This window comes from Pyxidicoccus fallax (genome assembly GCF_012933655.1).
Lineage (GTDB): Bacteria > Myxococcota > Myxococcia > Myxococcales > Myxococcaceae > Myxococcus > Myxococcus fallax.
The window spans coordinates 1-49,866 of the sequence record NZ_JABBJJ010000049.1 but is presented as its reverse complement, the minus strand read 5'-3'; the positions used below and the strand labels follow the sequence as shown (position 1 = coordinate 49,866).

The following is a 49,866-nucleotide window of genomic DNA, read 5'->3' as shown; positions in this document are numbered from 1 at the left end:
CCATAGCCCACCAGCCCCCCCAGCGAGTGGCCGAGCCAGAAGGCCCGCTTCGCCCCCGTCTCCTTCAGCGCCAGCTCCAGCAGCGCGGGCCCGTCCTGGAGGATGTGGTCGTCGATGGTGAAGTCCGTATAGCGCCGGCCTCGAGGCGGCAGCCGCGAGTGGCCCGTCCCCCGCCACTCCACGCTGAAGCAGTCGAAGCCGGCGTCGGCGAGGTAGTGGGCCACCGAGTACGGTGGCTCGAAGTCGAAGGTGAACCGGTTGGCGGCCAGCCCGTGGCACAGCAGCACCGGCTCCTCGAAGCGGCGCACCTTCGCGCGCCGCGCGTGGATGATCAGCTCCCAGCCGTCATCGCACCGGGCCCGGAGCGCCTGGGGCAGGTCCGTCCGGGGGCGGTACCACCGCCGCACGGCCACCACCCACACGACATTCCACAGCACCAGGGCGAGCACGGCGACCAGCACCCACACGGCCCACCGCCAAGCGTCCATTCCGCCTCCTTAACGAACCTCGGGGTGACGATGGCGCAAATAAAACCCTGCTAAGGTTCGTTCACCCGCCGTCCTGCTGCCGGAACTCACGGCCATCAGAGGAAGTCGAGGGAATGATGAAGTTGCGGAAACTGATGTTCGTGCTCCCGAACCTTTTCACCGTCACGTCCATCTTCTGTGGCTTCTACGCCATCACCCTCTGCACGGGCGAAGCGGGTCCGGTGCAGCTGTACCAGGCGGCCCTGGCCATTTTCTTCGCCATGTTCTTCGACGGGGTGGACGGCCGCGTGGCCCGCCTGACGAAGACGCAGAGCGACTTCGGAGTGCAGCTCGACAGCCTGGCGGACGTGATGTCGTTCGGCGTGGCGCCCGGCCTGCTGGTCTACAAGTGGGCGCTCGCGCCGCTGGGCTTCGCGGGCCTGTTCATGGCCTTCGCCTTCACCGCCTGCGGCGCGCTGCGGCTGGCGCGCTTCAACGTGCTGGCGGCGCGCAACCCGCACGGCGGCGGTGGCCGCTTCTTCGTGGGGCTGCCCATTCCGCTGGCCGCGGGCGTGCTGGTGTCGCTCATCATCTCGCACCACGCGGTGTCGGGCGGCGAGCCGCTGCGCGAGTCGGCCACCGTGCCGGTGGCGATGACGGTGGTGGGGCTGTCGCTGCTGATGGTGTCGACGGTGCGCTACCGGACGTTCAAGGACGCGCGGCCCAGCCGCAAGAGCGCGCTGGCCCTCATGCTGGTGGTGCTGGGCGGGGTGGTGATTGCCACGCGCTTCCACCCGGCCTGGGTGCTGGTGGCGTGCTGCGGCGCCTACCTGATGCTGGGGCTGGTGGAGTCCGCGGTGCAGGTGCGCAGCCGGCTGGTGGCGCGCAAGGTGGCGCCGGGCGCCGCCGCTGTGGCCGTCGCCGCCGTCATCGACGACGAGGACGAGGACGACGCCGAGGACGAGGCGGGCCCCAGAAACGACGGCCCCGCGTTCCTGTAGTCGCAGGGCCGGTCTCACCCGGGCGGGGCCCTCTTGGGGCCTGGAGCCTGGAGCCCGGAGCCCCACCCGCCGGGCGGCGAGGGGCGGGAGGTCTTCCTTCCTCCGTGCCGCCGCCGCCCGCTGCCGCTAGGATGCGCGGCCCATGCGCGTCGAGCTGCTGTGCACCGGTGACGAGCTCGTCACCGGCCTCATCACGGACACGAACAGCACGTACCTGGAGGCCCGCCTCTTCGACCTGGGCGTGAAGGTCGAGCGCGTGGTGCTCGTGGGCGACGTGCGGCCGGACATCACCCATGCGCTGCTGTCGGCCGCCGCTCGCGCGGACGTGGTGATTGTGTCCGGCGGGCTGGGGCCCACGGCGGATGACTTCACGCTCGAGTGCGCCGCGGCGGCCGCGGGCGTGCCGCTGGTAGAGGACGCCCGGGTGCTCGGCTGGCTGCGCGAGCGCTACGCGGCGCGCGGCATGTCGACGGAGCTCAACCCGGGGCAGCTGCGCATGGCGCGCATCCCCCAGGGCGCCGAGCCGGTGCGCAACCCCGCGGGCTCCGCGCCGCTGGTGGCGCTCACGCTGGGCCGCTGCCGGCTCTTCTTCCTGCCCGGCGTGCCCCGCGAGTACAAGGCGCTGCTGGACGCCGAGGTGCTGCCGCGAATCCGCGCGTGGCTGGAGGCCGAGCCGGGCCGCGTGTACCGCGCCTTCCGGCTGCTGCGCACGGTGGGGTTGGGCGAGTCGGTGGTGGACCAGTTCGTGAAGCCGCTGGTGCCGCTGCACCCGCGGGTGGTGTTCGGCTTCCGCACGCACGCGCCGGAGAACCACTTGAAGCTGATGGCCGAGGCCCCCTCTCAGGCCGAGGCCGAGGCCGCGCTGGCCGCCGTGGAGGCGGACTGCCGCCGGGTGCTGGGCACGCACGTCTTCGGCGCGGACGCGGAGGAGTACGCCCCCGTGCTGCTGGGGATGCTGGAGCGCGCGGGGGCCACGCTGGCGGCGGCGGAGAGCTGCACGGGCGGACTGATTTCGCAGCAGCTCACGGCGGTGCCCGGCGCCAGCACCGTCTTCATCGGCGGCGCGGTGGTGTACGCGGAGAAGATGAAGGCCGCGTGGGTGGGTGTCCCGCCCGCGGTGCTCGAGCGTCACTCCGCGGTGTCGCGAGAGACGGCCATCGCCATGGCCGAGGGCGTGCGCGCCGCCTGTGGCACCACGTACGGCCTGTCGGTGACGGGCTACGCGGGCCCGGGGGGCGGGACGCCAGAGGACCCGGTGGGCACCGTGTACTGCGCGCTGTCCGGCGCGGGGATGCCCACGCGCTGTGAGCGCAGGACCTTCTCCGGCGACCGCGACCGCGTGCGCCTGTTCGCCGCCTCCCACACGCTGGAAATGCTGCGGCAGCACCTGCTCGCCGCGCCCGCCATGCCATGAGCCGCTCCAAGTCCAAGCGCCCCCGTCCGTCCCCCGCCGCGCGTGGGGGATCCTCCGGCTCCGCCACGCCGGATGCCGCCTCCGAGCCGAGCCGCGCGGACAACGCCGCCGCGAGAGCGGGAGACACCGAGCACGGCCGCGCCGGTGCGGCGGACACGGCACGGGCCGGGAGCGCCGAGCACGCCGCCGGCGCGGCAGACACGGCACGGGCCGGGAGCGGCAACGGCTCCGGCCTGGGCACGACCACCGTGCTCGCGGGCGGTGCGGAGCACGCGCACTCCGGTGGGGCCGCCACCGCTTCGGTGGAGCACGGCCGCGCCACCGGGCCGGCGTCTTCCGGGACTGGCGGTGCCGCCCCGTCCCAGGGAGCCACGCCGGGGCCCACGGGAGGGCTGCCGCTCAACATCCTGCGTGTGTGGCTGTCCGCGTACCGCGTGGAGGTGGCGCTGTTCCTGGTGGCCTTCGTGGTGCTGGCCAGCTTCAGCTCGCAGCGTTTCCTGCGTCAGAGCGCGGCGCCGCACTTCATCTACCAGTCACAGGCCTGGCTGGAGGGGCGGCTGGACCTGGACCCGAAGCTGCTGCCCAACCTGGAGGACTGGGCCTGCGTGCGGTTGGTGGACGGAGAGAAGGTCCGCTGCGAGGGCCGGCTCCAGACCACGGACCGCTGGTACGTGAGCTTCCCGCCGTTCCCCTCCGTGGTCATGCTGCCCTTCGTCGCGCTGCATGGCTACCAGTTCAACGACACCTCGTTCGGCGTCATCGTCGGCGCGCTGGCGGTGGCGCTCTTCTATTCGCTGCTGCGCTTCCTGGCGAAGGAGGGCGAGACGGCGCGCAACCGGAACGAGAACATCGCCCTCGCGCTCATCCTCGCCTTCGGCACGCTGTTCTTCTATTGCGCCATCCGGGGTGAGGTCTGGTTCAGCGCCGAGGTCATGGGCGTGGCCTTCACCTGCCTCTACGCGCGCAACGCGGTGCGGGCGCACCGGCCGGTGCTGGCCGGCGTGTTCTTCTCCATGGCCACGCTCACCCGCACGCCGCTGCTATTCACGGGCCTCTTCTTCGTCCTGGAGGCGCTGTGCCCCGAACCCGGCTCGCGACTGGAGCAGCTCAAGTCCCTGGGCCGGAACTGGAAGCCCGCGGCGCGCAAGGTCGGTCTGTTCGCGCTGGGCGCCGCGCCCCTGGGGCTGCTCGCGGCCGCGTACAACTTCTACCGCTTCGGCAGCCTGGGCGAGTTCGGCCACCGGTTCTTCTACAACAACCGCGTCAACGCGGACATCGACCGCACCGGCCTCTTCCACTGGGACTACCTGCCGCGCAACCTGGAGGCCGCGTTCCTCAAGCTGCCGAGGATTTCGCTGGAGCCGCTGAAGCTCTCCTACGACCCGCACGGCCTGACGCTGCTGCTGACACTGCCGCTGCTCGTCTTCCTGCTGGTGCCCAGGACGCGCCCGCGCCTGCACTGGCCGCTGTGGCTCACCGTGGCCGTGTGCGCGCTGCCGGGGCTCTTCTACCAGAACACCGGCTACATGCAGTTCGGCTTCCGCTTCAGCCTCGACTACACGCCGTACCTCCTGCTGCTCTTCGCCATTGGCGGCTGGTCCCTGCGCAACCGCGCGGTGCTGGCCGCGGTGGCGCTCGGCGTGCTGGTGAACTTCTGGGGCGCCGTGGCCTTCCGTGGCTACACGGAGCTTGTCCGGAACTGGTAGGCGCCCGGAGCGGCCCCGCTTGAATCCTCCGCCCGTCGGGCGCACATAGGAGAGGCCATGCAACCTCCCACCGGACAGCCCCCTCCTGGCAAACGCTGGCACACCCGCGAGGACAGCGGCATCCGCCTCGACGCCACGCTGCGCTGGTGGCACGACGACGAGCCCATCCAGCACCCGAAAATCATCGAGCTCTTCAACACCTCGCTCGTGCTGGACGAAGAGGGGCGCTACCAGCTCCGCATCGGCCAGGACTGGTGCTACGTCCAGGTGGAAGGCGCCGCCTACGAGGTACGCACCGTGGACGTCACCCCGGACGAGCGCATCTCCGTGCGCTTGAGTGACCGCACCGCCGAGGCGCTGGATACCTCCACCCTGAAGGTGGAACCCGCCGGCATCCTCTCCTGCCGCGTGAAGCAGGGCAGGGCCCGGGCGCTCTTCTCCCGGGATGCCCAGTATCAGCTCGGCCAGCTCTTGGAGGAGGGCCCCGACGGCGGCCTGGTGCTGTGCGCCGGTCAGCGCCGGCTGCCGTTCCCCGTGCCGCTCGACGCGCTGTCCGCCGCGCCCTAGGCAGCGGCCTCCGCGGCGGCCGGAGGGCAGGGCAGGGCGGGGGTGCCCACCAGCTCCCTGCCGAGCGCCTCCATCACCTCGGGATGCTCGCGCAGCCACTCCGCCGCGCGCTCCCGGCCCTGGCCGATGCGCTCTCCGCGCAGGCTGAAGTGGCTGCCCGACTTCTCGATGAGGCCCGTGGCCACGCCCAGGTCCAGCACCTCCCCCGCGCGGTGGATGCCGGTGCCGTAGAGCAGGTCGAACTCCGCCTCCTGGAAGGGCGGTGCGACCTTGTTCTTCACCACCTTCACCCGGGAGCGCGAACCCACCACCACGTCGCCGTCCTTGAGGTTGCCCGTGCGACGGATTTCCATCCGCACCGACGCGTAGAACTTCAGCGCGTTGCCACCCGTGGTGGTCTCCGGGTTACCGAACATCACCCCAATCTTCATGCGGACCTGGTTGATGAAGATGATGCACGTGCCCGAGCGGCTCACCGCTCCCGTCAGCTTGCGCAGCGCCTGGCTCATCAGCCGCGCCTGCACGCCCATGTGCGCGTCGCCCATCTCCCCCTCGATTTCGGCCCTCGGCACCAGCGCCGCCACCGAGTCCACCACGATGAGGTCCACCGCTCCGGAGCGCACGAGCTGCTCCGTGATTTCCAGCGCCTGCTCCCCCGTGTCCGGCTGCGACACCAGCAACTCCTCCACCCGCACGCCCAGCTTGCGCGCGTAGGACACGTCCAACGCGTGCTCCGCGTCGATGAAGGCCGCCACGCCGCCCGCGGCCTGGACCTGAGCAATCGCATGCAGCGTGAGCGTCGTCTTGCCCGACGACTCGTTGCCGAACACCTCCACCACGCGGCCGCGCGGATAGCCACCCACGCCGAGCGCCCGGTCCACCCCCACCGAGCCGGTGGGGATGACCGCGACCTTCTGCTCCCGTGCCTCGCCCCCGAGGGCCATCACCGAGCCCCGACCGAACTGCTTCTCGATTGCCGCCACCGCCGCCGCCACCGCCTTCAGCTTTTCCGTGAGCTTGCTCATCCCGTCTTCGGCTCCCTCGCCGCCCTGCCTGTGAGTGGGTGCTGCGCGCCGGCGTGGCCGGCCGCATCGGGAGGAGGTTGAGCAATGGCCATGCCGGAGCGTGCCCACTCGGAAGCGGGGCACGCGGAGGGTCCACGCGCGTGGCCCTGGGTCCGGAATGGCGGAGTGGCCCCGTGAGAGGGTGGCTCAGCCCGGCAGGCTGTTGAGCGCGGGCAGCGCGTGGCCGGAGTCCGTCGCGGGAGCGGCTGCCTCGAAGCCCTGACTCCCTCCGCCGATGTCGCGATGGAGCTGGAGCAGGGCCTCGCGCACCTCGCGCATGAGCGCGTCGCGGTCCGCCAGGCCGCGCCCCTTCGTCTCGATGGGGCGGCCCACCTTCACGCGGATGTCGTGCCGGCGCAGGCAGAAGGCGTCCGGAGGCAACACCTGCCGCGAGCCCTCGATGGCCACCGGGACGATGGGCACCCCCGCTTCGAGCGCGAGCACGAACGGACCCTTCTTGAAGGGCAGGATGGAGCCGTCCCGCGAGCGCGTCCCCTCCGGGAAGGCGAGGATGCTGGCCCCCGCGCGGATGCACTCACCGGCCAGCGCCATGCTCTGCACCGCCTCGGTGTGCCGCGACCGGTTGACGAAGATCATCCCCGTCATCGCCATGTACTGCCCGAGGAACGGCACGTACCGGAGCACGTGCTTGGCCACGAAGCGCAGGTTGACCGGCAGCGCGGCGAACGCGCAGGGGATGTCCAGCGCGGACTGGTGGTTCATCAGGAAGACGTGCGGTTGGCCCCAGTCGATGTCCGGCAGCGGCTCCACCGTCATCCGAGAACCGGTGATGCGCCAATGCAGCGGCGCCCAGAAGCGTCGGGCCATCATCAGCGCGACGTCGCCGTTCCGGGTGAGCAGCATCATCACTCCGGCCAGCGATATCCAGAGCACGCCCCACGCCATCAGGATGACGGCCTGGAGCACCGTGAGCAGCGGAGACAGGAGCTTCATGCGCGGCGTCAGCGCAGGGCTCCAGCCTTGCACTGACGCACTGCGTTGTCATCCCCTTTTGAGAGGTATCGGGGGGTCGTCCGCCCGCCTGCTCGCGGAGTGTCGCTTCGCGTTGAACTTCGAGGGGGGCGGCATGAACTTCCCTGCGTGAAAACGAACCGCGAAAACCTGCCCCATGTGGTCATCCTCGGCGGAGGTTTCGCCGGACTCTATGCCGCGCGGCACCTGTACAAGGCGCCGGTGCGCATCACCCTGGTGGACCGCCACAACCACCACCTCTTCCAGCCCCTGCTGTACCAGGTGGCCACGGCGACGCTCAGCCCCAGCGAGATTGCCGCGCCGCTGCGCGGGCTGCTGGGCCCCCACGGCGTCGGCGTGCTGCTGGCGGACGTGCAGGGCGTGGACACCGCCGGCAAGCGCGTGCTGCTGGCCGACGGGGAGCTGACGTACGACTTCCTCGTCATCGCCACCGGGGCCACGCACTCCTACTTCGGCAATGACCAGTGGGCAAAGTTCGCCCCGGGCCTGAAGTCCATCGAGGACGCGGTGGAAATCCGCCGCCGGGTCCTGATGGCCTTCGAGCTGGCCGAGCGCGAGACGGACCCGGAGATCCGCCGTTCGCTGCTCAACTTCGTCATCATTGGCGGCGGCCCCACGGGCGTGGAGCTCGCGGGCTCGCTGGCGGAGATCAGCCGCAACTCCCTGCCCGGCGACTTCAAGAACATCGACCCTCGTGAGGCGCGCATCATCCTCATCGAGGGGGTGAAGAACGTGCTGCCCGTCTACCCGGAGGACCTGTCCCTCAAGGCCCGCCGCGCGCTGGAGAAGCTGGGCGTCGAGGTCCGCACCGGCGCCCGCGTCACCAACATCGACGAGACGGGCGTCTTCATCGGCGAGGAGCACATCCCCGCCCGCACGGTGGTGTGGGCCGCCGGTGTGGCCGCCTCGCCCGTGGCTCGCACGCTGGGCGTGGAGCTCGACCGCGCGGGACGCGTGCTGGTGGCGCCCGAGCTGACGGTGCCCGGACACGAAGACATCTTCGTCGTGGGAGACCTCGCCTCGGTGAAGGGCGATGACGGCAAGCCCGTACCCGGTCTCGCACCCGCGGCGATGCAGATGGGCAAGCAGGCAGCGGCCAACATCCGCCGCCGCCTGGAGGGCAAGCCCATGCAGCCCTTCAAGTACTGGGACCGCGGTTCCTACGCGGTGATTGGCCGCGGCCACGCGGTGGGCATCGCCTTCCGGCGCTTCAAGCAGTCCGGCTTCCCCGCCTGGGCGGCCTGGCTGCTCATCCACATCACCTTCCTCATTGGCTTCCGCAGTCGTCTGGCCGTGCTGCTCAACTGGGCCTACTCGTACCTGACGTTCGCCAAGTCGGCCCGCATCATCACCGGGCCCACCCCGCGACTGGACCAGGTGGAGCAGGGCAGGGCGCTGCCGGCTGGAAGCGCGAGCGCGGTCGACGTCGCCGCCCGCGTCCATGCCACCCGGCCCGAGGCCCCTCCGCCCGTGACGCACTGACACTCCAGCGAGCACTCAGGCGTCCTCCCGGGGGCTCGCCCGTCCGGAAGCTTCAAATCGATGGGAGCGGCCATCGGGCGGGGCCGCATGAGTGCTCCGCGTGTCTGCCTGGTCGAAGGTCGAGCGGTCCAGCATCCGGCAGTCGATGGCGAGCTGTATGTCTACAGCCTCGATGCGGGAGTGCCCCTCCAGGTCGGCCCGGGTAAGGGCCACCTTGAGGATGCGGTCGTGGGCACGCGCGGAGAGCCCGAAAGACTTCACCGCCCGCTCCAGCATCTGCTCGGCGCGCGGACTCATCACACAATGCCGGCGCAGCAGATGCGGTGGCAGCTGGGCGTTGCAATGCACACCCGGCTCGTTCCGGTACCGCGCCCGCTGGCGCTCGCGCGCCGCCATCGCCCGCTCACGGTAGTAGCGGCTGTCGGGCTCCCGCGAGTCGGGGTGCGCCAGGTGGTGGTATTCCACCGGTCGCGTCTGCAGGGTGATGTCGATGCGGTCCAGCAGGGGCCCGCTCACCCGCGTCGTGTACTCGGCTCGACGGTGCTTGCCGCAGGTGCAGCTGCGCGTCGGGACGCCGAAGTAGCCACACGGGCAGGGGTTCATCGCGGCCACCAGCATCACCCGGCACGGGTAGGTGATGTGCTGGTTGGCCCTGGCCAGGTGGATGACGCCTTCCTCCAGCGGCTGGCGCAGCACCTCCAGCACGTTCTTCCGGAACTCCGGCAGCTCGTCGAGGAAGAGCACGCCATGGTGCGCCAGCGACAGCTCCCCCGGGCGCGCCATGGGGCCGCCCCCCACCAGCCCCGCGTCGGAGAGCGTGTGGTGCGGGGCCCGGAAGGGACGCTCGCGCATCAGCGCGTGTCCCTCACCCAGCAGCCCCATCACCGAGTACACCTTCGTCACCTCCAGCGCCTCGGGGAAGGTCATCTCCGGGAGGATGCCGGGCAGCCGCCGCGCCAGCATCGTCTTCCCGGAGCCCGGTGGGCCTCGCATCAGCACGTTGTGGCCGCCCGCCGCCGCCATCTCCAGCGCCAGCTTCAGGTCCGGCTGGCCCCGCACGTCCGCCATGTCCGGCACCGTGAGGCCGGGCTCGGAGGCCCTGGAGTCCCCCTCCCGCACATAGGGCTGTATGGGGCGCGTGCCCGTCAGGTGGTCCACCGCCTCGCGCAGGTGGCCCACCGGCAGCACGCGCAACCCCTCCACCAGCGACGCCTCGGCCGCGTTCGCCGTCGGCACCATGACGCCGTCGTAGCCCCCGTCCTTCGCCGCCACCGCCAGCGGGAGCACGCCCTTGATGGGACGGATGGCGCCGTCCAGTGACAGCTCCCCGCCGAAGAGCAGCCGCGCCACGGGGGCCTCCTCCAGCAGCTTCGCCGCCACCAGCACGCCCAGGGCGATGGGCAGCTCGAAGGCCGCTCCCTCCTTCTTCAAATCCGCCGGGGCGAGATTCACGGTGATGCGCTTCTGCGGCAGCTCGAAGCCCGTGTTCTTCAGCGCCGAGACGACCCGCACCTTCGACTCCCGCACCGCCCCCTCCGCCTGCCCCACGACGTTGAAGTAGGGGAGGCCGAGCGCCATGTCGACCTCGCACTCCACCACCACCGCGTCGATGCCCATCAACGCCCCCGACCGCACCCTCGCCAGCATGTCCCGTCCCCTTCCGAAGCCGCCGCCACCTCCCTCAGCAATGGCCGTACCGCCGCCCACCCGAAGCGTAGGGCCTCTCCGGCCAATCCACCGCGGTGGATGCCCATCCCGCCCCCCGGAGCCTGGATTCCAGGCAGACCGGATTAGTGAACCCGGATCTAGCCAGGGCCGGATGAGTCCGGTACCTTGCAACCCACCTGGGGGACTGCATGGGGGCAGAGAGCGCAGTGGAGACGCAGATTCGTCAACGCCGTCCGGTTCGCATCCGTCGCGCGGACCAGAAACGTGGCCAGCGCATGAAGCTGGCCTTCGCCGTGTTCCGCTTCTGCCTCTACGGCATGATTGGTCTCAGCTCGGAGATCTTCTTCTACAACCTGGTGCGCGTGGCGCGGAACGTGCCCCTGCTGGAGGCGCTCTTCCGCTTCCAGTGGCGGGTGGATGACCGGCTGGGGCTCAACGCCATCTGGGACACGCCCGTCTCCACCGCGTACGGCCAGTGCTCGCTGTGGATGTTCCTCATCTACGGCGTGGCGTGCTTCTTCTTCATCGAGCCGCTCTACCGCTGGATGCTGTACCAGCACACCGCCCTGCGCGCGGCCGTCTACGGCATCGTCATCCTGCTCTTCGAGGGCTTCAGCGGCGTGATGCTGGAGCGCTTCACCGGCTACCGCATCTGGTACTACGCGGACCCGGGCGCCATCCTCTGGGAGATGACGTCCCTCTACATCCTGCCCATCTGGATGGTGACGGGCCTCATCGCCGAGTTCATCTACAGGGAGATGATGGACCCGGACCTCCTGGCGGCCTTGGAGTCGCCGCTGCCCGCCACGCCCGAGGAGACCGAGGCCTCCTTCCAGCTGATGCGGTAGGTGCAGGCGTGGCCGTCGTAGCCGGACATCTCCACGGAGATGTCCTGCGCTCCGGCCACCCTCAGTCCGGCGTGGATGATGCCCGCGGTGAAGGACGGGTAGGTGCCCACCTCGTTCATCCACAGCTCGAACTGGTTGGGCCCCAGCTCCCGCAGCTTCGACTCGGTGTAGTTGTTGCCAGCCCGGAAGTTCTGCGTGGCGCGCATCAGCGCCCGCCGGGGCCCCAGCACGCGCAGGAGAGACAGCACCGCGCGCCCCAGCATCGTCTCCCGGAAGCCCTCGATGTAGGCCTCTCCCAGCTTGAAGGTGCCCTGAGCAATGGGCTCCTGGGGGAAGAGCTCCTCCGCGCCAATGCGCAGGAAGGTCATCCAGGACTCGAAGGGGTAGGCGGGGCGGAGCTTCTGGTCCACGTCGAGCCCGGCCTCACGCAGCCGCGCCTTGCACTCGGGCGTCAGCCGCCCGGACAGCGCGCGCAGGAACAGGGCTTCGATGGTCTGCTCGAAAATGAGAAGCTCGTCGGCCATGAGTCGTGGACTCTAGCCGACGAGCTTCTCGAAGTGAATCAAGACCCCAACCCGGAGCGTAGGATTCCGGGAGCAGGCTCTCAGGGAGCGGGCGCGGGAGCGGGAGCCGCCGTGCCGGTGTCCACCTGCGTGCCCTGGATGACCGCGTTCTGCGGCAGCTCCGTGGCCATGCCGAGCACCTTCGCGCCGGCCGACTTCGCGCCGTCCAGCGCGACGATGAGCCGGCCGTAGTTGGCCGCGTCGTCCGCCATGAAGAAGACGATCTTCTCGTCCGGCTTCTTGGCCGCCAGCATGCGCTTGAGGCGGTTGACGTAGTCGGCGGGCTGGATCTTCTCCGTGTTGATGGAGTAGCCGCCGTCCTTGTCGAGCTGCACCACCAGCTGCTGGTCGTTCGGATCCGGCGGGGTGGGCTCCTGCTCCACCTCGGTGTCCGGGACGCGCACCAGGATGTCCTTCTCCATGAGCGGCGTCACCACCATGAAGATGATGAGGAGCACCAGCACCACGTCCACCAGCGGGGTGACGTTGATCTCGGAGTTCGGTGCGGAGGCGGGCTTCACGAACTGCCGCTGCTTGCGTCCGGCCATTACTTCTTCTCCTCGACGCCGAGGGCGATCTGCTTCGCCTTGGACTTGCGGGCCACGTCCAGCACCCTGCGCACGTCCCCGACGTTCAGCGTGTTGTCACCCTTGAGCAGGATCTTCTTGCCCGGGTCCTTCGCCAGCTCCTCGGACAGCTTGTCCTGGAGTGCCTGGTCATCCACCTGGTCGTTCTCCACGAACACCTTCTTGTCCGGGGTGATGGAGAGGATGAGCGGGTCTGGACCCTGCTTCCCTTCCTTCTCGACTTCGGTGGCCTTCGGCAGCTCCACGGACTTGCCGCGCTGGAGCATGGGGGTGACGACCATGAAGATGATGAGGAGCACCAGCACCACGTCCACGAGGGGCGTGACGTTGATGTCGCTCTTGATGCCCCCCTTGGGGCCAGCTGACATTCCCATGCGTGTACCTGATTCCTGGATGGAGGAGAGCCCGCCCTGCGCGTGGCGGCCCCGCCCGGTCAGGGGCGGGAGCCGTGCTCACTCGTGGGCGGGCCTCGGGTCGTCCCCGGGCTCGCTCGGGGCCTGAATCAGGCCGCGTGCGAGGAGTGAGCGCCACCGCCGAGGTGACGGGCGACCACGTCCAGGAACTCGTTGGAGGACTCGGAGATGTCCACCGCGCGGGCGTCCACCCAACCCTGGAGGAAGTTGTACGCCATCACCGCGGGGATGGCCACGAGCAGACCGAAGGCCGTGGTGATGAGCGCCTCGGCGATACCGGCCGAGATGGTGCCCAGACCGCCGGAGCCGGAGGTGGCCATGAGCTGGAAGGCGGTGACGATGCCCATCGTCGTGCCGAGCAGACCGACGAACGGAGCCGTGGAGCCGACCGTGGCCAGCAGGCCCAGGCCGCGCTTCATGCTCTGCACCTCACGCTGGGCCTGGCGCTCGAGGGCGCGCGCCACCGACTCCACCGCCACGTCCTTGTTGTTCGGGCTGATGCGGTACGCCGTCAGGCCGGCGTTGATGACGCGGCCCAGGTGGCCCACGTCCTTGCCCAGGTTGGTGTTGGCGGCCGTGTTCAGGTCGCCCTTGGCCAGGATGGCGCCCATCTTCGCCGCGAAATTGCGGCTGTCCGCGCGCGTCTTGCGGAAGACCAGCATGCGCTCCGCCATGACGACCAGCGAGGCGATGGACATGATGCCCAGGGTGAAGATGATGCACCGAGCGAAGAGGCCCGTGTGCGCCCAGATGCTAGCGATTGAAAAGTCCATGATTGGAGCGCTCCTCCTCACGAGCGCGGGGGTGGTCTGCAGTGCTTCCCTACGGCGCGCCCGAGTCAGCGCGGCAACTTGAAGTTCAGGGTGAAGGTGTAATCAACCTGGACCGGACGGCCCTGGAACGTGACGGGCTTGTAGCGCGATGAAGTCAACGCGTCCAGGACGGCCCTTTCCATGTGCGGCAGGGGCTTGATGATTCGGCAGCGCTCCACACGGCCTTCCACCGTCACCACGCACTTCACGATCATCGTGCCCGCCACACGGGCTTCCAGCGCCTCGCGCGTATACTCGGGCTGGGGACCGGAAATCTTCTCCGGACGCGTCATGCCGGCGCCGAAGGGGAGCACGTCCGTCCCCGTACCGCCCAGCTGACCGCCGACCACGCCACCGATCACACCACCAACCACGCCACCGACCACGCCGCCGGCGACACCACCCTCGACGCCACCCTCGACCGCTTCCTCCGTCGGCTCCTCTTCAGCAGGCTCCTCGGCGGGCTCGGCCTCCTTAGGAACCTCCTTTGGGATCTCCTTCGGTTGGACGATCTGATCCGGCTTCTTGGGCTTCTTCGGGGTCGTCTTCGGCTTGGAGGACGCCGCCGGAGGAGGCGGCGGCGGAGGCGGAGGCGGCGGGGCCATGGTGGCCTTCAGCGTCACCTCGATCTCCTTCTCCTCGGCCGGGGGCGGCCGCAGCGACAGCCAGAGCGCGAGGCCGAACAGCGCCAAGTGGAGGAAGACCGAGATGGCAGCCCCGACGCCGAATCGCGACTTGGGCCCCTGACCTCGGTCAAGGACTGAATCGAACATGAACGAGACTCCTCTTCACCAGTGGACACCGCCACTGACTGCCCGGCTGTAAGGGCGCGCCACCATACAGAAACGCGGTCCGGGTTCAAGCGAGCGTGTCGAAGGGTATTTCGCGTGATCGCGCAATTGCCCCACTGGTCACCAAAAAGCAACGGTCTATTGACAACTGCTCGACCTCGGATATTTTCCCGAGTCATTTTCGGTTGCAGCCCACCTTGGAGGGGTATGGTATGCACTTGAACCGAGTGCTCCGGGAAACCGGAGTTGTCCTGGCCGCAGGTCTGCTTTACGGATCCGCGGCTTTCGCGCAGTCGAGCACGATGATCGGTACGATCATCGACGCTCAGAGCCGGCAGCCTGTTCCTGACGTCGTCGTGACCGCCACCTCGCCCAACCTTCAGGGCGAGCAGACGGTGGTGAGCGACGCCCAGGGCAACTACCGCATTCCCCAGCTTCCGCCGGGTGTCTACACCCTGCGGTTCGAGAAGGAGCAGTTCAAGCCGTACGCGCGCGCCGATGTCCAGCTGCGCCTGAACCGTACCATCCGCGTCAACGTGGAGCTCCTGCCGGAGTCCCTCGGTGAGGTGGTGGAGATCACCGGTACGCCTCCGACGATCGACGTCGGCTCCACGACCACGGGCGTCAACGTGGATCAGGAGTTCATCAAGCGCATCGCGGTGGCCCGTCCGGGCGGCAAGGGCGGCGCGGCCCGCTCCTTCGAGTCGCTCGCCGAGCTGGCGCCTGGCGCCCAGACGGACAACTACGGCGTGTCCATCAACGGCGCGACCTCGCCCGAGAACGGCTACGTGGTGGACGGCCTGTCCACGAACGACCCGGCCTTCGGCGTGAACGCGAGCCCGCTGAGCATCGAGTTCGTCCAGGACGTGAACATCATCACCGGCGGTTACATGCCGGAGTTCGGTCGTTCCACGGGCGGCGTGGTCAACGCGGTCACCCGGTCGGGCTCCAACGAGTTCCACGGTACCGTGTTCGCCAACTGGACGCCGGGCACGCTCGAGGGTTCCCGCAAGCTGGTCCGTGAAGAGGGTACGGTCATCACGGGCTACAACGAGCTGAAGAACCTCGGCGACTTCGGCGCCACGCTCGGCGGCCCCATCCTCAAGGACAAGCTGTGGTTCTTCGCCGGCTTCGCTCCGTCGTTCACGCGCTACCAGCACACCCGTACGCTGAACGCGCTGCAGATCGACGACGCGGCCCGCGACTACGTCCGTGACGAGAACGGCCTCACTGTCGCCACCGCCATCCCGGGCTCGGAGCGTCAGTACTTCGCCGACTCGCGCAGCCTGCAGTACATGGGCAAGCTGACGTACCTCATCAACCAGGACCACAACGTGTCGTTCGCGGTGAACGGCACCCCGTCCTCGACGGGCGGCCTGGGCAAGCTCACGCTGGACCCCCGCACGGGCAACCTGCCGGGCGCCCAGGTGTCGCGTCCGGGTGACTTCGGCCTGACGGAGAACAACGCCAACACCACGTCGCTGGCCCTGAAGTACGCCGGCGCGTTCATGGACAAGAAGGTCCTGGTCGACGCCAACCTCGGTTGGTTCCACCAGACCGCGTCCACGCTGCCGGGTGACGGCAGCAAGCTGGGCAGCAGCGAGGGCCTGGCGGGTTACTCGCGCATGACGTACCGCGACGAGCGCGACCTGACCCAGTTCGAGGGCCTGCCCGCGGGCGTGGGCAACGTCTGCCGCAACCTCGAGTGGACGACGGTCGACGAGGAAGGCGAGACGGTTCCGCACATCCTGCGCAGCTGCCCCGTCACCAGCTACAACGTCGGCGGCCCGTCGTTCATGAGCGACGCGACGCTCGACCGCTACCAGGCCAACGCCAAGGCCACCTACCTGCTGAACGCGCTCGGCACCCACGTGCTGAAGGCCGGCGTCGACACCGAGTTCCTGGTGTACGACCAGCTGAAGGCCTACGGCGGCGGCGTGTACTACACCGAGACCGACCCCTACCCGGGCGGTGCGTACGAGGGCACCACCCTCCAGGACTTCCGTCGGTACGGCTACCAGACGGCGCCTGACACGGCCATCACCCAGCTGACCCAGGCGGCGAAGTCCACCAGCACCACGGTGGGCGGCTTCCTGCAGGACTCCTGGTCCATCGCGAACCGCGTGACGCTGAACCTCGGCGTCCGCTACGACGTGCAGGCGATGTACGGCGGCGACGGCGACCTGGCGCTCATCCTGGGCAACCAGTGGTCTCCTCGCGTCGGCGCCATCGTCGACCCGTTCGCCAACGGCCGCGCCAAGTTCTTCGTGAACTTCGCCCGGTACTACGAGCAGGTTCCGCTGAACCTGCTGGACCGCGCCTTCCCGGGTGAGCGCCGCTTCAGCGCGCGTCGTCAGCTGGCGGAGCCGGGTGACGGTTCGGGCCGCTGCGACCCGTCCAGCCGCGCGAGCCAGGCCACGGACTGCCAGGCCGAAGGCAACGTGCTGGTCAACCCCGAGGCGAGCCGCAACCCGAACCGCCTCTACACGGGCGGCAAGGTCGAGAAGGAGCCGGTGGACCCGGACATCACCCCGCAGTCCTCCGACGAAGTCGTCGTGGGCGCGGAGTACGAGCTCCTGGCCAACACCCGCATCGGCGCCAGCTACACGCACCGCGACATGAACTCGGTCATCGAGGACATGAGCCGCGACGACGGCAACACGTACTTCCTCGGCAACCCGGGCGCGGGCTTCGCCAAGGAGTTCCCGAAGCCGGAGCGCAACTACGACGCGGTCACCGTCTACCTGAACCGCACCTTCGCGGACGGCTGGCTCGCCCAGGCCAACTACACCTGGTCGCGTCTGTACGGTAACTACCCCGGTCTGTTCCGTCCGGAGTCCAACCAGCTCGACCCGAACATCCTGTCGGACTTCGACCTGGTCAACCTGCTCCAGAACCGCACGGGTCTGCTGCCCTTCGACCGCACGCACCAGGTCAAGGTGTTCGGCGCGAAGGAGTTCAACCTGACCAGCGAGCTGTCCGCCAGCCTCGGTGTCTCCTACCGCGGCAACAGCGGCACGCCGATCAACTACTTCGGCGCTCACTCGCTCTACGGTGAGGACGAGTCCTTCGTCCTGCCCCGTGGCGCCGGCGGCCGCACCCCGTGGATCAACACCATCGACTCCAACGTCGGTGTGAACTACCGGGTCAGCAAGGACAGCGTCGTCTCCTTCACGCTGGACGTCTTCAACCTCTTCAACTTCCAGGGCGTGGACCTCGTGGACCAGACGTACACCCGTCTGTCCGTGCAGCCCATCCCCAATGGCAAGCCGTCCGACCTGCCGGGCAGCCTGGATTGGCAGGAGGGTGAGGAGCGCGCGACCCCGTTCGGCGATGTCGAGGGCGACATCAACAAGAACTTCAAGAACCCGACCCGCTACCAGCCGCCGCGCCAGGTGCGCTTCGGTGTCCGGTACACGTTCTAGTCCACGGTCAACCATCGGAACCTCAAGTCACATGACCAAGAACATCTTCAAGACTGCGTTGGTGGTTTTCGGCGCGGGCAGCCTGATGGCCGGTTGCGACTTCGAGCAGCCGGAGGCTGGCTGCATCGTTCAGGACGCGGGTAACTGGTACGCGAAGTACGACATCGTCCAGCAGCCCACGCCTGTGGACGCGACTGTCAGCTGCGCCAATGCCCGTCCGCTCATCGGTGAGCGTCTCGGCGTGTACAAGTTCGTCAACCCTGACGCGAACGACTTCACGCAGCTGACCATCCGTCCCGCGGGCCTCGCGGGCCTCGGGGACCGGGACGACGTGAACCCCTCCACGGCCCAGACCGCCATTGGCGAGATGGCGAAGGAGCCGGATGGCGAGGAGTTCTGCGGCGCGCCGACCTTCACGGCCGCGACCGTGGACGCCGCCCGCGTCCCTCCCGTGGAGGATGACCCGGCGACGGAGGAGGACGAGTCCGCCCCGGCGATTGCCGCCACCAAGGTGACGTACGAGTTCAGCAAGGTTCGGGTGTACTCGGCACCGGCCACGCCGGGCACGCAGCTCACGGGCGAGCTCCGCTACACCAAGGATGGCTGCGTCTCGACCTACATCGTTCGCGCGATGTGGCCGGCGGCGCTGTGCATCCCTGGCTCCGCCGACCCGGCGGAGAGCTGCGGTCTGGGCTCGGGTCTGAACCCGGACTTCGCGGCGGAGTGCTTCCCGACGCTGCAGAACTGCGGTCTCACGCCGGAGCAGGCCGCGGCGGGCGTCGCGTGCTGCGTCCCGTCCAAGGCCATCCCGTCGTTCAAGTAAATCGTAGGTAGCGCGCCACCCCCGGGTGGCGCCTCGCGGCCCCGGCGGCCCTCCTTCGGGAGTGGCTGACCGGGGCCTCGGTGTTTACAGAGCTGTACCTGACAGGAGGCGCATTGGAGGGCCGTTACTCACTCATCGAGCATGTCCGCGGTCTGCTGGCGGACGAGCAGGGCACGCTGCACAAGGCGGCGCCCTACCGGGTGGCCCTCTGCTATCCGAGCCCCTACCACGTGGGCATGAGCTCGCTTGGCTTCCAGGCCATCTACCGGGAGGTGCATGAGCACGCCGGGGCCACGGCCGAGCGTGTCTTCCTCCCCGACGACGTGGAGGCCTTCAAGAAGACGCGCACCCCGCTCTTCACCTGGGAGACCCAGAACTCCGTCTCCAGCTTCGACATGCTGGCCTTCTCCGTGGCCTACGAGCTGGAGCTGACGGGCTTCTTCACCCTGCTGGAGTTGGCGGGCCTGCCGCTCCTGGCCGAGGAGCGCCGGGACGGTGGCTACCCGCTGGTGGTGGCCGGAGGCCCGCTGACGTTCTCCAATCCGGATCCGCTGGAGCCCTTCGTGGACGTGCTCGTCCAGGGCGAGGCGGACGACCTCATCCACGTGCTGGTGGACGCGGCGGCCTCCATGGAGCGCGAGGCCCTGCTGGACCACCTGGCGCGCACGCCGGGCTTCCGGGTGCCCGGGAGGGGCGGCACGCGCTACCACGTCGCCAAGGCGACGGACGGGCGGCTGCCGGCCCGCTCGCAAATCATCACCCCTCATACCGAGCTGCGCTCGATGTTCCTCATCGAGCCGGAGCGGGGCTGCTCGCGCGGCTGCCACTATTGCGTCATGCGGCGCACCACCAACGGGGGCATGCGGACGGTGCCCCCGGAGCGGGTGCTGTCGCTCATCCCGGAGCACGCGAAGCGGGTGGGGCTGGTGGGCGCCGCGGTGACGGACCACCCGCGCATCGTCGAGCTCTTGCGCACCCTCGTCGACTCGGGGCGCGAGGTGGGCGTGTCCTCCCTGCGCGCGGACCGGCTGACGCAGGAGCTGGTGGATCAGCTCCGGCGCGGCGGGGCCACCAACCTGACGGTGGCGGCGGACGGGGCCTCGCAGCGGATGCGGGACATGGTGGACCGCAAGCACTCGGAGGAGCAGATCGTCCGGGCGGCGAACTTCGCGAAGACGGCGGGGATGAAGCAGCTCAAGGTGTACAACGTGGTGGGCCTGCCCCATGAGGGCGACGAGGACATCGACGAGCTCATCCGCTTCACCACGGAGCTGTCGCGCATCCTCCCGGTGGCCCTGGGGGTGGCGCCCTTCGTGGCCAAGCGCAACACCCCGCTGGACGGGGCGCCCTTCGCGGGCATCCGCGAGGTGGAGGGGCGCCTGGAGCGGCTGCGCAAGGGCCTGCGGGGCCGGGCCGAGGTGCGGCCCACGTCCGCGCGCTGGGCCTGGGTGGAGTACATGCTGGCCCAGTGTGGCCCGGAGGGCGGGCTGGCGGCCATGGATGCATGGAAGGCCGGGGGCAGCTTCGCGGCCTGGAAGCGCGCCTTCGCGGCGCGGGGGTGTGAGCCCTACCTGGCGCGCCGGGTGGAGGACGGGCGGCGCAACCCCGTGGCGTGGCCCACCGTCCCAAAGGTGGCGCCCCCGGCGTCCGCCGCCTGACGCGAGCCGCGACGTGACGGTGCACGACCGGCCCGGCTTCCGCTAGAAGGCCGCTGACGCCGATGGCCGGCGTCCCAGGCAGCGGAGAATCGTGTGAGCACGCAGCGCGTGGACAAGGCGTGGCAGCAGAAGGGCCTGAAGGAGTACCCGACGGAGGCCCTGCTGGGGACGCTCGGCCACTACGGACTTCCGGTGAACGAGGAAGAGTTCCGGAAGCTGGCGGAGACGTCCTTCCCGCTGGGCATCGCCCAGCAGTGGCGGGAGAAGTGGAAGGGCACCGGTCCCTTCAAGGACTTCGCCGTGGCGGCGGCCGTGGAGCTGTGGCGCCGCTGGCTGCCGGACCGGGTGGCCCCCATGGAGATGGCCGAGACGCTCAACGGCCTCATGAGCGCGCTGGCGCATCTGCTCAACGGCAAGCAGGACGCGCCGGTGGCGGAGGCCTTCGAGAAGATGAACGCCGTGCGCGCGCGCATGCCCCTGGACGAGAAGGGCGCCCCGCAGGAGCGCTTCATGCGCGAGGCGCTCGCGCCCTTCACGGAGAAGCAGGCCGAGGTGTTCGACAGCCTCGCCGAGGCGCTGGCGTCCTCGGGCCACACCGCCCACGCGGAGGCCTTCGCCGACCTCGAGGAGTTCCTCCTGCCGGACCGCAAGGGCATCGCCAAGGCCATGGTGCGCGCGGCCCGCGGCGAGGTGGATGCGGCCACCGACGAGCTGGTGAAGTTCACCGAGGACACCCAGCGCGCGCCCATCTCCCGGCTGCTCGCCGTGGATGGCCTCATCCACGTGAAGGCGCATGGCCGGGCCGCCGCGGCCGCCCGCACCCTGCTGGACCAGGCCGAGAAGGCCAATGACATCCACCTGGCGCTCGACCTCGTTCCGCGCCTGGAGCACGTCTACAAGGCCCAGAACGACCGGGAAGCGCTCCTGGAGCTGATGACCATCTCGGCGCGCCTGGAGGCGACGCACGACAAGATGCACCCGGGCCACCGGCGTCATCAGCACGGTCGCTGAGGCACCGCGAGGGACAGCGGCGCGGAAAGGAGGCACCTCCCGCGCCGCTCAGCCCAGCCCGTCCGGGCCGCCGGCCTCGTCCTTGGCCTCGGTGGCCATGGGAGGCGGGGGCTCCATCACGGAAGCGCCTTCCTCCGCCTCGCCGCCGGCCTTGCGCTTGAGCGGCACGCGGAGGACGCCGGGCACCCCTTCCGACACGTCGCGCACGGACACCACCGCGCCCACCGTCGTGTAGCGGATGGCGCCCGTCTGCGTGAAGGCGTGCTTGAGGGGGTACTCCTTCGCGCGGGGGAGGAACCACTCCCGCGTGGCGCGCATGGGCAGCACGTGCAGCTCGCCCTGCGAGAGGAAGACGTAGATGAGCAGGTCCGCGCCGCTGTAGAGAAAGCAGCCCGGGGTGTCCTTCTCCAGGTTGGACACCAGCTCGAAGAAGTAGCGGCGGCGGGTGGCGTTGCGGTCGCCCTTCACCTCGATGCCGCGCACCTCTCCCGAGGGCAGCTCCCAGAGCAGGTCCACGCCCCGGTGCTGGAAGCGCGGGTCCTCCTGCACGTCGTGCACGCGGGAGCCCGGCTCGGTTTCCAGGAGCCACGCGCGGGCGTGCTGGACGGCGCGGTCCGCCGCGCCCTGCACGCCTCGCATGCTGAAGCTTCGCGCCATGATGTCAGCGGCGCAGCTCGACGCCCGTGGCCACCAGCTGCACCTCGCGCGGCTTGCCGTCCGCGCCGCGCGGGACGATGGCGCCCTCGGACTCGTAGTGCTGGGCGCGGCTGTCGCTCAGCTCGGCCACCTTCAGCACGCCCTCCACGCGCGCCTGCGAGCCGGCCGAGTCCAGCGGGACGAAGAAGCCGTAGTCCTTGAACGTCACGCGCACGCCCGGGCTCTTGTCCTTCGTGTCCGAGGCCAGCTCCATCCAGCAGCCCTTGCGCTCGCACGCCTTGCGCACCGTGCCCTCGACGAGCACCGACTTCCCGTCGTGCGCCTGGGGCTTCGCGAGCACGTCCGCGAGCTTCAGGGCCTGGGTGCCCTTGATGGGCTCGCCCCGGGTGAGCTTCCAGCCGTCCTGGGCAGGGGCGGGGGCCGGCGCGGCGGCCGGGGTGCCCGCCTTCGCCGCGGGCGTCTCGGCCTTGGCGGCCTGGGGCGCGGGCGGGTGGTGGCAGTCGGCCTCGGCGGCCTTGCCAGCCTTGGCGGGCGTCTTGTCACCCGCGAGCGCGACCAGGGGAACGGCGACCAGCAGCATCAGGGACGTGCGGAGCGTGTTCATGCCCCGTACGCTTAGCCAGAAGTGCTTGCCCCGGCAAGCCGCCGTCCGTACTAGACTGCCCTCTGTCTCCCACATCCCGGTGAGGCGCGCATGAAGGTCCTCATCCCTCCCCGAAACCGCCGGCTCGGCACCGTGGACGTCCTGGGCATCATCGGCGTCGTGGGCCTGCTCGTGGCCCGCTACATCCCGGTGGCGCGCATCATCCCCTTCTGGGGCTGCGTGCTGCGCGAGCAGACGGGCTGGCCCTGCCTCGGCTGCGGGCTGACGCGGGTGGCGGACCGGGTGTCCCACCTCAACTTCGCTGGCGCCTGGGACGCCAACCCCTTGGGGACGGTGGGCGCCATCGTCTTCGCCCTCCTGGCGGTGGCCATGGTGCTGCACCTGGTCTTCGCCATGCCCATCCCGGAAATCATCCTGTCCCCCTGGGAGTGGGGCGTGCTGCGCGTGACGCTGCCCGTGCTCATCCTCGTCAACTACGCGTGGGTGGTGGTGAAGACGCGCTTCCCCCACCTGCTGCTGTAGCCTGTGCCTCGTGCCATCCGCGCTCGTCCTGCTGGGCTACCTCGCCGGCTCCATTCCCTTCGGTGTGTTGCTGACGCGGTGGCTGCGTGGCGTGGACGTGCGCCAGCAGGGCAGCGGCAACATCGGCGCCACCAACGTCACCCGCGTGGCGGGCAAGAAGCTGGGCGCGGTGGTGCTGCTGCTGGACGCGCTCAAGGGCGCGCTGCCGGTGGCGCTGGCGATGCGCCTGTTGCCGGGACAGCCCCTGGCGCACGTGCTGGTGGGCCTGGCCTCGGTGCTGGGCCACGTCTACCCGGTGTGGCTGAAGCTGCAGGGCGGCAAGGGCGTGGCCACCGCGCTGGGCGTGCTGCTGGTGCTGGTGCCCGAGGCGGCGCTGGCCGGGGCGCTGGTGTACGCCGCCATCCTCGCGGTGTGGCGGGTCAGCTCCCTGGGCTCGCTGGCGGCGGGGGCCACGGCGGTGGGCACGTCAGCGCTCACCGCCCGCGCCACGGAGTACGCGGGCCTCTCAGCCGTCCTCTTCGCCCTCATGCTGTGGACGCACCGGGGCAACATCGGCCGGCTCATGCGGCACACCGAGCGGCGCTTCTGAGCCGCCGCCCGCGGGCCGGTAGCCCAGGAGCGTGCAGGCGATGGGGCCGTTCCACATGTCCCGCCGCGCGGAGGGGCGCGCGTGGAAGGCGCTCTCGAAGGCCGGGTTGCCGGAGAGCACCCAGACGCGCCAGCCCGGCACGCGCAGCGACTCGCCCAGCTTGAAGTAGAAGCTCTTCATGCCCTTCTGCCCACCCGAGCCCAGCCGGTCTCCATAAGGCGGGTTGGTGATGATGAGGCCGCCCGGGGCGGGCAGGGGAGGCAGCTTCGTCGCGTCGCCCTCGATGAGCTGGATTTCCTCCGACAGCTTCGCCGCGCGCACGTTGCGGCTGGCGGCCTCCAGGGCCTCGGGGTCCTTGTCGACGCCCAGGAGCGGCACCGTCACCCTCCGCTCGTTGCGCCGGGCGTCCGCGCGCATGTCCGTGAGCAGCTCGCGCGCCCGCGTCCCCAGTTCCGGCCAGCGCTCCACCGCGAAGTCGCGGCTGAGGCCGGGGGCGCGCTTGCGCGCGATGAGGCCCGCCTCGATGAGCAGCGTGCCGGAGCCACACATCGGGTCCACCAGCGCCTCCTCGCCGGTGTAGCTGGCGGCGCGCAGGAGGGCCGCGGCCAGCGTCTCCTTCAGCGGCGCGGGGGTGGGGCGCACGCGGTAGCCCCGGCGGTGCAGGGGCTCGCCGCACAGGTCCAACGAGAGCGACAGCGTGTCGCGCGCCAGGTGGGCCACCACGCGGACGTCGGGGTCTCTCGTGCTCACGTCCGGCCGGGCGCCTTCCACGTCGCGGATGCGGTCGACGATGGCGTCCTTCACCTTCAGCGCCACGAAGCCCGAGTGCGTGTGCTCGCTGTCCTTCAGCGTGGCATCCACCGCGAAGGTGGTGTCCGGCGTGAGGTGTTCCTCCCAGGGGATGCTGGCGGCGGCCTCGTAGAGTCCGTCCGCGCCGTGTGCCTCGAAGGCGCCCAGCGGGTAGAGCACGCGCATGGCGATGCGCGACCAGAGGCACACCATCAGCGCCTCGTCGAGCGTGGCCATGAAGCGCACGCCGCCGCGGTCCTGGCGGATGCGGCGGGCGCCGAGTTCCTTCAGCTCGTCGGCGAGGAGGTCCTCGGTGCCGCGGGCGGCGGTGGCGAAGAGGGCAATGCGTTCAGCCATGGGACACCGCCCATAGACGACGGGAGGCCGCTTGGGAACCAGCAACGCGCATCAAGTGCCCACCACCTCGTAGATGGCGAAGGTGGCGCCCTCCTGCTCGGCGCTGGCCTCCTTCGCGCGACGGAAGTCCTCCGACTGGAAGTAGGCACGCATGGACTCCCTGTCACGCCACCGCGTCACCAGCAGCAGCTCCGGCGAGCGCTCGAAGGAGCGCAGCACCTCCAGGCCCAGGAAGCCCTCGTACGCGTCCACGCGCCGGGTGCGCTCCTGGAAGCGGGCGACCAGGCGGTCCGCGTCCTCGGGCGCGGGGCGGAAGCGGGAGATGGCGACAATCATTCGGCATGCGCCTCGTCTGAAAAAGAGGCGGGGGCGCCCGGCCTGGCCGAAGCGCCCCCGTCAGGAAGAACCATCCGAGGCACCACGCCCGTTCCCGGGACGTGGCCCCCCTGGCCCTACATCGCCCCGGCGCCCGGCATGTCGCCCACGCCGCGGATGAGCACCTCGCGGGGCTTGGCGCCGTCGGCCGGGCCCACCACGCCGTCGCGCTCCATGCGCTCAATCATGCGCGCCGCGCGGTTGTAGCCGATGCGCATCTTGCGCTGGAGCATGGAGATGGAGACGGCGCGCATCTCGCCGACCACCGCGAGCGCCTGGTCGTACAGCTCGTCGGACAGCTCGTCCTCCTCGCCGCCGCCACCTTCGCCCTCCTCCTCGCGCGGCTTGAGGATGGACTCGTCGTAGACGGGCTTGCCCTGGGCCTTGAGGTGGTCCACCGCCTTCTTGATTTCGTTCTCCGACACGAAGGCGCCGTGCACGCGCTGCAGGTGCGCGCTCGTGGGCGGCATGATGAGCATGTCGCCCATGCCCAGCAGGGCCTCGGCGCCCACGGTGCCCAGAATCGTCATCGAGTCCGGCTTCGAGCGCAGCATGAAGCTGATGCGCGTGGGGAAGTTGGCCTTGATGACGCCGGTGACGACGTCCGTGGACGGACGCTGCGTGGCCACCATCAGGTGGATGCCGGCCGCGCGGGCCATCTGCGCCAGTCGCGCCACGTACGTCTCCACCTCGCGGCTGGCCACCATCATCAGGTCCGCCAGCTCGTCGATGATGACGACGATGTAGGGCAGCTTCTTGAGCTCCTTCTTCTCCGGCTTGTCGCCGGCGGCCTCCAGCGGAGCCCCCTCGTCGGAGTCCTCGGGCTCGGCCTCCACCTCGGGAGCCTCGGGCTCGGCGGCGTCCACCGCCTCGCGCATGTCCTCCTCGTCGTCGCGCGGCGCGGCCACGCCCAGGCCGTCGGCGGGGGCGACGGGCTTCGCCTCGCCCTCGACGACGAGCACCTTCTTGGGCTTGACCTTCTTGGGCGCGGGCTCGACGGTGACCGAGCCCTTGGCCTCGGCGGCGGAGGTCTCCACCAGCTTGTTGAAGCCGGCGATGTTGCGCACGCCCGCCTCGGACAGCATCTGGTAGCGGCGCTCCATCTCCTCCACGGCCCAGCGCAGCGCGAGCGCCGCCTTCTTCGGGTCCGTCACCACCGGCAGCAGCAGGTGGGGGATGCCCTCGTAGACGGAGAGCTCCAGCATCTTCGGGTCCACCATGATGAAGCGGACCTCCTCGGGCGTGGCCTTGAGGAGGATGCTCATAATCATGGAGTTCACGGCCACCGACTTACCGGAGCCCGTGGTACCGGCGATGAGCAGGTGCGGCGCCTTGGCCAGGTCGAGGACGTACGGCATGCCCTCGATGTCCTTGCCCACGCACATGGTGAGCTTGCTCGGCCCCTTGTGGAAGGCGTCCTGCTCGGCGATTTCCTTGAGGTACACCGTCTCACGGTCGCGGTTGGGCACCTCGATGCCCACCACGCCCTTGCCGGGGATGGGGGCGACGATGCGCACGCGCATGGCCTCCATGGCCATGGCGAGGTCGTCCGCGAGGGCCGCAATCTTGCTCACCTTGATGCCGGGTCCCGGGAGGAACTCGTACATGGTGACGACGGGGCCGGGACGGATTTCGACCACCTCGCCGACGATGCCGAAGTCCGCCAGCTTCGCGCGCAGCTTCTCCGCCGTGGTGAGGAACGCGTCCTTGTCCAGCGCGGAGCGCTCCTTCTTGTCGCACTCCAGCACGTCCAGCGGCGGCAGCGAGAAGCTCTTGCGGTCGCCGACGAACTCGAACTGGTCCTGGTTCTTCTTCGGCGCGGTGGGCTTGGGCGGGGCCTTGGGCTCCACGATGAGCGGCATGCGCGCCGCGGCGGCAGCGGCGGCGGAAGGCGCCCGGACGATGGCGGCCGGCTCGGCGGGCACGGGCTGGGGAGCCGCGGCCACCGGAGGCACCACCGCCGGAGCCACGGGCTCGGGCTCCGCGTTCTGCGCGGCCAGGGCGAGCGCCTGGGCGGACACGGGGGGCGTGGAGGGCGTGGGACCGGTGACGATGTTGGGCGTCTTGCGGCGACGGCCACCCGGCGGCTCCGCGGCCTCGGCGCCCGCGGGCACGGGACGCGGCTCGGGGGCGAGGAACGACGCGGCCCAGGCCGGGTCCGCGCCGGGCCCCAGGCGCTTGGGGGCGGGCTTCTCGGTGACGGCCTCGGCGGCCTCCGGCGGCAGGGAGTCGTTCTCCTCCTCGTCGCGCGGGGCGAGCCTCGCGGCCAGCTTCTCCGACTTCTCGCGCTCGCGGGCCTCCTTGAGGGCCAGCTTGGCGGCGGCGGCCTTCTCCTTCTCCTCCTGCTTGGCCAGGCGCACGGCCTCCTCGGCCATGGCCTCGGCCTCGGCGGCCTCGGCCTCCTCGGCCAGCCGCTCGGCCTCGGCGAGCTCCTCCTCATCCGCCTCGATCTGCGCGAGGAAGGCGGCCTCCTCCAGCTTCTCCTGCGCCGCGCGCTCCTGCCGCTCCTTGTAGGCGACCTTCTGCGCTTCCCAGAAGACGAGCGCGGACTCGCGCACGCGGGCGCCCAGCACGCACATGCCGGCCCACACCAGCGAGCAGAGCTTGAGGAAGGTGTACTGCGTGCCCACGATGAGCGCCGCCGCGCTGATGGCGGTGACGAGGATGACGGTGCCGACGGTGGAGAACATCCCCTCCATCACGCCGCCCAGGCCGGCGCCCAGCGCGCCGCCCGGAGGATGCGCCCAGCCCCGGTCCTTCCCGAACATGAGCTGCGCCAGCACGGACACGCTGGCCGTCAGCAGGAAGAGGCTGACAATCTGGGCCCCGCGCTTGCGCTCGCGGTTGCCCACGAACAGCACCATGGCGGTGTAGATGCCACCTACCGGAATCAGGTAGGCACACACGCCCAGCATGCCCCGCAGGGACTCCGCGATGAGGTGGCCCATGGGGCCCACCGCGTTGCGGAAGCCGGGGCCCACCCGGTCCTTCACATCGAACGTCGCCACCGCCAGCAGGGACAGCAGCGAGGCAGCCATCACGAACACACCGGTGATGGCCCGGCCGGCAATCCCACCGCCCGAGCCAGCCTTCATCCGCTTGTCCGCCAGCGCCTTGCGCCGCGTCGCGATTTCCTGCCGGGACAGGACCGCCTTCTCCGCCCGACCCTTCTTCGCCGTCATGACCTCTTCCCTCTGCGCGTCTCAGTCGCGTAGCGGGCTGTAGCAATGCCCGGCGACGAGTGTAGGGAGGGAGGGGGGCCGGTCAATTTCCCGGCCAGCCCCCGAGGGAAACGGAAGGCATGAGACAGGGCGCCTACATTTCGGCTGCGCCCCTCCACGGAGGGGGTATGTTGCCGCCCAACAACGCCACCCGGACGCGCCGTGTCGCGGGGGGCTGGAATTCGCGGAGGAACACCATGGCCGACGCCCGTACCGACAAGCCGTCTTCCACCGAGGAGGATTACTTCGCCCGGGAGGAGATCGAGAAGAAGCGCAAGCTGGCGCTCCAGCAGGCCGCCGAGACGGCGGCGAAGCAGCGCGAGGAGCTCAAGCAGCTGCACTACATGAAGTGCCCCAAGTGCGGCATGGACCTGCAGACGCTGAAGCAGGGCAACGTCGAAATCGACACCTGCTTCAACTGCCACGGCGTCTTCCTGGACGCGGGCGAGCTGGACCAGCTCATCAACCAGCACGGCCACGAGGGCAGCGGCAAGGTGATGGGCGCCGTCCTCAACCTCTTCAAGCGCAAGTAGTCCCACGACACAGGAGGACACTCCATGGCCCTCACGCTCGAGCAGGTGCGCCACGTGGCCACGCTGGCGCGGCTGGCGCTGACTCCGGAGGAGGAGCAGCGCTTCTCCACGCAGCTGTCCGCCGTGCTGGACGCGGTGGCGCAGCTCCAGTCGCTCGACGTGGAGGCCGTGGAGCCCACCTCCCATGCCACGCTCGCGGAGTCGCTGCTTCGCGAGGACGTGACGCGGCCGTCGCTGCCGCCGGAGAAGTCCCTGGCCAACGCGCCGGCGAAGTCCGGCACCAGCTTCGCCGTGCCGAAAATCATCGAATAGCCCGGAGAGCCCCACGCCATGCAGCTCACGGACCTCACGATGCTGGAGCTGGCGGCGAAGCTGGCCGCCGGAGCCGTCTCTTCCGAGGAGGCCACCCGCGCCTGCCTGGAGCGCATCCGCCAGGTGGACCCGAAGGTGCGCGCCTTCCTGCGCGTGGACGAGGAGGGCGCCCTGGTCGCCGCCCGCGCCAGCGACGCGCGCCGCAAGGCGGGCAATCCCGCCAGCCCCCTGGACGGCGTGCCGGTGGGGCTCAAGGACATCTTCCTCACCGAGGGCGTGGAGACCACCGCCGGCTCGCGCATCCTCGAGGGCTTCGTCCCGCCCTATGACGCCACCGTGGTGCGCCTGCTGAAGGAGGCGGGCCTGCCGCTGGTGGGCAAGCTGAACATGGACGAGTTCGCCATGGGCTCGTCCAACGAGTCCAGCGCGTACTCCCTCACCCACAACCCGTGGGATTTGACGCGCACGCCGGGCGGCTCGTCGGGTGGCTCGTCGGCGGCGGTGGCGGCGCGCGAGGTGTTCGGCGCGCTGGGCACGGACACCGGCGGCTCCATCCGCCAGCCCGCGGCCCTCACCAACACCGTGGGCCTGAAGCCCACCTACGGCCGCGTGTCCCGCTTCGGCATCATCGCCTTCGCCTCGTCGCTGGACCAGCCGGGCCCCATGACGCGCACGGTGGGGGACACGGCGGCGCTGCTGCAGCTCATCGCCCGGCATGACCCCCAGGACGCCACGTCTGCGGCGGTGGAGACGCCGGACTACTCGGCGGACCTGGAGGGTGGGGTGCGGGGCCTGAGGCTGGGCGTGCCGCGCGAGTACTTCATCGAGGGCATGGACCCGGAGGTGGAGGCGTCCGTGCGCGAGGCCCTGCGCGAGTACGAGCGGCTGGGCGCGACGCTGGTGGACGTGTCGCTGCCCCACACGAAGTACGCGCTGGCCACGTACTACCTCATCGCCCCGGCCGAGGCGTCCAGCAACCTGGCCCGCTACGACGGCATCCGCTACGGCCAGCGGGCGAAGGACGCGCGCGGTCTCAAGGAGCTGTACGCGCAGACGCGCGAGCGCGGCTTCGGGCCGGAGGTGAAGCGCCGCATCATGCTGGGCACGTACGCGCTGTCCGCCGGCTACTACGACGCCTACTACCTGCGCGCGCAAAAGGTCCGCACCCTCATCCGCGAGGACTTCACGAAGGTGTTCAAGGACGTGGACGCGGTGCTGTCCCCCACGTCCCCGGTACCGGCCTTCAAGCTGGGCGAGAAGGTGGACGACCCGCTGTCCATGTACCTGATGGACGTCTTCACCCTGCCGTGCAACCTGGCGGGCCTGCCCGGCCTGTCCGTGCCATGCGGCTTCACGAAGGCCGGGTTACCGGTGGGGTTGCAGGTCCTGGGGCGGCCGTTCGACGAGGCCCGCCTGCTGCGCATCGCCCGCGCCTACGAGCGCGAGCACGACTTCTTCCTCCGCCCGGCGCCCCTGCGGGGCTAGCCGGAGCCTCGGTGACACCGCCATGCCCGTGAGCGATTTCCAGCCCGTCATCGGCCTCGAGGTCCACGCGCAGCTGCTCACGCAGTCGAAGATTTTCTGCGGCTGCTCCACCGCGTTCGGCGCCGAGCCCAACCGCAACACCTGCCCGGTGTGCCTGGGCATGCCCGGCGTGCTGCCGGTGCTCAACCAGCGCGTGGTGGAGTTCGCCGTGCGCACCGGCCTCGCGCTGGAGTGCACCGTCAAGAAGACGAGCGTGTGGAGCCGGAAGAACTACTTCTATCCGGACCTGCCCAAGGGCTATCAGATTACGCAGTACGACCAGCCCATCTGCGAGCACGGGCGGCTCGTCATCGACACGCCGCAGGGCGAGAAGGTCATCCGCGTCCGCCGCATCCACATGGAGGAGGACGCGGGGAAGAACGTGCACGACGCGAGCGGCGGGCAGAGCCTCGTGGACCTCAACCGCGCCGGCGTGCCGCTCCTGGAAATCGTCAGCGAGCCGGACCTGCGCGACGCGGACGAGGCGGTGGAGTACCTCAAGGCGATGCGAGACGTGCTCGTCTACCTGGGCGTCAACGACGGCAACCTGGAGGAGGGCAGCTTCCGCTGCGACGCCAACGTGTCGGTGATGCCCAAGGGCTCGTCCACGTACGGCCAGCGCTGCGAGCTGAAGAACCTCAACTCGTTCCGCTTCCTCAAGCAGGCCATCGAGTACGAAATCTCGCGGCAGGTGGACGTCATCGAGTCCGGCGGCAAGGTGGACCAGGAGACGCGCCTGTGGGACGTGAACAAGGGCGTCACCCGCTCCATGCGCAGCAAGGAGGAGGCGCACGACTACCGGTACTTCCCGGAGCCGGACCTGCCCCCGCTGCACGTCAGTGATGCCGCCATCGACGCGGCGGCCAAGGCGCTGCCGGAGCTGCCGCGCGCGAAGCTGACGCGCTTCACCTCGCAGTACGGGCTGCCCGCGTATGACGCCCGCATCCTCACCGCCGAGCGCCCGCTCGCGGACTTCTTCGAGGCGTGCGCGGCGCACTACGCGGACGCGAAGAAGCTCTCCAACTGGTTCCTCGGCGAGCTGATGCGCCTGCTGAAGGAAGAGGGCACGCCGCTGTCCGCGCTGCGCTTCACTCCGGCGCAGCTCGCGGAGCTGCTGGGCGCGGTGGACAAGGGCACCGTGTCCGCCAACGCGGGCAAGGACGTGCTCGGCGAGATGTTCCGCACCGGCAAGGCGCCCGCCGACATCATCGCGGAGAAGGGCCTGGCCCAGGTGAGCGACACGGGCGCGATTGAGGCCGTGGTGGACGACATCCTCGCGAAGAACGCGGGCGAGGTGGAGAAGTACCGCGCGGGCAAGAAGCAGGTCTTCGGCTTCTTCGTGGGCCAGGTGATGCGGGCCATGAAGGGCAAGGGCAACCCCACGCTCGTCAATGATTTGCTGAAGAAGAAGCTCGGCGACTGAGCGCCCCACCGCGCCAGGGGGGGCCGAACGGATGTCGGGCACCCTCGCGATGGTGGGGGGCCCGTGGCGCCCCCGCTCGGCGCGCTCCCTCGACGGTCCGGGCGCCGGGTTTCACGACATGGCTTCCGGCGCGAATGGCGGGAGGGGAAGCACGGCTTCGGGTTCAACCTCCCGTCCGGGCCTGTGCGCCCACGCGCTCGGGCAGGGGCACCGTGACGTGCAGCACGTCCTCGTCCCGGGGCGTCGCGGACTGGGCAAGCACGCGCACCTCGCCCGGGCCCGTGCGCTCCAGAATGAGCGAGGGTGCCTCGAAGGTGTTGTCCAGGAAGCCGCCCACGAGCTGCGGGTTCACCGCGTAGCGCACGCGGGTGAGGGTGCGCAGCTGCGTGTAGAGGCCCTCGTTGAACCACTGCTCGCGCCGCAGCTGTGACTCGCCCGCCGCCGTGTCGTTGAAGGCCCAGGGCGCGTCCCACGGCCACGCGTTGGCGGAGGGCTGGGCGATGACGTCCACCCCCAGCGCGTCCAGGTACTGCGCGCAGGGGACGAAGTACGGCTCCTTCGCGGTGTGCGGCTCGCGGAAGCCGTCGTAGCAGACCAGCGTCCCCAGCCGGCCGAAGGGCGTCTGCAAGACGGGCAGGTCTTCCGGCCGTCCCGGGCTCAGGTGCAGCACGTCCTCCTGCGTGGGTACCAGGTTCACCTTGCGCGTCACCGCCACGCAGCGCCCCTCGGAGGAGAAGGTGTAGCTGGTGTTGTACGTGCGCGCGCCGTCGGGCTCGAACTCCGGCGTGTCCGGCCCCAGGCGGTTGGCTGGCAACAGCGCGCTGCCCGCCACCACCCACAGCCCGAAGTCCCGGGCGATGCCGGAGAAGGTCTCCCACATGGCGCGGTGCACCCGCGGCGCCACCGCGACGTACAGGCACTCCTCCATCGTCGGAGGCCGCAGGCGGCGCCAGGTGCGCCACAGCGCGAGCCACTCGGCCAGGGCCATGCGCGTCATCGCGGCGTTCGTCGTGCGGCAGCGGCGCACGCGCGGCAGGTGCCCCATCAGCCCCAGCGCCGCGCCCACCATCTCCGGCCACACCGCGAGCGCGGGGTACAGGGGACGCCCCGCCTCATCCCGGGCCCTCAGCGCGTCCACGCGGGCGGCCAGGGCCCGGTGGCGCGCGGCGAAGGAAGCGGGAGACGCGTAGTCCTCCAGGGATACCCGGGGTTGAACGGCGAACAGCTCGACGTGGGTGGCGGGCAGGGGAGCGTCCAAGCAGGCGTCCGGGGAGGTGGGCGAAAGGATGTCACCGGGAGGTGAAGCGGTCGAGCCGCCAAGCCGGGGCTGGTGGCGCGAGCCCGGAACATGGTTAAGAAGCCGCCGCGCACGCCATGACGACGCTCCTCCAGAGAATCGCTCAGTCGCCGTCCTTCCGCTCCTTCATCATCGGGGTCATCGTCTTCGCCGGAGTCCTCGTCGGCGTGGAGACGTCCCCGGCCATGGTCCAGCAGCACGGCTCGCTGCTGAAGGCCCTGGACCATCTGGTGCTGGGCATCTTCATCGCGGAAATCGTGGTGAAGGTGGGCGCCGAGGGCCGCCAGCCCTGGCGCTACTTCAAGGACCCGTGGAACGTCTTCGACTTCCTCGTCGTGGCCGCGTGCTTCCTGCCCATGAGCGCCCAGTACGTCACGGTGCTGCGGCTGGCGCGCCTGCTGCGCGTGCTGCGGCTGGTGCACGTGCTGCCCAAGCTCCAGCTGCTCGTCTCCGCGCTGCTCAAGAGCATCCCGTCCATGGCGTACGTGACGATGCTGCTCGGCCTGCTGTTCTACGTGTACGGCGTGGCGGGCACGTTCCTCTTCGCCGGCAACGACCCGGTACACTTCGGCACGCTGGCGCTGTCGCTGCTCACGCTCTTCCGGGTGGTGACGCTGGAGGGCTGGACGGAGCTGCTCTACACGCAGATGTACGGGTGCGACCGCTTCGGCTACGCGGACACGCCCGCGCTGTGCACCCAGCCTTCGGCGATGCCGGTGGTCGCCGTGGTCTTCTTCTGCACCTTCATCCTGCTGGGCACGATGATCATCCTGAACCTGTTCATCGGCGTCATCATGAACGCGCTGCAGGAGGCCCACGAGGAGGCCCAGGAGCAGGAGCAGGCCCGCGCCGAGGCCGCGGGCACGGCGCGCACGCTCGACGAGGACATCGTCGCCCTGGAGCAGCAGCTGTCCGCGATGCAGGAGCAGCTCGCTCGGCTGCGCGGGAAGGTGGGCCGCCAGGCTCCGCCCACCACCGAGCCGGAGCCTCCGCGCCTGCGCAGCGCCTGACGCCGCGCGCCGGGCTCGCCTCGGCGGGCCCTGCCTCCGTGGACGGAGCGCGCGAGCGGCCGGGCCTCGCGCCTACTTCAGGAGGCCATTCTCCCGCAGCCGCTGCTTGAGGAACGCGTCCGCGGTGATGGGCGCGTGGCGCGCCGGGTTGTCCGGCGTCTGCGTGCATGGCAGCGGCTGGAGCACGCAGTCCGCGTACGGGTGCACGAAAAAGGGCAGGGAGTAGCGCACCGTGTCCTCGGCCGGGGAGCGCGGGTTCACCACCCGGTGCGTGGTGGCGGGGATGATGCCGTTCGTCACCCGGCTGAGCATGTCGCCCGAGTCCACGACAATCTGCCCGCGCAGCGTGTCCACCGGCAGCCACTCGCCGTCGCGCGTGAGCAACTCCAGGCCGGACGCGGTGCCCTCGCACAGCAGGGTGAGGAGGTTGATGTCCTCGTGCTCGGCGGCGCGCACGCCGCCGGGGATGAAGCGCTCCTTCAGCGGCGGGTAGTGGATGAGCCGCAGCACCGAGTTGCCGTCCGTGGCCATGTCGCGGAACGTGTCACGCTCCACGCCGAAGTACTCGGCCAGCGCCTGGAGCATCACCCCCGCCGCGCCGTCCAGCGCGTGGAAGAGCGCCAGGGTGTGCTCGCGGAAGGTGGCCACCTCCTGGGGCCACATGTTGGCGCCATAGACGTCGCGGTAGCGGTGGGAGGGCGGCAGCTCGCGGCCCACGTGCCAGAACTCCTTCAGGTCGCCCACCTTGCGATTCCTGGCGTGCTCCTGGCCGTAGCCGATGTAGCCGCGCTGGCCACCGCGCTCCGTGTCCGCGTAGCGGGACTTCACCGCCTCCGGCAGCGCGAAGAGGCGCTCCACGTCCGAGTAGGTGCGGCGGATGAGCCCGTCGTCCACGCCGTGGCCCTCCACGGTGACGAAGCCGAACTCCTTCAGGCCGTCGCCGAACACGCCCACGAAGCGGGCGCGCTCCGCCGGCGTGCCGGCGCGGTAGTGGGAGAGGTTGACGACGGGAATGCGACGTACGGTTCCGGACATGGGACCTCCCTCTTACCAGCGTGATGGATTGTCGGCACGAGGGGCGTCCGCCGGAGGACCCTCGTCTCCGACCGCGGCGCCGGATGGCTCGGTACTAAGCGACACCCGCCCGTACCGGCAGTGGATGCGCGTCTTCCCCGGTGTCCAAGCTGTGCAGGCAGGCCCGGGGGAGCGGCATGGCCGAGGTGAGCATCGAAGGCGAGTGTGAGGCGTGCGGCCAGCGGCATGAAGCGGAGGCGTCATGCTCGACGCTGGTGCGCGTGGATGGAGGCAGTGAGGGGGCGCCTCGACGGAGGTGCGCCCCGGTGGACGAGGAGGTGGACCCGCTGGTGGGGCAGAAGTTCGGCAGCTTCCGCCTGATGCGCCGCCTGGGCCGGGGCGGCATGGGAACGGTGTATCTGGGCGAGCACGTCTCCATTGGCAGCCGGGTGGCGGTGAAGGTGCTGCACGAGCACCTGGCCACGTACCCGGAGCTGGTGCAGCGCTTCCACGCGGAGGCGCGGGCCGTCAACCTCATCGGCCACGAGAACATCGTCAGCATCTTCGACCTCAACGCCGCGCCGCCGCGCCCGTACCTCATCATGGAGTACCTGGACGGGGCGCCGCTGTCCGCGTGGGTGGGCACGCCGCTGCCGTCCGCGGCGGTGATGGCCGTGCTGGCACAGGTGTGTGACGCGCTCCAGGCCGCGCACGCGCGAGGCATCGTCCACCGCGACCTCAAGCCGGACAACGTCTTCCTCGTGCGGCGCGGACGGGGCACGCCCTTCGTCAAGGTGCTCGACTTCGGCATCGCCAAGCTGATGGACGCGCACATGCCGCAGACACACGCGGGCATCATCGTGGGCACGCCCGAGTACATGGCCCCGGAGCAGTCCCAGGGCCGACGCCTGGACGGCCGCGCGGACCTGTACGCGCTGGGCGTCATCGCCTACCAGCTCGTCACCGGAAGGCTGCCCTTCGAGGACGAGGGGCTGGCGGGCCAGCTCGTCGCCCACCAGACGCGGCCGCCGCCGCCGCCGCGCTCGGTGCACCCGGGCGTGCCCCCGGCCGTGGAGCGCGTCATCCTCCGCGCCCTGGCCAAGTCCCCCGAGGAGCGCTACCCGTCCGCCGCCGCGCTCCGCGCCGCGCTGCAGGCCGCCGTCACCGAGGACGCCCGGAGTCCGGCGCCGGAGGCGCACGCGCTCGAGGCGACACCGCCCGCGCGAGCCGTGAACTCCGGTGCCAGGGCCTCCGGGGAGCGCGCGCAGGGCGGACCCGCGCCGGCTCGCGAGCCGCCCCCTCGCGTCCCCGTCGCCGCGCCCCCGGCCCGCGCCGCGACGCCCGTCCGTCCCCAGACGGTGGAGCTGCCGGTGCAGGTGGTGCTGCGGCCCGGCGACACGCCCGTGCGGCTCATGGGCTCGGACCTGTCCCGGGGCGGCCTCTTCCTGCGCAGCAACGGCTTGCTGCCGCCCCTGTGCGCGAGGCTGCCCGTGGTGCTGGAGCTGGAGTCCGGTCCGCTGTCCGTGCTGTGCGAGGTGGTGCGGCATGTTCCCCCCGAGCAGGCCCGCGTCTGGGGCATGCCCACCGGCTTCGGCGTCCAGTTCGTGGAGGCCACGGCCGCGCTGAAGGCCGCCGTGGACCGGCTCCTCAAGGAGGGCACCGCGCGCCGCCCGCCCCAGGCTTCCCAGGAGGATGACGCCGAGGCGGCCCGCGTGCTGGAGTCCTGGCGCCAGCGCTCGGCGGGGGACCACTACACCGTGCTGGCGCTCTCCCCGGACGCCGAGATGGAGGCCGTGCGGGCCCGGGCGCGCGAGGCCTGGGGCACCCTGGAGTCGCTGCGACAGCGGCCCCTGTCGCCCTCGCAGCGCGCCCAGCTGGATGCCCTGCGGGTGCGCGTGCGGGAAGCGGGCGAGGCGCTGGGCACCCCGGTGCAGCGCGCCCTGCACGACGCCTGGCGGGGCAACCATGCGGGCGTGGTCAGGTGCCTGGAGGCGGGACTCACCGCCGAACAGCTGGAGTCACTGCGCCGCGAGTTCCTCGCCCGCAGGCCCCATGCCGCGGGCACCGCGCGCGTCCACTTCCTCTCGGGTGGGGCGCTGGAACGGGACGGGCAGCTGGCCAGGGCCCTGGAGCACTACGAGCAGGGGCTGGCCCTGGACCCGCTGGAGCCCGGGCTGCTCCAGCGCTACCGGGTGCTGCGCCGGGCGATGGCGGCCCGGGCCACGCCGCAGTCCTCCAGGAACGACAGGGCCCGACCCCCTTGAGCAGGGAGCCGGGCCTGGGACGGCGGCGCTGCGCGGAGGCTCAGCCCTCGTCGTCCGTATCGGCGCTGATGCGGCACTCATCGCTGAGCGTGGCGGCCTTGAACAGGCAGCTGAAGAACGCGACGCCGTACTCGTCCTCATCGCCCGCCTTGCACTCGTCGACGTCGTCGAGGCAGTCGGAGATCTCCTGGAGCGTCTCCTTGTCCTCGTCGGAGCAGCTCTCGATGGCCGTCTTGCACTGATTGATGGCCTCCTCCTTCTCCGCGTTCGTCACCGGGTCGGACTCCTCCTCGCAGGCCTCCCCCTTCTCGGCGACCTCCTGGAGGCTGTTGTAGAAGTCCTCACAGATGCTCTCGTTGTCGTCACCGCCACAGCCAGCACCGAACACGAGCGACGTCGCGGCCACCAGGCCGATCATGAACTTCTTCATTGTGGATTCCCCCTCATTTGAGGTTGGCAGCACGGCTCGCCCCCTGGCGACCGTAGGGCTGGATTCCTGTTAACACTCCTTCTGGGGTCGAGTAAATCACCGGGGGTGTGCGGGATGATCCTTCATGCGCCTTGACTCGCCAGGGCATCTCCCGTAAATCCGGCCGCCTTTGGCGCGATTGGATGGTGGACCCGTCCGAAATGCGCGGTCGATTCCAAGGGTTGACCCAACCCAAGAGCTGACAGGGGTTAGACGATGTACGCAGTCATTCGCACGGGCGGGAAGCAGTACCGCGTCGCCGAGGGCGACGTCCTCCGGATCGAGAAGATCGCCGGCGACGTCGGTGCCGAGGTGACCTTCACGGACGTCCTCATGCTGGGCGGTACGGACAGCCCCAAGGTGGGCAAGCCGACCGTTTCTGGCGCTCGCGTGGTGGGCAAGGTCCTGGCTCAGGACAAGCACCGCCGCGTTCTCCATTTCCGCAAGGAGAAGGAGGGCTGGACGCGCCGCCGGGGTCACCGTCAGCCGTACACGGAGGTGAAGGTCACCTCCATCGCCGGCTAGTCCAGGCGATTTCCCCTCAAACTTCAGGAGCAAGGTGTCATGGCCCATAAAAAGGGACAGGGTTCTTCGCGCAACGGGCGTGATTCCAACCCGCAGTATCGTGGTGTGAAGGTGTACGGCGGTGAGACGGTGTCGGCGGGCAGCATCCTCGTTCGCCAGCTGGGCACGGTCATCCACGCCGGCGCGAACGTGAAGCTCGGTCGCGACTACACCCTCTATTCCGTGGTGGACGGCGTGGTGAAGTACGAGCGCCTGGGCCGCGACCGGAAGAAGGTCTCGGTCTACCCGGCCGCCGCGCAGCCGACCGCCTGATGGCCCGCCGGCCCCCGAGGCCGGCAGCCATGTGGCACCCACGAGCGGGTCGCATCTCCAGTCCACGCGCCCTTCCGGCGTCCGGACGTGAGGGCGGCCCGCTCTGCGTTTTCAGGAGTCTTTATGAAGTTCGTGGATGAGGTCCGCATTTTCGTGAAGGCGGGGGATGGCGGCAACGGCGCCGTGTCCTTCCGGCGGGAGAAGTACATCGAGCGCGGTGGCCCCAACGGGGGCGACGGCGGCAACGGTGGCTCCGTCATCTTCGTGGCGGACCCGCAGCTCACCACGCTGCTCGACTACCGCTACCAGCAGCACCACCGCGCCAAGAATGGCGAGCACGGCATGGGCAGCGACTGCAACGGTCGCGCCGCGGAGGACATGGTCCTCAAGGTGCCGGTGGGCACGCTGGTGAAGAACGAGCACACCGGCGAGCTGCTGGTGGACCTGAGCGAGCCGGGCCAGCAGTGGGTGGCGGCGAAGGGCGGCCGGGGTGGCCTGGGCAACATGAACTTCGCCACGTCCACGCGGCAGACGCCGCGCTTCGCCCAGGACGGAACGAAGGGCGAGGAGACGACGCTGCGGCTGGAGCTGAAGCTGCTGGCGGACGTGGGCCTCCTGGGCTTCCCCAACGCGGGCAAGAGCACGTTCATCTCGCGGGTGAGCCGGGCGCGGCCGAAGGTGGCGGACTACCCGTTCACCACGCTGGTGCCCAACCTGGGCATGGTCCAGTACAAGGACGGCCTGTCCTTCGTGATGGCGGACATCCCCGGCATCATCGAGGGCGCCAGCGAGGGCGTGGGCCTGGGTCACCAGTTCCTGCGCCACGTGGAGCGCTGCAAGGTGCTCATCCACCTCATCGACATGGGGGCGGAGGGCGAGGGCCGTGAGCCGCTGCGCGACTTCGACGTGCTCAACTCGGAGCTGGCGAAGTACAGCGAGGAACTGTCGTCCAAGCCCCAGGTGGTGGCGGCCAACAAGCTGGACCTGCCGGACGCGCAGGCGAAGCTGGGGCCCTTCACCGAGGCGCTGCGCGAGCGCGGCATCCGCGTCTACCCCGTGTCCTGCGCCACCGGCGAGGGCATGCAGGCGCTGATGGACTCGGTGGCGGAGGTGCTCTTCACCGGCCGCACGGAGAAGCTGCGCGTGGAGCCGCCCGTGAAGGCCGCTCCGGCGAGGAAGGCCGCGGCGAAGGAGGCCCCGGCGAAGAAGGCCGCTCCGGCGAAGAAGGCCGCGGCGAAGGCCCCCGCGAAGAAGGCCGCGGCGAAGAAGCTCGCGGCGCGCAAGGCTCCGGCGCGCAAGGCGGCGGGGGCGGGCAGGGCGGCGGCGGCGAAGAAGGCCCCGGCGAAGAAGGCGGCGGTGAAGAAGGTGGCGGCGCGCAAGGCTCCGGCGAAGAAGGCCGCGGCGAAGAAGCGGCCGGTGGCGAAGCCCGCGCGGGCGGCGAAGAAGGCTCCGGCGCGCAAGCCCGGCGGCAGGAGGTCCTGAGGCGATGTCCGGCGGCGGTGCTCGCTACGAGCGCTTCGAGAAGGAGCCCCTCGAGCCGGAGCAGTTCCTGCTCGACGTGCGCAAGGAGAAGATCGACCGCGTCGTCAGCCAGCGCACGCGCAACTTCACGGTCGTCCTGGACCGGCTGGAGGACAGCTTCAACATGGCCGCGGTGCTGCGCACCTGCGAGTCCTTCGGCGTCCAGGAAGTGCACGTCGTCATCAACCCGGAGGCCCCCTTCCTGCCCAACTCGAGGGTGGCCCAGGGCTGTGACAAGTGGCTGGACGTGAAGCAGTACAAGAGCTTCGCGGACTGCCGGGAGCACCTGAAGTCGCGCGGCTTCTCGCTCTACGCCTCGGCCATCCGCGAGGGGGCCACCAGCCTCTACTCGCTGCGCTTCGACACGAAGATGGCGCTCGTCTTCGGCAACGAGCGGTACGGCGTCAGCGAGGAGGTGCTGGCCAACGTGGACGGCACCTTCTGGGTGCCCATGCGCGGCTTCAGCCAGAGCCTGAACATCTCCGCCGCCGCCTCGGCCTGCATCAGCCGGGCGATTGCCTGGCGGGACGAGCACCTGGGAGGCTCGGGGGATTTGTCCGCCGAGGAGGCCCAGGCCCTGCGCGAGCGCTTCTACGTGCTGGCCATCAAACAGAGGAAGCGCCTCTTCAAGCAGCGCCCATGAATGCCGGGCCCCCGGCCCCCGTCGGTATGGGGTAGATGGACGCCGCGGGCCCACATGGCCCGCCTGGAGACGCACGCCATGTTCCTGGAAACCCTGCTCGCCACGCTCCTGTCCGTACCCGCCGCCCCGGCAAGCCCCGCCGCGCCGGCCGCTGCCCCGGTGAAGCCCGCCGTGGTGGCGCAGGCCGCGCCCGCCGCGAAGCCCACGGGGGAGGCCGCCAAGGCGCCCGAGGCGGGCAAGCCCGCGACTCCGCCCGCCGCCGCGCCGCAGCCGGGCAAGGCCCCGGAGGCGAAGCCCGCGCAGGCCGCCGCCCCGGCCGCGAAGCCGGCGCCGATGACGCCGGAGGTGAAGACGCTGGTGGACCGGATGCAGGCCTTCTACGAGAAGACGGGCGACTTCCGGGCGGGCTTCCGGCAGGACTACAAGTACAAGACCTTCCGGCGCACGCAGACGTCCGAGGGCACCGTCACCTACAAGAAGCCGGGCCTGATGCGGTGGGAGTACCAGAAGCCCTCCGCGCGCACGTTCGTGCTGGCCGGCAACAAGGTGTACGCGCACGACCCGGCCGCGCAGACGCTGACGGTGGCCAACGTGGACACGAGCCAGCTGTCCGCGTCGGTGACGTTCCTCTTCGGGCAGGGGAAGCTGGCGGACGAGTTCGCCATCACCAAGGGTACGTGCAAGGACTGCAAGGGCACGCTGCTGGTGCTGGACCCGCTGAAGCCGGAGCCGCGCTTCCGCCAGGTGCGTCTCGAGGTGGACCCGGCGTCGGCGCAGGTGCTCAAGAGCACGGTGGTGGACCCGGACGGCAGCGAGAACGCCATCTCCTTCCTGAACCTGAAGACGAACGTGGGCATCGCAGCGGACAGCTTCAAGCTGGACGTGCCGGACGACACCCGCGTGGATGACTTCACCAAGGCGAAGAAGCAGTAACCTTCGGGACGTGCGCGGCGCGTTCCTTCTCGCGGGTTGGATGATGGTGGTGGCCGGGGCCGGGTGTCATCGCGGCACGGCCCCAGGCCCTTCGCGTCCCCAGGGCTTCGAGGGGCGGACGCTTCCGCTGCTGGCCTCGCCAGCGCTGCGGCTCACCGTGGCGGGGCGGCTGGGCACCCGGGCCGTGCCGGTGGTGCTGGACGTGGCGCGGCCTCTGTCCCTGGTGTCCCAGGGCTGCTTCGAGGGCGCGCTGCCGGCGCCGGAGGGCACCGTGCGCGCGCCGGAGCCCGCGGGCGGCTTCCGCTCCTGGCCGGTGGTGCCGCTGCCGGCGTTCTCCGTGGGGCCGGTGGCGTCTCCCATGCGCACGGCGGGCCTGTCCGGAGAGAAGGCCTGCGCGGTGACGCTGGGCGCGGACGTACTGGAGCCCTACGCGCTCACGGTGGACCCGCTGCGCCGCGAGGTGACCTTCTCCGCGTCCCGCCCGCGCGAGGCGTACGCCGCGGAGGCGGCGGCCTCGGATGCGGCGCGCGAGGTGTACGTCATGGAGCTCAGCCGTGAGCCGCTGGGTGACTGGCCGCTGCTGGCCGCGCGGGTGCGGCAGGGCGAGGCGGAGCTGACGGGGCCGTTCGTGCTGGGCTCGCGAGAGCCCTTCTCGCGGCTGGCGCTGGGGCCCGCGCAGGCCCAGGGGATGGAGCCGCTGGAGACGGCGGCGAACCTGCCGCCGCGCACCTTCGCGGTGGACGCGGTGGAGCTGGCGGAGGGCGTCGGCGCCCGGCCGCTGGTGGTGGAGGCGGCGGGACGGTGGGACTCGCCGAGCAGCCTGGGGCGCCTGGGGCCGGATGTGTGGGGGCGATTCACGGCCACGCTGGATGCGAAGGGTGGGGTGCTGGTGCTGCGGCGGCCCCGGGTGGGGGCTCCGGGAGTGGCACCGTCTTCAGCGCCGGAGGCCTCTCCGGCGGCTTCCTCAGGGCAGGCTCCGGCGACAGCTCCGGCTCCGCCCCCGTCCTCCACTGCGTCTCCGCCTCCGGCCTCGGCTCCGGCCCAACCTCCGTCCTCCGCTCCTCCTGCTCCGCCTCCGGCCTCGGCCCCGGCTCAGACCTCCGAGGCGGCTTCGCCCTCGGTCCCGGCTCAGCCTGCCCCCCAGGCTCCGGCATCATCCCAGGCCCCGGCCGGGCGCCAGCAGTGCGCGGGACCAGACGGCACCTTCAGCGAGGAGGCCTGCTACGGCCTGCACGTGCGGCGCGAACCGGACGGGAGCGTCTCCGTCAGCGGCGCCGTGTACCGGGACCTGTCCGAGGGCGGGCGGCTGCACCTGGAGCCGATGGGCGCGGATGGCCAGCGCCTGCAGTCCGGATGCGGCGTGGGCCTGAGCTTCCCGGCCACCAGCCGGGGACTGACCACCCAGCATCGGCTGCCATGGGCCTCGCTCGCCCAGGCGCTGCCCGCCTGCCACGGCGCACTGTCCACGGCGGCCGGCTTCAAGCTCGCCCTGTTCGAGGAGGGCCGCCAGCCCGAGTGCCCCACCGCCTGCGCCTTCGTCACCGACTCGGCCTCGCGCCGCACGGTGTGCGAATGCCAGCCCACGCCGCTGGGCGAGGGCGTGGCGCTGCCGTCGCGCACGTCGCGCTCCCGCGAGCCTCCGCCCGAGGAGCGCGAGCTGGAGCCCGAGGACCCGAAGTAGGCGCGCCCGTGCTCCGAGCGGGGAGGCAACCCGTCGCTCCGGAGTCAGGTCCACCGCGTCGCACGCGCGTTACCTGGACAGTTGTCGCCCCCTGCGTTCTGCTCCGGGGCTCCACGCACCACCTGCTTCGTCCCGTATGCGACCGCCTCCGACCGAGTTCGACCGTCAGTACACCGAGCAGCGCCCATCCATCGACCTGGCCCGCCGCTATCTCGAAAAAGAGGGCTTCACGCGGCTACAGCGCGCGCTCGCGAAGGACGTGGGGCAGGGGAAGCTGCCAGCCGAAGAGGCCGCGGGCGCCGTCCGCTACGCGCTGCTCCCGCTCATCGAGCGCGTGGCCGAGCGCGTCGGCCACACCCGCTACGTCGAGCTGCTGAAGGACCCGGAGCTGAAGGAGTCGCTGCTCTTCGCCCTGGACGACATCAGCCTGCGGCGAGGCATCAACGCGCCCGAGGCCCGCGAGCAGCTCCGGCAGACCACGCTGCAGACCACGCTGCGCTACTGGCACCTCGTGGTCCACGAGCAGCGGGGCCGGCAGCGCTACGAAATCACCACGGACCTGGCCCGACGGCTGCTCAACGAGACCTTTCCGGAGCAGCCCTGTGACGCGCTGAAGCTGCCCGTGGACTCGCTGGTGCTGGTGGTGCCGGAAGAGCTCGGCCTCGTCGGGCGGGGGCCCGGCGGCGGCGTGGCCCCCATCACCGAAATCTACGCGGTGGAGGGCCCCGCTCCCGAGGGACGCTACTGGTACCTGTGGCTCAACATGCGCGAGCCCTCGGGCACGTCGGCCTTCTCCCTCGCCAACGTGTACCTCGCGCCCGGCGCGACGCTGGCGGAGGCCATCGCCTTCACCCGGAACGAGGGCGGCCCCGGGCAGGACCCGAGCTGGGAGCTCGGCTGCCGGCTGCTGGCGGGCGCCGCGCGCTACCTCGCGGAGGGCGGCCACACGCGCGAGGAGTGGTACGACGAGACGGCGCGCGAGCTGCACGAGAAGCTCGCGGCCACGCCCAAGACGAACAAGAAGGAACGCGAGAAGCTGCGCGAGCGCTTCCACGCCGTCAGCCCGGGCCGCCGCATCATCCTCGAGGAAGCGCCGAAGAGCTGAGCGCGGTGGGCCTCCCATCGCGGCGCTGGCCGCGCGGCATCCGCCTCATGAATCACCGGGCCGTGCCACCACGCACGGCCCGGGAGAAGCCGCGAACTACTCCGCGAGCGCCGCGGGGCGCGGCTTCGCCGTCACCGGCACGGGCGCGGGGTGCGCGTCGCGAGCGGTGTGCTGGCGCTGCTTCGGGTCCGGGCGCTCCACCACGCGGGCGACCAGGTCGTAGTCGTGGGCCTCCGTCACCTCCACGGTGACAATCTCGCCCGGGTACGCCAGCCCGTCGTTGATGTAGACCATGCCGTCGATGTCCGGCGCCTGGCCCTCGTGACGGCCCACCAGCAGGTGCTCCGTCTCGGGCGCGGGGCCCTCCACCAGCACCTCCAGCCGCTTGCCCACGAGCTTCTTGTTCTGCTCGCGGTTGATGCGCTTCTGGATGGCCATCACCTCGCGCCACCGGCGCTCGATGATCTTCTGCGGCACCTTGTCCGGCAGGTCGTACGCCGCGGTGCCTTCCTCATCCGAGTACTGGAACACGCCCAGCCGCTCGAAGCGCTGCTCCTTCACGAACTCCTTCAACATCTCGAAGTCCTCTTCCGCCTCGCCCGGCAGGCCGACGATGAGGGACGTGCGCATCACCAGCCCCGGCACGCGCTCGCGCAGCTTCTTCAGCAGCCCCTTGAGGAACTCCGAGTTGCGGCCGCGCTTCATGGACAAGAGCAGCTTGTCGCTGACGTGCTGCACCGGCATGTCCAGGTACTTGGCGATCTTCGGCTCCGTCGCCATGACCTCGATGAGCTCGTCCGGGAACACGCGCGGGTAGGCGTAGTGCAGGCGAATCCACCGCACGTCCACCTGCACCAGCGCCTTGAGCAGGTCGTGCAGCTTCGGCTTGCCGGGCAGGTCGTGCCCGTACGCGGTGAGGTCCTGCGCGACGAGGTTCAGCTCCTGCACGCCGCTCTCGACCAGCCGCTTCGCCTCGGTGACGATGTCGTCGATGGGGCGCGAGCGCTGCCCGCCGCGCAGCGTGGGGATGATGCAGAAGGCGCAGGCGTTGTCGCAGCCCTCGGACACCTTGAGGTACGCCGTGTACTTCGGCATCGAGTTGACGCGCGGCGTGTTGGCGTCGTGGATGTAGTCGGGGTCCGGAATCACCTGACGCGGCGACGCCTCGGCGGCCAGCAGGTCGCCAATCTGGGCGTAGGCGCTGGTGCCCAGGAAGTGGTCGACCTCCGGCATCTCCTTCGCCAGCTCCTGGCCGTAGCGCTGGGACAGGCAGCCCGTCACCACCAGCGTCTTGCAGGCGCCGGACTTCTTCAGCTCGGCCATCTCCAGGATGGAGTCCACCGACTCCTGCTTCGCCGGGCCGATGAAGGCACACGTGTTGACGACGATGACCTGGGCCTCTTCCGGCTCCTGCACCAGCTTGTAGCCGCGGTGCTGCAACGTGCCCAGCATCACCTCGGAGTCCACCCGGTTCTTCGGGCAGCCGAGGGTCATCATGTACAGGCTCTTGGTGTCTTCCACTGCGTCTACCGCTTTCCGAGTTCGGTTCGCTCGAAGTGGTCTCCACTCCAGGCGAAGTTCATGGTCGCGCCGTTCGAGTAACCGATGGTCAGCGCTCCCTCTTCATCCAGCTCCATCGAAGCGGCCCGTCCCAGCGCGCACGTGGCGGCCGGCCAGTCGAGCACCCGCCGCGCCGTCTTCCCCGTCACCAGGTACAAGCCCAACCGCAGCTCGCTTTCGGAATCACACCGACCCGCGACGGCATACGGATTCTTCCCCGTGAGCACCGTGACGAGCGGGCGCCCGTCCGGCAGGCTGAGCGTGTCCGGCACCTCCACGCCCGCCTTGGCCGCGTCCAGCGCGCCCGGTGCCACCAGCGCGCGCAGCGAGGCGGGCGTCAGGTTGGCGTCTCCCTGGGCCCAGGCCGGGTAGCTGAGCAGCTCCCACCCCAGCCAGCCGTCCTTCGCCGGCTCCAGCGCGGTGACGCTCTCCGGCGGCTTCAGCTTCAGCGCCTTGCGCGCCTCGTCCGGCACCCGCAGCGCCTCGCCCACCATGGTGCCGCTCTGGCAGTTGGAGACGGGCACCGCCTTGCCGCCCGCGCCGTCCACGTCGTCGTAGGTGAGGCACAGGTCCATCACCAGCGGCTCCGTCGCCGGGAAGCGGGGGAAGGCGCGCACGGGGACGGCGGCCATCAGCACCAGCGTGTTGCCCTTGCGCTCCACGGCCGCGTTCACCAGGTCCTGGGCGAAGCGGGGCGTGCCGCTCTCCTCACCCGACGCGCGCTTGCCGTCGAAGGCGAAGCGCCACGTGTAGCCGGTGGCGGTGGGGCCCGCGCCGGGGAAGTAGAGGGACAGGGTGAGCAGGTCCGTGGCGCCGAGCTGGTCGTCCGTGGCCTCCACGCCCACGTAGAGCGTGTCCTTGCGGAAGCCCACCTTCGCGGTGAAGGACGCGCTGGCCTGCGGCGCGGCGGCGGACTTGAGCACCAGCGGCGAGGCGAGCCCCTTGAGGCCCCCCTGGAACTTCGGGGCCTTGCTCAGCGTCGGCACGGCCCGCGTGGGGCGCTCCGCCTGGGCGGAAGCGACGGCCGGGGCGCAGAGCATCAGGAAGAGGGGCAGGGCGGCGCGCATGGGACGTCTCTACTAATCGCGGAAGTTGGTGAACTGCATGTCCAGCTTCAGCCGGTCCTGCTCCTTGCGGAACAGGGCGATGGCCGCCTGCAGGTCATCCTTGTTCTTCCCGGTGACGCGCAGCTGGTCCGACTGGATGCTGCCCTGCACCTTCATCTTCGAGTCCTTGAGCAGCTTCACCAGCTCCTTGGACTTCTCCACCGGGATGCCCTGCTGGAGCTTGATGACCTGCTTCACGTTGTGCAGGCCCGTCTTCTCGATGTCGCCGTACTCCAGCGCGTGGAGGCTGATGCCGCGCTTGGCCAGCTTCGCCAGCAGCACTTCCTTGGCCGTCTGGACGCGGTCCTCGCTGTTGGCCTTCACCGTGATGAAGGTGTGGTCCGGGGCCAGCACGACGTCCGCCTGGGCGCCCTGGAAGTCGTACCGGGTGCTGATCTCCTTCTTGGTCTGGTTGACCGCGTTGTCGAGCTCAGCGATATCGATTTTCGAGACGACGTCGAAGGATGGCATGGGCAGGGCCGGCCCTTACCACACCTACACCCGGACGACCATGGGCACCACCAGGGGCCGCCGGGCGGTGTACAGCTTGAACGCACGTCGCACCGCGCGGGTGAGCTCTTCTCGCACCAGGGCGTCATCCCCCCGGAGCTGGGGTGACAATTCCTCGAAGATGGAACGGGCCTCCTGGGCCACCCGGGGCAGCAGCACCTGCTCGTCCAGGTTCAGCCCCTGACCGGACAGCTGCGGCCCGGCCACCAGCTTCTGGTTGTCCCGCTGTAGGACGACCACCGCGGCCACCATGCCCGTCTCCGACAGCTTCACCCGCTCCTGGAGGGTGTCCGGCGTCACCACCCCGCTGCCGAAGCGGTCCTTCAGGATGCGGCCGGACGGGACGCTGCCGCTGAAGCGCCCACGGCCCGCCTCGAAGCTGACGACATCCCCGTCCTGGGCCAGCAGGCACTGCGCGGGCTCCATGCCCGCCTCGCGCGCGGTGGCCAGGTGCCGGTGCAGGTGCCGGCCCTCGCCGTGCACGGGGATGAAGTGGCGCGGCTTGACCAGGTCCAGCACCCGCCGCTGCTGCGGCCGGCTGGCGTGCCCGGACACGTGGACGCCCGGCTCGAGCTGCGCGTAGGCCACCTTCGCGCCACGCCACTGGAGCTGGTCGATGAGGGCGCCCACGGAGCGCTCGTTGCCGGGAATGGGCCGGGAGCTGAGCACCACCAGGTCGCCCGGGTCCAACCGCACCGGCCCGTCCCCCGAGGCCAGCTGCGACAGCCCCGCGCGCGGCTCGCCCTGCGCTCCGGTGGTGAGCACCAGCACCCGGTGCGGGGCCAGCTGCGACACCGTGTCCAGGTGGATGAAGAGCGAGTCGGGCACGTCCAGGTAGCCCAGCTCGCGCGCCATCTCCACGTTGCGAATCATGCTGCGGCCCTGGAGGGCCACCTTGCGCCCCAGCCGCTCGCACAGCGAGAGCAGGTGCCGCACGCGGTGGAGGTTGGAGGAGAAGAGGGCCACGACGATGCGGCCGGTGGCGCCCCGGAAGAGGCGCTCGAAGGTCTCTTCCACCACGCGCTCGCTGCCCGTCTCCTCCGTCAGCTCGGAGTTGGTGGAGTCCGACAGGAGGCACAGCACGCCCTGCTCGCCGGCCTCGCCCCAGCGCTCCAGGTCCGTGCGCAGCCCGTCGATGGGGTCCGGGTCCAGCTTGAAGTCCCCGGTGTGGATGACGGTGCCCTCGGGCGTGCGGACGATGTAGCCCACCGCGTCCGGCACGGTGTGGGTGACGCGGCTGGCCTCCACCTTGAAGTGGCTTCCGACGGAGAAGGGCTCTCGCGGCTCGATTTCGCGCAGGTCCGCCTCCAGCCCCAGCTCGTTGAGCCGGTGGCGCGCCATGGCCAGGGTGAAGCGCGTGCCGTAGACGGGGACCGGCACCTCGTTGAGCAGGTAGGGAAGCGCGCCCAGGTGGTCCTCGTGGCCGTGCGTGAGCACCACGCCCTTGAGCTGGGCGGCGTTCTGCTTCAGGTGGGTGAAGTCCGGGATGATGATGTCCACGCCGGGCATCCCCTCCGAGGGGAACATCAGCCCGGCATCGATGAGCAGCATCTCCCCGCGACACGCGACGACGAGGGAGTTGAGGCCGATTTCTCCCAGGCCACCCAGGGGAATGATGTGAAGCATTTGACGGAAGTCTAAGGACTCACCCCGTCTCGCGCGGCGGAAAGTTGCATGGGTGGGGGGGAGGCTGTCTCTTATGCACATCTCGGGGTCT

46 protein-coding genes are annotated in these 49,866 nt (G+C 70.3%); 25 read left to right on the top strand and 21 right to left on the bottom strand.

Annotated features, from left to right (window positions below):
* Nucleotides 1-488 (bottom strand): alpha/beta fold hydrolase (locus HG543_RS13550; RefSeq protein ID WP_169345153.1); only part of this gene is annotated, 488 nt, incomplete at its 3' end.
* 113 nt (nucleotides 489-601) lie between these two features.
* Here HG543_RS13550 and pssA point away from each other — a divergent pair.
* The 4 genes from pssA (at nucleotide 602) to HG543_RS13530 (ending at nucleotide 5,155) form a co-directional block, all read left to right on the top strand.
* Complete coding sequence (gene pssA, locus HG543_RS13545; RefSeq protein ID WP_169345152.1) at nucleotides 602-1,468, top strand: CDP-diacylglycerol--serine O-phosphatidyltransferase; 867 nt, start codon at nucleotides 602-604, stop codon at nucleotides 1,466-1,468.
* 142 nt (nucleotides 1,469-1,610) lie between these two features.
* The gene (locus tag HG543_RS13540) at nucleotides 1,611-2,882 is read left to right on the top strand and encodes a CinA family nicotinamide mononucleotide deamidase-related protein (protein ID WP_169345151.1); all 1,272 of its coding nucleotides are present in this window, start codon (nucleotides 1,611-1,613) and stop codon (nucleotides 2,880-2,882) included.
* Nucleotides 2,879-4,588, top strand: a complete 1,710-nt coding sequence (locus HG543_RS13535) for a hypothetical protein (protein ID WP_246356995.1) — start codon at nucleotides 2,879-2,881, stop codon at nucleotides 4,586-4,588. The genes HG543_RS13540 and HG543_RS13535 overlap by 4 nt, the downstream gene beginning before the upstream one ends.
* Before the next feature lie 57 nt (nucleotides 4,589-4,645).
* Complete coding sequence (locus HG543_RS13530; RefSeq protein ID WP_171818783.1) at nucleotides 4,646-5,155, top strand: DUF1285 domain-containing protein; 510 nt, start codon at nucleotides 4,646-4,648, stop codon at nucleotides 5,153-5,155.
* On the opposite strand, the gene recA is transcribed toward HG543_RS13530, so the two are convergent.
* Together recA and HG543_RS13520 are read right to left on the bottom strand one after the other, a co-directional pair.
* Nucleotides 5,152-6,180 (bottom strand): recombinase RecA, encoded by a 1,029-nt coding sequence (gene recA, locus HG543_RS13525; protein ID WP_169345150.1) that lies wholly within the window; start codon nucleotides 6,178-6,180, stop codon nucleotides 5,152-5,154. The two genes, HG543_RS13530 and recA, sit on opposite strands and share 4 nt — an antisense overlap.
* Before the next feature lie 186 nt (nucleotides 6,181-6,366).
* Complete coding sequence (locus HG543_RS13520) at nucleotides 6,367-7,173, bottom strand: lysophospholipid acyltransferase family protein (RefSeq protein ID WP_169345149.1); 807 nt, start codon at nucleotides 7,171-7,173, stop codon at nucleotides 6,367-6,369.
* 147 nt (nucleotides 7,174-7,320) lie between these two features.
* Between HG543_RS13520 and HG543_RS13515 the strand changes: the two genes are divergently transcribed.
* Nucleotides 7,321-8,694 carry an FAD-dependent oxidoreductase gene (locus tag HG543_RS13515; protein ID WP_169345148.1) on the top strand — a complete coding sequence of 458 codons (1,374 nt, stop codon included), beginning with the start codon at nucleotides 7,321-7,323 and terminating at the stop codon, nucleotides 8,692-8,694.
* 15 nt (nucleotides 8,695-8,709) lie between these two features.
* Here HG543_RS13515 and HG543_RS13510 read toward each other — a convergent pair whose 3' ends face one another.
* A complete protein-coding gene (locus HG543_RS13510) occupies nucleotides 8,710-10,341 on the bottom strand; it encodes a YifB family Mg chelatase-like AAA ATPase (protein WP_169345147.1) in 1,632 nt (543 codons plus the stop codon).
* A gap of 197 nt (nucleotides 10,342-10,538) precedes the next feature.
* On the opposite strand from HG543_RS13510, the gene HG543_RS13505 reads away from it, so the two are divergent.
* Complete coding sequence (locus HG543_RS13505; protein WP_169345157.1) at nucleotides 10,539-11,210, top strand: hypothetical protein; 672 nt, start codon at nucleotides 10,539-10,541, stop codon at nucleotides 11,208-11,210.
* Here HG543_RS13505 and HG543_RS13500 read toward each other — a convergent pair.
* The 5 genes from HG543_RS13500 to HG543_RS13480 all read right to left on the bottom strand — a co-directional run bounded on the left by HG543_RS13500 (nucleotide 11,111) and on the right by HG543_RS13480 (nucleotide 14,358).
* Nucleotides 11,111-11,734, bottom strand: a complete 624-nt coding sequence (locus HG543_RS13500) for a DUF2378 family protein (RefSeq protein WP_169345146.1) — start codon at nucleotides 11,732-11,734, stop codon at nucleotides 11,111-11,113. The two genes, HG543_RS13505 and HG543_RS13500, sit on opposite strands and share 100 nt — an antisense overlap.
* Nucleotides 11,735-11,814: 80 nt before the next feature.
* Nucleotides 11,815-12,321 (bottom strand): ExbD/TolR family protein, encoded by a 507-nt coding sequence (locus HG543_RS13495; RefSeq protein ID WP_169345145.1) that lies wholly within the window; start codon nucleotides 12,319-12,321, stop codon nucleotides 11,815-11,817.
* Nucleotides 12,321-12,734, bottom strand: coding sequence for an ExbD/TolR family protein (locus HG543_RS13490; RefSeq protein ID WP_169345144.1), 414 nt, complete (start codon nucleotides 12,732-12,734; stop codon nucleotides 12,321-12,323). Before HG543_RS13490 ends, HG543_RS13495 begins: the two co-directional genes overlap by 1 nt.
* 128 nt (nucleotides 12,735-12,862) lie before the next feature.
* Nucleotides 12,863-13,546 (bottom strand): MotA/TolQ/ExbB proton channel family protein, encoded by a 684-nt coding sequence (locus HG543_RS13485; RefSeq protein ID WP_169345143.1) that lies wholly within the window; start codon nucleotides 13,544-13,546, stop codon nucleotides 12,863-12,865.
* Between the two features lie 65 nt (nucleotides 13,547-13,611).
* The gene (locus HG543_RS13480; RefSeq protein WP_169345142.1) at nucleotides 13,612-14,358 is read right to left on the bottom strand and encodes an energy transducer TonB; all 747 of its coding nucleotides are present in this window, start codon (nucleotides 14,356-14,358) and stop codon (nucleotides 13,612-13,614) included.
* Between the two features lie 230 nt (nucleotides 14,359-14,588).
* Here HG543_RS13480 and HG543_RS13475 point away from each other — a divergent pair, with 230 nt between their 5' ends.
* From HG543_RS13475 to HG543_RS13460, 4 genes are all read left to right on the top strand, one after another.
* Nucleotides 14,589-17,801, top strand: coding sequence for a TonB-dependent receptor (locus tag HG543_RS13475; protein ID WP_169345141.1), 3,213 nt, complete (start codon nucleotides 14,589-14,591; stop codon nucleotides 17,799-17,801).
* A gap of 31 nt (nucleotides 17,802-17,832) precedes the next feature.
* The gene (locus tag HG543_RS13470) at nucleotides 17,833-18,624 is read left to right on the top strand and encodes a hypothetical protein (protein WP_246356993.1); all 792 of its coding nucleotides are present in this window, start codon (nucleotides 17,833-17,835) and stop codon (nucleotides 18,622-18,624) included.
* A gap of 113 nt (nucleotides 18,625-18,737) precedes the next feature.
* Complete coding sequence (locus HG543_RS13465) at nucleotides 18,738-20,282, top strand: radical SAM protein (protein ID WP_169345140.1); 1,545 nt, start codon at nucleotides 18,738-18,740, stop codon at nucleotides 20,280-20,282.
* 93 nt (nucleotides 20,283-20,375) lie between these two features.
* Nucleotides 20,376-21,293: a hypothetical protein gene (locus HG543_RS13460; RefSeq protein ID WP_171817954.1), complete on the top strand. Its 918-nt coding sequence runs from the start codon at nucleotides 20,376-20,378 to the stop codon at nucleotides 21,291-21,293.
* Between the two features lie 48 nt (nucleotides 21,294-21,341).
* Here the strand turns inward: HG543_RS13460 and HG543_RS13455 are convergent, their stop codons facing one another.
* Together HG543_RS13455 and HG543_RS13450 are read right to left on the bottom strand one after the other, a co-directional pair.
* Nucleotides 21,342-21,950: a hypothetical protein gene (locus tag HG543_RS13455; protein ID WP_246356992.1), complete on the bottom strand. Its 609-nt coding sequence runs from the start codon at nucleotides 21,948-21,950 to the stop codon at nucleotides 21,342-21,344.
* Between the two features lie 4 nt (nucleotides 21,951-21,954).
* Nucleotides 21,955-22,554, bottom strand: coding sequence for a DUF4920 domain-containing protein (locus tag HG543_RS13450; RefSeq protein WP_169345139.1), 600 nt, complete (start codon nucleotides 22,552-22,554; stop codon nucleotides 21,955-21,957).
* 90 nt (nucleotides 22,555-22,644) lie between these two features.
* Between HG543_RS13450 and HG543_RS13445 the strand changes: the two genes are divergently transcribed.
* Together HG543_RS13445 and plsY are read left to right on the top strand one after the other, a co-directional pair.
* Complete coding sequence (locus HG543_RS13445) at nucleotides 22,645-23,076, top strand: DUF2752 domain-containing protein (protein ID WP_169345138.1); 432 nt, start codon at nucleotides 22,645-22,647, stop codon at nucleotides 23,074-23,076.
* Between the two features lie 10 nt (nucleotides 23,077-23,086).
* Entirely contained in the window at nucleotides 23,087-23,665 is a 579-nt protein-coding gene (gene plsY / locus HG543_RS13440; protein ID WP_169345137.1) for a glycerol-3-phosphate 1-O-acyltransferase PlsY, read from the top strand.
* Here the strand turns inward: plsY and HG543_RS13435 are convergent.
* From HG543_RS13435 to HG543_RS13425, 3 genes are all read right to left on the bottom strand, one after another.
* On the bottom strand, nucleotides 23,582-24,811 hold the full coding sequence (locus HG543_RS13435; RefSeq protein ID WP_169345136.1) for a THUMP domain-containing class I SAM-dependent RNA methyltransferase: 1,230 nt from the start codon (nucleotides 24,809-24,811) through the stop codon (nucleotides 23,582-23,584). The two genes, plsY and HG543_RS13435, sit on opposite strands and share 84 nt — an antisense overlap.
* Nucleotides 24,812-24,862: 51 nt before the next feature.
* The gene (locus HG543_RS13430; RefSeq protein WP_169345135.1) at nucleotides 24,863-25,147 is read right to left on the bottom strand and encodes an antibiotic biosynthesis monooxygenase family protein; all 285 of its coding nucleotides are present in this window, start codon (nucleotides 25,145-25,147) and stop codon (nucleotides 24,863-24,865) included.
* 116 nt (nucleotides 25,148-25,263) lie between these two features.
* Nucleotides 25,264-28,368 carry an FtsK/SpoIIIE family DNA translocase gene (locus HG543_RS13425; protein ID WP_169345134.1) on the bottom strand — a complete coding sequence of 1,035 codons (3,105 nt, stop codon included), beginning with the start codon at nucleotides 28,366-28,368 and terminating at the stop codon, nucleotides 25,264-25,266.
* A gap of 236 nt (nucleotides 28,369-28,604) precedes the next feature.
* On the opposite strand from HG543_RS13425, the gene HG543_RS13420 reads away from it, so the two are divergent.
* The 4 genes from HG543_RS13420 to gatB are packed head-to-tail and all read left to right on the top strand — an operon-like array spanning nucleotide 28,605 to nucleotide 32,199.
* A complete protein-coding gene (locus HG543_RS13420) occupies nucleotides 28,605-28,940 on the top strand; it encodes a TFIIB-type zinc ribbon-containing protein (protein WP_169345133.1) in 336 nt (111 codons plus the stop codon).
* A gap of 24 nt (nucleotides 28,941-28,964) precedes the next feature.
* Nucleotides 28,965-29,252 carry an Asp-tRNA(Asn)/Glu-tRNA(Gln) amidotransferase subunit GatC gene (gatC, locus tag HG543_RS13415; RefSeq protein WP_169345132.1) on the top strand — a complete coding sequence of 96 codons (288 nt, stop codon included), beginning with the start codon at nucleotides 28,965-28,967 and terminating at the stop codon, nucleotides 29,250-29,252.
* 18 nt (nucleotides 29,253-29,270) lie between these two features.
* Nucleotides 29,271-30,737: an Asp-tRNA(Asn)/Glu-tRNA(Gln) amidotransferase subunit GatA gene (gene gatA, locus HG543_RS13410; protein ID WP_169345131.1), complete on the top strand. Its 1,467-nt coding sequence runs from the start codon at nucleotides 29,271-29,273 to the stop codon at nucleotides 30,735-30,737.
* A 22-nt stretch (nucleotides 30,738-30,759) separates the two neighbouring features.
* Nucleotides 30,760-32,199, top strand: a complete 1,440-nt coding sequence (gene gatB, locus HG543_RS13405; protein ID WP_169345130.1) for an Asp-tRNA(Asn)/Glu-tRNA(Gln) amidotransferase subunit GatB — start codon at nucleotides 30,760-30,762, stop codon at nucleotides 32,197-32,199.
* 163 nt (nucleotides 32,200-32,362) lie between these two features.
* Here gatB and HG543_RS13400 read toward each other — a convergent pair whose 3' ends face one another.
* Nucleotides 32,363-33,457: a carbon-nitrogen hydrolase family protein gene (locus tag HG543_RS13400; protein WP_169345129.1), complete on the bottom strand. Its 1,095-nt coding sequence runs from the start codon at nucleotides 33,455-33,457 to the stop codon at nucleotides 32,363-32,365.
* A gap of 116 nt (nucleotides 33,458-33,573) precedes the next feature.
* On the opposite strand from HG543_RS13400, the gene HG543_RS13395 reads away from it, so the two are divergent.
* Nucleotides 33,574-34,506: an ion transporter gene (locus HG543_RS13395; protein WP_169345128.1), complete on the top strand. Its 933-nt coding sequence runs from the start codon at nucleotides 33,574-33,576 to the stop codon at nucleotides 34,504-34,506.
* A 72-nt stretch (nucleotides 34,507-34,578) separates the two neighbouring features.
* On the opposite strand, the gene HG543_RS13390 is transcribed toward HG543_RS13395, so the two are convergent.
* Nucleotides 34,579-35,541 carry an isopenicillin N synthase family dioxygenase gene (locus HG543_RS13390; protein ID WP_169345127.1) on the bottom strand — a complete coding sequence of 321 codons (963 nt, stop codon included), beginning with the start codon at nucleotides 35,539-35,541 and terminating at the stop codon, nucleotides 34,579-34,581.
* A 176-nt stretch (nucleotides 35,542-35,717) separates the two neighbouring features.
* Between HG543_RS13390 and HG543_RS13385 the strand changes: the two genes are divergently transcribed.
* Nucleotides 35,718-37,784: a serine/threonine-protein kinase gene (locus tag HG543_RS13385; protein ID WP_211193905.1), complete on the top strand. Its 2,067-nt coding sequence runs from the start codon at nucleotides 35,718-35,720 to the stop codon at nucleotides 37,782-37,784.
* A 40-nt stretch (nucleotides 37,785-37,824) separates the two neighbouring features.
* Here HG543_RS13385 and HG543_RS13380 read toward each other — a convergent pair whose 3' ends face one another.
* Nucleotides 37,825-38,214, bottom strand: a complete 390-nt coding sequence (locus HG543_RS13380) for a hypothetical protein (RefSeq protein ID WP_169345126.1) — start codon at nucleotides 38,212-38,214, stop codon at nucleotides 37,825-37,827.
* A gap of 255 nt (nucleotides 38,215-38,469) precedes the next feature.
* Between HG543_RS13380 and rplU the strand changes: the two genes are divergently transcribed.
* From rplU to HG543_RS13345, 7 genes are all read left to right on the top strand, one after another.
* Nucleotides 38,470-38,778: a 50S ribosomal protein L21 gene (gene rplU, locus HG543_RS13375; protein ID WP_169345125.1), complete on the top strand. Its 309-nt coding sequence runs from the start codon at nucleotides 38,470-38,472 to the stop codon at nucleotides 38,776-38,778.
* Nucleotides 38,779-38,817: 39 nt separating this feature from the next.
* The gene (gene rpmA / locus HG543_RS13370) at nucleotides 38,818-39,090 is read left to right on the top strand and encodes a 50S ribosomal protein L27 (protein WP_169345124.1); all 273 of its coding nucleotides are present in this window, start codon (nucleotides 38,818-38,820) and stop codon (nucleotides 39,088-39,090) included.
* A gap of 123 nt (nucleotides 39,091-39,213) precedes the next feature.
* Nucleotides 39,214-40,572, top strand: a complete 1,359-nt coding sequence (gene obgE, locus HG543_RS13365; RefSeq protein ID WP_169345123.1) for a GTPase ObgE — start codon at nucleotides 39,214-39,216, stop codon at nucleotides 40,570-40,572.
* A gap of 4 nt (nucleotides 40,573-40,576) precedes the next feature.
* Entirely contained in the window at nucleotides 40,577-41,254 is a 678-nt protein-coding gene (locus HG543_RS13360; RefSeq protein WP_169345122.1) for a TrmH family RNA methyltransferase, read from the top strand.
* Nucleotides 41,255-41,332: 78 nt separating this feature from the next.
* Nucleotides 41,333-42,187, top strand: coding sequence for an outer membrane lipoprotein periplasmic chaperone LolA (gene lolA, locus HG543_RS13355; RefSeq protein ID WP_169345121.1), 855 nt, complete (start codon nucleotides 41,333-41,335; stop codon nucleotides 42,185-42,187).
* 10 nt (nucleotides 42,188-42,197) lie between these two features.
* Nucleotides 42,198-43,868: a hypothetical protein gene (locus HG543_RS13350; RefSeq protein ID WP_343073344.1), complete on the top strand. Its 1,671-nt coding sequence runs from the start codon at nucleotides 42,198-42,200 to the stop codon at nucleotides 43,866-43,868.
* A 136-nt stretch (nucleotides 43,869-44,004) separates the two neighbouring features.
* A complete protein-coding gene (locus tag HG543_RS13345; protein WP_169345120.1) occupies nucleotides 44,005-44,973 on the top strand; it encodes a hypothetical protein in 969 nt (322 codons plus the stop codon).
* A 96-nt stretch (nucleotides 44,974-45,069) separates the two neighbouring features.
* On the opposite strand, the gene rimO is transcribed toward HG543_RS13345, so the two are convergent.
* Genes rimO through HG543_RS13325 form a run of 4 tightly spaced genes read right to left on the bottom strand, consistent with a single transcriptional unit; the run spans nucleotide 45,070 to nucleotide 49,775 of the window.
* Nucleotides 45,070-46,467: a 30S ribosomal protein S12 methylthiotransferase RimO gene (gene rimO, locus HG543_RS13340; protein ID WP_216673726.1), complete on the bottom strand. Its 1,398-nt coding sequence runs from the start codon at nucleotides 46,465-46,467 to the stop codon at nucleotides 45,070-45,072.
* Nucleotides 46,468-46,499: 32 nt separating this feature from the next.
* Nucleotides 46,500-47,600 carry a hypothetical protein gene (locus tag HG543_RS13335; RefSeq protein WP_169345118.1) on the bottom strand — a complete coding sequence of 367 codons (1,101 nt, stop codon included), beginning with the start codon at nucleotides 47,598-47,600 and terminating at the stop codon, nucleotides 46,500-46,502.
* A 12-nt stretch (nucleotides 47,601-47,612) separates the two neighbouring features.
* Nucleotides 47,613-48,110 (bottom strand): YajQ family cyclic di-GMP-binding protein, encoded by a 498-nt coding sequence (locus tag HG543_RS13330; RefSeq protein WP_169345117.1) that lies wholly within the window; start codon nucleotides 48,108-48,110, stop codon nucleotides 47,613-47,615.
* 24 nt (nucleotides 48,111-48,134) lie between these two features.
* A complete protein-coding gene (locus HG543_RS13325) occupies nucleotides 48,135-49,775 on the bottom strand; it encodes a ribonuclease J (RefSeq protein ID WP_169345116.1) in 1,641 nt (546 codons plus the stop codon).
* Between the last annotated feature and the right edge of the window lie 91 nt (nucleotides 49,776-49,866).

Bases quoted from the DNA above. Each gene is read 5' to 3' on its own strand.
- HG543_RS13425 (WP_169345134.1), bottom strand. From the start codon at position 28,368: ATGACGGCGAAGAAGGGTCGGGCGGAGAAGGCGGTCCTGTCCCGGCAG.
- HG543_RS13480 (WP_169345142.1), bottom strand. From the start codon at position 14,358: ATGTTCGATTCAGTCCTTGACCGAGGTCAGGGGCCCAAGTCGCGATTC.
- rplU (WP_169345125.1), top strand. From the start codon at position 38,470: ATGTACGCAGTCATTCGCACGGGCGGGAAGCAGTACCGCGTCGCCGAG.
- HG543_RS13330 (WP_169345117.1), bottom strand. From the start codon at position 48,110: ATGCCATCCTTCGACGTCGTCTCGAAAATCGATATCGCTGAGCTCGAC.
- HG543_RS13395 (WP_169345128.1), top strand. From the start codon at position 33,574: ATGACGACGCTCCTCCAGAGAATCGCTCAGTCGCCGTCCTTCCGCTCC.
- HG543_RS13510 (WP_169345147.1), bottom strand. From the start codon at position 10,341: ATGCTGGCGAGGGTGCGGTCGGGGGCGTTGATGGGCATCGACGCGGTG.
- HG543_RS13335 (WP_169345118.1), bottom strand. From the start codon at position 47,600: ATGCGCGCCGCCCTGCCCCTCTTCCTGATGCTCTGCGCCCCGGCCGTC.
- HG543_RS13535 (WP_246356995.1), top strand. From the start codon at position 2,879: ATGAGCCGCTCCAAGTCCAAGCGCCCCCGTCCGTCCCCCGCCGCGCGT.
- HG543_RS13455 (WP_246356992.1), bottom strand. From the start codon at position 21,950: ATGGCGCGAAGCTTCAGCATGCGAGGCGTGCAGGGCGCGGCGGACCGC.
- HG543_RS13380 (WP_169345126.1), bottom strand. From the start codon at position 38,214: ATGAAGAAGTTCATGATCGGCCTGGTGGCCGCGACGTCGCTCGTGTTC.
- HG543_RS13360 (WP_169345122.1), top strand. From the start codon at position 40,577: ATGTCCGGCGGCGGTGCTCGCTACGAGCGCTTCGAGAAGGAGCCCCTC.
- HG543_RS13475 (WP_169345141.1), top strand. From the start codon at position 14,589: ATGCACTTGAACCGAGTGCTCCGGGAAACCGGAGTTGTCCTGGCCGCA.
- HG543_RS13435 (WP_169345136.1), bottom strand. From the start codon at position 24,811: ATGGCTGAACGCATTGCCCTCTTCGCCACCGCCGCCCGCGGCACCGAG.
- HG543_RS13500 (WP_169345146.1), bottom strand. From the start codon at position 11,734: ATGGCCGACGAGCTTCTCATTTTCGAGCAGACCATCGAAGCCCTGTTC.
- HG543_RS13420 (WP_169345133.1), top strand. From the start codon at position 28,605: ATGGCCGACGCCCGTACCGACAAGCCGTCTTCCACCGAGGAGGATTAC.
- rpmA (WP_169345124.1), top strand. From the start codon at position 38,818: ATGGCCCATAAAAAGGGACAGGGTTCTTCGCGCAACGGGCGTGATTCC.
- HG543_RS13345 (WP_169345120.1), top strand. From the start codon at position 44,005: ATGCGACCGCCTCCGACCGAGTTCGACCGTCAGTACACCGAGCAGCGC.
- HG543_RS13385 (WP_211193905.1), top strand. From the start codon at position 35,718: ATGGCCGAGGTGAGCATCGAAGGCGAGTGTGAGGCGTGCGGCCAGCGG.
- HG543_RS13520 (WP_169345149.1), bottom strand. From the start codon at position 7,173: ATGAAGCTCCTGTCTCCGCTGCTCACGGTGCTCCAGGCCGTCATCCTG.
- HG543_RS13495 (WP_169345145.1), bottom strand. From the start codon at position 12,321: ATGGCCGGACGCAAGCAGCGGCAGTTCGTGAAGCCCGCCTCCGCACCG.
- HG543_RS13470 (WP_246356993.1), top strand. From the start codon at position 17,833: ATGACCAAGAACATCTTCAAGACTGCGTTGGTGGTTTTCGGCGCGGGC.
- rimO (WP_216673726.1), bottom strand. From the start codon at position 46,467: ATGACCCTCGGCTGCCCGAAGAACCGGGTGGACTCCGAGGTGATGCTG.
- HG543_RS13390 (WP_169345127.1), bottom strand. From the start codon at position 35,541: ATGTCCGGAACCGTACGTCGCATTCCCGTCGTCAACCTCTCCCACTAC.
- HG543_RS13530 (WP_171818783.1), top strand. From the start codon at position 4,646: ATGCAACCTCCCACCGGACAGCCCCCTCCTGGCAAACGCTGGCACACC.
- HG543_RS13490 (WP_169345144.1), bottom strand. From the start codon at position 12,734: ATGGGAATGTCAGCTGGCCCCAAGGGGGGCATCAAGAGCGACATCAAC.
- HG543_RS13430 (WP_169345135.1), bottom strand. From the start codon at position 25,147: ATGATTGTCGCCATCTCCCGCTTCCGCCCCGCGCCCGAGGACGCGGAC.
- gatA (WP_169345131.1), top strand. From the start codon at position 29,271: ATGCAGCTCACGGACCTCACGATGCTGGAGCTGGCGGCGAAGCTGGCC.
- recA (WP_169345150.1), bottom strand. From the start codon at position 6,180: ATGAGCAAGCTCACGGAAAAGCTGAAGGCGGTGGCGGCGGCGGTGGCG.
- pssA (WP_169345152.1), top strand. From the start codon at position 602: ATGATGAAGTTGCGGAAACTGATGTTCGTGCTCCCGAACCTTTTCACC.
- HG543_RS13325 (WP_169345116.1), bottom strand. From the start codon at position 49,775: ATGCTTCACATCATTCCCCTGGGTGGCCTGGGAGAAATCGGCCTCAAC.
- gatC (WP_169345132.1), top strand. From the start codon at position 28,965: ATGGCCCTCACGCTCGAGCAGGTGCGCCACGTGGCCACGCTGGCGCGG.
- HG543_RS13445 (WP_169345138.1), top strand. From the start codon at position 22,645: ATGAAGGTCCTCATCCCTCCCCGAAACCGCCGGCTCGGCACCGTGGAC.
- HG543_RS13450 (WP_169345139.1), bottom strand. From the start codon at position 22,554: ATGAACACGCTCCGCACGTCCCTGATGCTGCTGGTCGCCGTTCCCCTG.
- gatB (WP_169345130.1), top strand. From the start codon at position 30,760: ATGCCCGTGAGCGATTTCCAGCCCGTCATCGGCCTCGAGGTCCACGCG.
- HG543_RS13485 (WP_169345143.1), bottom strand. From the start codon at position 13,546: ATGGACTTTTCAATCGCTAGCATCTGGGCGCACACGGGCCTCTTCGCT.
- lolA (WP_169345121.1), top strand. From the start codon at position 41,333: ATGTTCCTGGAAACCCTGCTCGCCACGCTCCTGTCCGTACCCGCCGCC.
- HG543_RS13540 (WP_169345151.1), top strand. From the start codon at position 1,611: ATGCGCGTCGAGCTGCTGTGCACCGGTGACGAGCTCGTCACCGGCCTC.
- obgE (WP_169345123.1), top strand. From the start codon at position 39,214: ATGAAGTTCGTGGATGAGGTCCGCATTTTCGTGAAGGCGGGGGATGGC.